Here is a 57,671-nt window from a genome sequence, read left to right as displayed (position 1 = left end):
TGTAGAGGGTCAGAACACGGGAAATTCCGCGGCGAGTGAGACCTGTTGGACACCGATAGCGACGAAGATGGTGAGGAGATTGTATCCTGCGTGAATCGCTATCGGGACTGCCAGGTTTTGGGTTCGAGCGTACGCCACACCGAGAACGGTGGAGAGCACCGCGAGTACGAGAACAACGACAACCGCTGCCATCAGACTGCTAGCCGTGAGGAGGATACCGAGACCGTGGACCGGGACGAAGAGTATCGTCGCGACGGCGATGCCGACCGCTGGGCTCGCAATATCCGCGACGTACTGTTGCACGACGCCACGGAAGAAGAGCTCCTCCACGGGTGGGGCGAGGAGTACGGTTGCCCCCAACAGAATGGCGACCGCCGTCGCACTCATCTCTCCGGGCGTCGAGAGCGTGCCAGCGACACCGACGTATCCCTGACGGACTGCGAGCTGTCGGAGCGCTTCAATGGTTAGGACTGTGGCGAGCGCAGGACTGACGAGTCGAAGTTCACTACGCGTCGGTTTGCGAATCTCGACGAACTGCCACCCCGTGACACCGCCGAGAAATCCCAGCGCGACGACGGCGAACCCCGACTGCGTAGTTACGAGGTCGAGCACGCTGACGAAGTCGGCTGGCAGGCCACCGGTGGCTGCCGCGACACCGAACCCGAGAGCGACGGCGAAGGCGAGCCCCAAAACGACACTCCCCGTGACGAGGGCTATCGAAACCCCGATACGCTTCGCTATTGCACTTGGTCTCCTATCCTCAGTTGCGCTTGGCACTGCTGACGTATTTGCCATCACGAGAACTGCACCGTGTCTCTCAAAAAGTGTTATCTGAACGACTGTTCTGTGAACGGGTTTTCAGAAGCCAGCTTCACCTCGTGAACGATGTTTCAGAGGGCTCTTGACGATGTCTCTGCTCAGCTATCCAGCCCAGTCGACGAGGTATATTCAGTGTCTCGACATCTCCGACGACTGCATCCGACTCGCGTAGTCCCACGTGTGCAGCTTACTGGGTCGAATCCGAATCGTCACCTCGTCGCGCTCGGGTGAGAGCAATCGCTTCGTCAGCGATGTTTCCTCGTCGCCGAGGTAGCGGCCGATAAGTCGCCGAAGCACCGTCTTCTCCGGGTCGGGTTCGACGGTGGCGGTCCCACGTCCTCGCACGCCGCGGTACGGTGGGTCGTTCGTCGATACCTCGAAGGCGACGTCATCGTGGGCACGGAGGAATCTGACCACGTCGGCGTCGGCCGAGGTTGCACACCGCAGTTCGGTGTTCTCGATGTCCCACTCGTACCACAGCGACAGCATCCAAGGGTCGCCTGCGGGGGTTCGACACGAAAGCCGAAGCGGAATCGTCGTCTGCGTGAGGAACTGGTCGGCGCGCTCGCGCGACCACGGGCCGGAGGGGTCGAGGGAGACCATAGTGAGTATTCGCGCCCCAGCGGCTAAGGTACGGTGGCTGTCAGTCTGTTAGGCCGGGCACGCACGTTCGAGTTATCGGAGGCCGACGAATCCATCTCTCGTCCGCAGGACAACTGTGCCGTTGGATAGTATCGGACCGGATTCGGGTACGGAAGGAAGGGCTATCCGTTTGTCGATGTCTCCGGTCTCAGCGTCGATGATGGCGAGTCTGTGTTGCTGGTCGTCTTCCGCCGCGTAGTCGCAGACGTAGAGCTTCCCATCACACAGTGTCGCCGCCGTCTGTCCACTCGCAGCAGGATGGAGGTCACGAAACCCGAGTGACCAGTCGATAGTTCCGTCGTCAGCGTGAAGGGCGGTGAGTCCTCTTCTGAACTGCGTCAGATACACGTGAGTTTCGTCGACGGCGGCGATTCGGACGCTCCTGCTGTCGCCCTGTTCGTTGACCCACCGTGGGTCACGCTTTTCTTCGAGGTCGTAAACGGCCACCCGACCGTGGGCAGATGTGTAAAGCATCTCGTCGTAGATGACCGGAGCGGCGGACATCGTCCGGGACAACCCGGACCAGTGGGTCGAATCGGTCCAGTCGGTCTCCCACCGATACTCACCGGTTCGCGTATCGAAGACGGTGAATCCGTCTGACTTCGGGTAGACCAGCGTGTGGGCCGTTGCAGCTGGGGGGACCAGATTGAGTGTTTTCCCCCCAAACCGTGTTTTCCATTCGACTCTCCCATCCGGCGTGAACCCGTACGCCATCGAGGTCGAATGACTCGTCGGTGTTGCTACGTGGACCAGACCTCCCGCAACGAGGGGTTGGAGCGGCGGCTCGATTGACATACCCTCGTTCCACGACCACAATCTCTCGCCGTCGCTGAGACTCCACGCATCCAACTGCATCCCGTCTGTTCCGTCGTAGTGGCTGAATAGTCGGCTGCTTGTGACGACTACGGCGTGCTGTAGACCGGCTTTGGAGATGCGTTGGGAGGACGCTCCATCCCGGGTGGTGAGGAAATCGAATTGGACGCCATCCGGGGTGACGGTAGATTCACTGGCGATTACGAGGCCGTTCGTAGTTACTGGCTCTGGTAAATCCGGGACGTATCCCTGTTTGAGCGGCATGGACGTAGTCCAGACGACATCGAGTACATCGTGGTCGTCGGGTGCGTTCGATTTCGGCGGGTGTCGATTGTTCGTCGCGTCGTAGTTCGGGTGGCTCCAGTCTGATGGCGTGATGACCAGCGGTGCGGCTTCGGCGTTCCTACCGAAGTTGTCGCGGACGACGTAGCCACCGACAGTACCGAGGGAAAGACCACCTCCGAGTAGCGAGAGGGCGCGGCGACGTGAGAGCGAGGAGGGCGTACGCATTACAAAAAACGTCGGATTATCGACGTGAATAGTCTGTGATTCGCGCCCGCGGAAGGCAAGTTAATTGCCTGTCGGGGGCCGAAAGCGGGTATGACCGACTACTTCGAGGTTCACGCGCGCGACGGCGCTGCCCGAGTCGGGGAGCTTCGGCTCTCTGACCCGGTGACGACGCCGGCGCTCGTGGACGACGTTCTCTCGGACGCCGGGAGCCTCTGGGCTGCCGAGCGCGACATGCCCGAGGGGTCCGACGACGTGCTGACCGTCTTGCCGCACCGGTCGCTTCCCGCGGGAAGCGCAGACGAGATTAAAGAGTCGTTCTCGGTCGAGTACCCCGACGTCGACTTCCCGTCGGCGGCGACCGTCACCGCCGATACGGCCGACGATTACGGTGCCGACGCCTACATCCTCTCGGATGCACAGGGTTTCATCGGCCACGCGCGGGCCTTCCGCGACACCATCGTCGAAGCGAAGTCGAACCTTCCGGCCGACACGGCGCTCATGCTCTCGGGCGTCGCCACGCCGCGGAACGTCGCGGTCCTCGCGTACGCCGGTGTGGACCTGTTCGACGAGACGCTCGCGCGGTCCCGCGGTCTCGAAGGCTTCTATCTCACGACCGACGGCGAGTACTTCCTCGAAGACCTCGACGAGTTGCCGTGTGCCTGTGCGGCGTGTCAGAAGGAAGCCTCGGAGTTTACCCGCGCGGACGCCGCCGACCACAACGTCAACGCGCTTCGAGCAGAGCTTTCGAGAGTTCGGCGTCGCATTCGCGATGGGCGACTCCGTGACTATGTCGAGGGACAGGCCCGCCACGAGCAGTGGCTGACCGCCGCGTTCCGGCGGTTCGACCAGCAGTACTCCTATATGGAAGAACGGACGCCCGTCGTTCGGGATTCGGAACTCGCCGCCGCGTCTGAGGAGTCCATCGACCGCGTGGAGATTCAGCGCTTCGCCGACCGCGTGACTACCCGGTACAAAAACCGCTTCGACAACCCGCTCGTGTTGCTTCCGTGCTCGGCGAAAAAGCCATACAGCGAGTCACAGAGCCACCGACAGTTCCACGAGGCGGTCCAGTACCGGGCCCACATGGTGTCGATGACGTCGCCCATCGGCGTCGTCCCGCAGGAATTGGAGTTGACGTATCCGGCCCAGCACTACGACTCGGTCGTCACCGGCGACTGGTCCGAAGACGAAAAGACGTTCGTGGCCGAGGTACTGCGGCGGTATCTGAAGCGCAACGACTACTCGCGCATCATCGCACACGTGCCTCCGGGTGCGTACACCGAAATCGTCGAGCGCGTCGAGTCCGACCTCGGCCTCGACGTGGAGTACACCGTCTCCGAACATCCGACGACGACTGAATCCATCGGCAACCTCATGCGGACGCTCGACGGCGAGCCGAAGTTCTCGCGCGCGGAGCGCGAGCACAACGTCGTGAAGGCGCTCGCCGACTACCAACTCGGTGCGGGTGCTGGCGACGAACTCTTCTCGGACGTCGAGTTAGCGATGACGAGTCGCTACCCGAAACTGCAGGTCTGGAACGACGCGGGCGAGCAGTTGGCGACGATGGTCCCGCAGTACGGCGTGCTCTCCTTTACGCTCGAAGGCGCGAAGGTGTGGCGCGACAGCGACGCACCGACCAAAACGGTCGAAATCGACGGATTCGTTCCTCACGGGTCGGTCCTCGCTCCCGGTGTCGTCGATGCGGATTCGGATATCCGCCCGGGCGACGAAGTGGTCGTCGAGGGGCCGCGCGCGTTCGCCGTCGGCCGCGCGGAGATGAGCGGCCCCGAGATGGTGTCGTCGACTCGGGGTATCGGCGTCGAAATTCGGCACGTCGAAGAGCGGTAAGAAGAAGCGTACACACTAGACCCCACTTCTGGACGTTAGTGTCGAACCGTCGTTTTTCCCACAGTCTCACCCGCGTTTTTTCACTCCCCGCGCTGTCTTTCACGGATAGTCGTTTGTCTCTTCGACTCGGTTACGTTATCAAATATGAAATCAAAATCAGCCGGTGATGTAATTTTCTAAATGCCCGTATAATCGGGTCTAAATGGTTCGTTTACCGGGTTTTGTGAACACGACATTGCGGCGTGATTATCAGAATATCCAATATTTAAATACTATAGCGGGGCAACACCTTGTGTGATGTCAGGCGGAACAGAGGGGCACGAGGGACTGATAGACGAACTACCGGACGACGGTGCAATCGACTGGACGATTATTCGGTCGTTGCTTTCGGCGAGCGACTCCACGTCGAGCGCGTTGGAGTCTCATCTGATGCAGACGCACTACTACGGCGACGATACCATCTCCACGGCGGCAACCCGGCAATATCTCGACGCGGCGATTTCGAAGCACGAGCGCATCCTCGAAGACCTTCGACTCGCCCGGGACGCGCTCGACGAGCGAAACTGACGCGTCGGACCGTCTCGGTGGGAACCGGACTCACTGCTCTTTCCGGCAAACCGCCGTTCTAACGGGACTCTTACTGACAGATTCGCTCTTGTAGGATTCCTATATGGGTTGCTTATTTAACGAAGGATGTTGACCTTCGCCCATGAAGTTGGCCGTTCCAACCGACTTCGATATACTGGAGGCACTCTCCGATGGGAGGCGGAACACCGCCGTCAATCTCTCGTATATCTTGGACAGGAACCGCTCGTACATCAACACCAGACTGCCGATACTCGCAGACTACGGTCTGTTAGACAGAGTCGGCCCCGCGCCGAACTCCGGGCTGTACGAAATAACCGACAAAGGACGGGTCGTGGCCGGGCACCGCGACCAGTACCGAACGGAGGGTGTCGATTTCGACGACCTCGTCGAATCCAAACTCCGGGCACGGTCGAACGGAACCACCGACGAATAGACAACCAACCACGCGCCTTACCGGAGGCTGGAACGGCCTTCGGAGGCACCCCGGCGCGTCTCAATTCTTCTCCGAATCCTTCTTTCGACCCCCGCCGACGGTCCTGTCTCTAGCCGTGACTGTTCGCCTTCGTTCACCTCAATTCCAGTTTCGTTTGGGTGTCTCGGCCGCGTGTGGAGGTGTGCGTTACACTGGACCGTCACTGCGCAGTCAGGCGGTCAGAGGGATACTGAAGGAGCCACACTTTTCTACTGGTGGTATGTACCTACAGGCGATTGTTCAGTAATCGCGCATCTCCCACTGCACTATGAAACTCGTCGAACCCACCGATTTCGCCATCCTCGAGTACCTCGCCTCGCACGGTCGAAACAACGCCGTCAACATTGGCGTCGCGCTCGGCCAGAAGCGTGCGTACATGAACACGCGACTCCGCGTACTCGACGACTTCGGCTGTGTGCGTCGCGTCGGCCCCGCAGAGAACTCCGGCCTATACGAAATCACGGCGAAAGGGCATGCAGCGCTCGCCTACCGCGACCGCCAACACGACCCCGACGTAGATTTCGAAGAGTTGGTTTCGTCGGCAGCGCAGTCTGACGACGAGTCCTCGTACGACAGAGTGTAAGCGAGTAGTGGTGTCGGCAGCACGACGGTGGCGTCGCCTTTTTGGCATCTGCTCACGCACCGCAACCCATGGACGTAGAAGAGCTGTCACTCGGTGTCCCGAAGCCGATTCTCGACTCGCTTCCAGACCCGGATGGCGATGCCGCACAGGATATGCAGCAGGCAGTCCGGGGTCTCGAAACGCGACTCAACCGAGCGATTACCGAGGCCGACACCGAATCCGAGGCTGCCGCGTACGTCGTCGACGCCATCGAGCGACTGGAAGACCACTACGAGAAGTACGACGAGTTCGTTCCCGAACTCCGAGCGTGGGGCCAGTCGCCGATTTACGCGATTGCCTGGCGAAATCTGCAGGGCGACCTGATTTTGCAACTGCAGGAGTACGACTGGTTGGCTCCCCACATCGACCGCGAGCGAAACCTTCGGCTGGTCGAGGACGGAATCCGATTCGGGAAGCGGTAGCGCTCTCTGCTGTGGGCCGTTTCTGGTTTGGGTTGATAGATTCTCTGCTGTTGTATTGTCTAGTACAAACAATAGTGCAGCTAGTGAATTTTGAGCCGATTTTGGCCATATAGTGGCAATGTTGGCCTTTGTAATCGAGATACCTGTTTTATTATAGCGATTTTGGGTTATTTACTGGAATAAGATGTCGGGTTATAATTTATATTTGGGGGTTCTGTTTGCTCGGAGTTAATTTGTATAATATGGGGTCAAAAAAGCCCAATTCGGCTTATTTATTCACTTAGGAGATTTTGAACTCCTCAACAATAGTTGTGGTTTAGAACAATACTGGTGTCGCTGACGACAGCCTAGCAACGACCAGATTACGACTCTGAACCACAGTGGTATAACAAACGTATGGGTGTTTTACTAAGTACTCAGTGCTGCTCGCTCGCTCCTCGGAGGCCATACCAACCGAAGTACGCGACGCAAACTGCGGCCACAGACGAGACGATGCGGACTTGGTCCGGCGACCAGAGGAGAATCCCGAGGACGACCCAGAATGCGACGAGCACAGCCGCCTGTGTCGCTTCATCGTTCCGCCACGTGGTGTAGGCCGTGACGATACCCGCAACGCCTGGGAGGCCCACTGCGGGGTTTTCGAGGGCGATGAAACTGTAGAGGACCAGCCCACCCGACAGGCTCGCGGCAAGCATCCGTTTGAGGTGTGATGAGATTAGCATCGATGTCCTGGACTCACCGTTCGTCGAAGCGTGGCGAGAGGCGTCGCTGGGTGGGAGGGCTGACGCCGAAGACGATTCGTAGCCACCACTGCTGTTAGGACGAGACAATTTCGAATCGACCCATCGAGAGGGCGAGGGCGATTTCAGACCGGGGATAGACGAACGTCGTTCCATCTGCTCGCTTTGTCCGGACGACCTCTTCGGTCAGTTCCGTCACGACGTGTTCCTCACGGAGCGTCGCGTGCCGAATTGTCGACCCCTCTGAAACCACGTGCGGGGGGACCTCAATCTCGCTTGCCATTACCCCAATCTTTCTCGGACGTCGTCAAATATGCTCTGATATGTCAATTATATATTATTCTATAGCCGTCAGGGTTCGGCTGTCGATTGGCGGTACTTCGTGACGACTGCGACGAGGAGTGCAACCGCGCCTAACAGGACCACCGGTTCGACGTCGGTACTGAGGTACAGCCCCGGTGTCGGGGGGTGAAGGCGCGTGAATGGCCACAGCATCGGTTCCGCTTGTCCGGTTGGCTTTTTTAACAGCGCGTCGGCCAAGAGGTGGGACCCTGCGCCGAGAGATAAGAGGAGGAAGACTCGTCGGCGAACCCTGGTGTGGACGATTAACACACCAATAAGGATCGAGCAGATCACTCCACCAATGGTGTGGAGGGCAAACCAGTCGAACGGTATGCCGAGTGTGAGTTCGACACGACTGTTGGGGAAAACCAGGTAGGCTTTCGTCAAATCTGGAATGAACGCCCCTGCCATCGAGACTGTTACGTAGGAACTGGTGAGCCACTCGTAGCGCCAGGAGGCAACTGTGGCGAGACTGTACGCGAGGAAGACATGCGCCAGTAAGTCAGGCATCGTTGCCCTCCGTCTGCTGTTCCTGGTGGTCGGATGACTTGTTGTACCTAAACAGGCTTCCCCACGGTAGTCTGTGTTTCCGTGGTTCAAGCGACCAGGACTGAGGGTCGATTCGCCATGTCCGAACGAGTCTAACGAGTACCCATACACCGGCAGCGAACGAGACAGTGTACATGTATGTGAAATTTGTTGCCGGGATGACGTACATATTGAGCACCCGGAGCGTGTGGTTCGGTTCGACGACTCCGAAGACTGCGACCGAATCTCCGAGGTGCACCTCCGTGTCCGTATCCGACAGTCTCAGGCGGATGACCTTACCATCGTCAAACGTGTTTTCGACGACGGTCGGATTCGTTTTGACGACCGTCCCCCAGAAGTTCGCTTTCTCACCAACCCAAGCACCATAGTTCGCTCCCAGATGCTCGTCCTCCGGATAGGCACCGACCTCTGGGTTGGGTGAGAGCGTACCGAATGCGACCATAAGTGCGAAGAGACAGCCCAGTAGGACGAGGAGTCCCGCGAGCCGCCGCATCGGTGTGTCTTTCATTGGAGAGGAGTACTCGGTGGGGGGAAGAAGAAACCTTCTGTCGGGAGCAAACGAGAGCGCCCAGCGCACTGTGGATTTGCGTGAGGTCGCCTGTGTTAGGAGGTCTCTTGCCTGCCGCAGCAGTGCGTGAGAAAGCCCTCTCGTGGCGACAGTGGTTAGTCGCTCGTCTGTTCGTTACCCTCAGCGGCCGCCCGCAACGCCTCGATTCGCTCGGCGGGTGAGACGCCAGCGAGGAGCACCAGCACGCCGATTTGGTTTGCAGACGGTCGTGGGTAGTCGCCACCGCGAATCTCCAAGCACTGCGTCTCGTCTTCGACCCAGCTTCGGCTCTGCTCGATTGCACTTCGATTGAGCCACGCTGGCGGCCCGCTCACGACGACGAGACCACGCGACGTCGAGTCCACCGCACACGGGAACGTCAGCTGGCCGAGGAGGGCTTCCCGCGTGTGTGTCGTGATTCGATTTTGGGCGTCGAGGTCGTCGACCGACTCGGGTTCGTCGGCTCCGATGAGTCGCTTGACCGTCTGTGTGAGCCCGCCGGTGTCCCTCTCTGGGAGTTCGCTCGTCGCGTAGCCGAGTGTTGCGACACCACCTCCGCGGAGGGTGTTGATAATCTCGGATGCGTCGACGACGCTTTCGGCGATGCCGTCGCCTCCCTCACCGGCGGTACAGAGCGTTCCAAAGCGTCGCGTGACCGCTGTGACTGCTGCCTCGGTCGACCCGGCGGTCTCCGCGTCGGCACCGATGACGTGGTCGGTGGCCGCGACGAACTTCCGAAGTGTGCGGAGCGCGGTTTCGACACGGTGTGTCTTCTCTAACTCGGGGAGGACGCCGATACCGTAGACGGGCTGGTCGTGGACGCGTTTGAGATGCTTTGCGAGCACTGGTGCAGCGCCACTCGTCACCTCGCCCAACCCCGCACAGATGATGAATGCATCCGCCCGGGAGACGGGCGCGTCGTCGGTCCCGCGGAGCAACTGGCGGTGGTCCTCTTCGGCGAGTTCGGCTGCCTGTGCTGCGTCGGTGGCGGTGTCGCCAGCGCCGAACACGAGTTGCTTCGACTGCGGGATGGTGTCCAGCGACTGGAAGTCGGCTCTGGTCGTGCTGCAGGCGACTCCATCGACGATGAAGTCTGCGGGGGCGTCTCGCTCGAATTCGGTGAGTGTCTCGACTAATTCACTCCCACACTCCCCGACGCCGAAACAGAATACCTTCATTTCTCTTGGCTATGATATCGTGGCGTCTGAATCTTCTGGTCGCCTGCGTGAAGTGGCGTCGGCGCGTACAGCGGGGGTAGGCCTTCGAGTGTAAACCCCGGTGTATGCGTTCGTTCGTGTCTGTGGCCCGGGGTTTGAATCTCAGTGTCGTGGGTTAGGTGTGTTTCGGGTTGTCATGGTGTGTCTTGTGGGAGAGTACATTTCGTGTGCTTTTCGGTAGGTGTCTGCGCCCGTTCTGTGAAGCATACGAAATGTACTCTTACATTGTACAGTCTAGTAGGATTGTGCCTACAACCGACCCGTCAGTTCGGCCGATGATTAGGCTGTGGCGGTGTCACCACCGACCATCGATGGCGCGCTGGTAGGCTGCTTCGGCCTGGTCGGCGACGCTGTCCCAATCATATTTTTCGGCGCGCTTTGTGGGGTCAGTCGGCAGTGTCTCACCCGCGAGCGCTCGGTCTAACGAATCCGCGACTGAATCGACGGTTGGGTCGGCGAGATGACCTGCGTCGCCGATGACCTCGCTCGCGGCCGACTCGGGGTGCTGGACGCCGATAACCGTGCAGTCGGCGGCCATCGCTTCCGCGTAGGTGATGCCGAATCCCTCTCTCGTACTCGGTGAGGCGAACACGTCCGCGGCGCGCATATGACCCAGTACGTCTTCGTACTCGTCGAGGAAGCCGAGGAGGGTTACTCGGTCGGCATGGGTCAGGGTGTTCGCCTGCCGTTCGAGGCGGTCGAACTCCGGGCCGTCGCCGACGATGCCGAGCGTTGCGTCGTACTTGTCGGCTACGTCGTCGAAGGCGTCGAGGAGCATGGCGACGTTCTTGTCGGCGATGAGTCGCCCGGCGAAGAGCACGTCGAACGAATCGTCGCCTCGCTCTTCGGGACGTGGGGCGTTTTGAATCTGTTCGACATCGATACCGTTCGGGACGACTTCGATACTGTCGCGCTCCGGGCCGATACCGGCGAGGCGGTCGGCGGTGATACCCGAGACGGCGATTGGGTGCTGGGGGACTCTGACGGTGAGGTGTTCGACGAGTTTCCCGAACGGGGCGAGTGTTCCGAGGTAGTCGTCCCAGTAGTCGCCCCACACCTCGTGCCAGGTGGTCACGATTGGAATGTCGGTACCGAGTGATGCGAGTTTGGATGAAAGGACTGGGAAGTACGGGAAGACAGAGGCGACGACGAGGTCGTGGTTTTCGTTGTGGAGTCGTTTGGCGAGTGGATAGGCGAGCCGGGCGGCGAAGTCGATGGCTTCCGTGATGGAGCGTCGGTCGTCCGTGTAGAGGTCGGTTTCGGGAGCGACTGCGCGGAGGGTCACGCCCTCGTGGGTGGTCTCTTTCGGACCGTCCCAGAAGTGGCGGCCGTAGATGGTTACGTCGTGGCCGTTCTGTGAGAGGCGGGTGGCGATTTCGTGGATGCGCTTTTCAGCGCCGCCGGTTATATAGGGGTAAACGACGTTCGAGACGAACGCGAGGTCCATTATGTTACGACTCTATCTAATTGGATAATTACTTTTCTTTTGTCAAGGACCCAAATTCATAAGCCTCTGAAACATTCTCTGAACTACTAATGACAGATTCACCTCAGAGCGTCATTCTGCTATCGATTGACGCACTCCGTGCTGACCATCTCGGATGCTATGGTTATGACCGAGACACCTCACCAAATTTAGACATGTTGGCGGAAAATAATATTCAATTCACCAATTCATACAGTGTGAGTTCGCATACCCGTGAGGCGGTTCCTGCTCTCCTATCAGGTCAATACCCCGATTCGGCAACTGACGAAAGTTATCGCCGCGATGCACCTACTATTGCGTCGCATCTTCAGGGAGAGGGATATTTGACTGCGGGATTCCACTCTAATCCGTATGTGTCCCGAGCCTTTGGCTTCGATGATGGGTTCGACAAGTTTGATGATGATCTCCACCTAGGAAAACACAAGCTTATCGCGCTTGCCCAGCGCGCACTAGATAAGTTACGGAACAGACACTATGCTCGCGCATCAGAGGTAAACGAACGATCGTTGTCTTGGATCGATTCGCTTGGTAAGGACCAGCAGTTCTTCTTGTGGAATCACTACATGGACCCCCATGGGCCATATGAACCCCTTGAGGAGTATAGGGAGATATTTCATGACGTGTCAATTTCTGACAAAGCCGCACAAAAATTGTACAAGAGAGCAATCAAAAACCCAGATTCAATCACTGCTGAAGAGCGCCAGACACTGATAAACCTATACGATGCTGAGATCAGATATACTGACCAACATATACGACGGTTCCTTGATGAACTTGATAAACGCGGATTGCTTGCTGACTCTCTGGTGATTATCACTGCAGACCACGGTGATCTGTTCGGTGAACATGGTTACTACGAGCATCCTCGCTATCCGTTCAGAGAGCTAGTTGAGGTTCCGATGATAATTATGTCTGGTTCTGGTTTGTCGGAGAGCATTGAGGATCCGGTTAGCACAATTGATATTGTTCCGACAATACTTGATGCTTTGAACATAAGGACCAACTCCTTGCCAGGTTCAACCCTAATACCAACGGCGGATGGATTTAGTGAAATTGAATCAAGAACTCACCAATACTGCCAAGCATCAACTACTAAGTCTAATTCACTTTACAGACGATTCGCAATTATAAACGAATCTGAGTGGGAGATGGTTGAGTTTGAAGTCTCCGATGGTGAAGTTGCTGAGTCCAGTGACCACTCCGAAGTGAGCGACGATCTTTACTCCCATGCAAGAGATCGTATCGATAAACGAATGGGTACTGAGTCTCAGAATAATGAAACCACTGATGAAGTTAACTCTCGGCTTGAAGCATTGGGGTACAAGTGAAAATGTCGCATATACTGGATGAGGTCAGTGGCAGGGTGTTACTAGTCGGTGGATACGGTGTTGGAAACATTGGCGACGAAGCAATCTTGTCGGGCCTGTTAGACCAAGTTTCACCAAACATATCTGAACTAACGGTGGTAACCCATGATGCTGAGGAGACTCGTTCACTACATGCATCTTCGGTTCCATCTTCGGTTTCATTCTCACCAATCGAACCATCTCCACGCCGACTGACTGCTGAGTTAATTAAAAATGATCACTTTGTCTTTGGTGGTGGTGGTTTGTTTTCGAGGTATATGGGGCCGTATGCAGCAAAAATCCCATATTATGCTATAGCTGCCAAATCGCTGTTTAAATCAGTTCACTGGGAGGCACTTGGTGTATATCCATCGACCCCAAGAAATACGCTAAAAGCGCTTTCTTTCGTTATGAATCGCTCCAGTACGGTCTCTGTGAGGGACCCAGTCAGTCAGCGGTTTTTGTCTAGTGAAGGTGTGAGAGATGTGGCGCTCGTTGATGATGCAGCCACAAAACTAAGCTTTGACTCAGACCGGGGGGAAAAACTACTTGAAGAACAAGGCGTTAACACAAACGAACCAGTTATTGGAGTCGCTGCGAGACGCGTATTAAACGACTCTATTAACGACCAGCTGCAAACGTCCTATTTGCAAGTGAGTAAAGAGCTGAATAAGCGGGGTTACAATATCGTATTCATCCCCTTCTGCAGACATTCCTATGCGCCCATAGGAAAAGACCACGAAGTCTGTGAAACGTTGGAATCAAAGGTTGACCAATCGACGACTGTCTCGTACAGCCATCCAACAGATGCGCTTAGTATCGTGTCTGCTTTTGATGGGCTACTTGCTACACGTCTCCACTCGATGATTTTTGCCCATATCTGTGAAACACCTTTCGTCGCAATCGAATATGCCGACAAGGTTTCATCACTGCTCAAATATTACGGAAAGGAAGATCACGGTATTGACCTCACTGAGGCACGTACAGGAAAGATATTGAGTAAAATGGATGAACTAGTTCTGTAACAAGCAATTGGTGCCTTTTTAAATAAATGTCCAAACTTATGATTCTGGTGCTCAGAGGAGAACACACACCGTGAGTACGAAGTCAACTTCCATGGAGAAGGCTGCCATTGGTACGATACTAATATTCATCGGGAATGCTATTGGAATGGGACTAGGTTTCGTTGCTAGAATCTCAATTGCCAAACTGACTAATCCATCAGATTACGGTCTAATTGTCCTCGGGATTACGATTTTAAATTCTCTAACTGTGTTCTCACTATTAGGACTTGAAAAAGGATTAGCACGGAACGTAGCAATTTCTGAGCAAGCATCTAGACTAGTCTCATCTGCCTTTCAATCTGTTGCAGTAACCTCTCTTTTGGTTGTTGGCTTGTCAACAGGGATTGTTCTAACGAATGGTACCTTAGTTGGTGAATCAGCAACTGTATTTGTAATTTTTCTTATTGGTGTTCCGTTCTTAACTAGTCACAATCTGATTAAAGGTATATTCCAAGGAAAGGAGGACACTGTTGCAAAGATCATCTCACAAGATATCTCTAGAAGGGGTTTAGTGATTATCTTCTCTGTGGCTGGTATCTTAGCTGGATATGAAGTTGTTGGTGCTGCAATCGGCTGGATCAGTGGAATTGTTTTAACGTCAGTCATCAGTTTCACGTTGCTCCGAGTCAGGTCCCCGAGTTTAATTAATACTCGAAAATTATTTGATTTTGACTACCCATCGTCGAAATCACTGCTGACTTTTTCTCTTCCAATCATGTTATCTGATTCAACATGGAGACTGATGCAAGAAGTAGATAACATCCTCATTGGCTATCTCATCTCAAACACCTCGTCTGTCGGACTTTACGATGTTTCATATACTCTCTCGAAGAGTTTACTCATCTTCTTATGGACTTTTCAATTCTTATTCTTACCAATGTTTACAAAGATGTACCAGAGCAGTAGTCGAGATGAACTCAATAAATTCTATTCCTCGGTCACAAAGTGGATGTGTTGTCTATCACTTCCGACTGTTGCCCTCTTTTTATTTTATCCGCAAACACTAATTGAGTATATATTTGGGCCTGACTACTCTGGTGGAGAAACATCTTTGATGATTTTGGGAGTTGGGTTTGGTATTTTCGTAGTAACGGGGTTAAGTCGTCACGCAATTACAGCAATTGGAAAAACACGAACCATCTTTGTTGTCTCTGCCGCATCATTATTGCTTGACATCATTTTAAATATGGTTTTCATCCCTCTGTATGGGATCAATGGTGCAGCCCTCGCTACTGCGATTGCTTTTGGATTAGCTAATCTAATTCTGACATTCGTCCTCTTTCACAAATATCGAATTCACCCATACTCACATAGGCTATTACTCTCATCGACTATTTCGATTATTTTGATTTTTGCACTAAACTGGAGCGCTGAGAGCTATATCACTACAAAATTTTCTTTCTTAGCGGTTGTTGTTGGGAGCTTCTTGATAAGTGCCCTATGTTTCTCGACACTTGGTCTAACAAAATATGACCGTACAGCAATCAAAACAATAATAGACAGATAATCACGGAATCATACAGAGACCCTTCACTTTGGATTGATTAGGACTCATAGACCAATCCACCTGCTTGAGTTCACTATCGACTCTTAGAGAAAATAACCTCTCAGAAGCTGTGTTCCTAGTCAACCTTTAGGTGTATCTGATCGGCTTCTCTCGATTAACATGACCAATGAGCTTGTAAAGCGGAAAGGAGAAAAGCAACCCAGAGTGTCACAGGCACCGTTTGTCATTCTCTCGACTGTAGCAATTTTCATGCTCTCTGATTTCGCGCGTTGTTTATATGCGAAACGGCAGTTCTGGAGGTGTATTTTGGGCCTGTTGGCCGAGTCCATTACCCCGCTGTTATTAGCTAGAAAAGCCAGTCGACGGAAAGAGTAAACATCCTACGAATTGCGGCTCACGAACCTAACGCAATACGGTGGTATATCCATTGGAGTAGACTTTTCTCCGACGAGTCTCTCGCACCTCTGCCAATGGAATTGACTCATCGTAGTAGACGAAGTTCGGACGCTTCGTCGTTACAATCTCTCCAAGTTCGTAGCTTGCTTGGCTGACAAACAGATATCCGTCGCGGTTGTTCAAGGTCTCCGGAGTTACAACCTTATAATCTCCCTGCGGACGGTAAGCCTCATCTTTCACATCCAATAGTGGCCGTGGGAACGCACGGATTGCGCCCGGGCCGTACACACGAGGGTCTTTGGAATGTTGGTAGATCCATTTTGTCGCTTTAACGTCACTGTCTGGAACATAGTGCTGGTAGAGGTTAAATTTCTCATGGTCTGACCCACTTGAGAGTATGTCTTCTTTGTCAAACGTCGGTTGTGTCGATAGTTCGCCAAGAGTAGTCGCGGCAACGCCACTGTTCAGCAAGCAGATGACAACGAGACCAATAGTAAACCCACGCTTTGCGAGATCGGCTGGAAGGTATTCTGAGACTGCTGTGACCGTCAGTGCTGTGAATGGTAAAAGGAACACGAGTCCAATCATTAACACTCGTGCGATACCGATCACGCTTGTCGGAGTCAACGCCAACACAAACAGAAACAGTGCACCGCCTGCTAGACCCAAAAAATGCGTTGGAATACTATTGTCAGCGGATTCGAAGGGGGTACCTTCAGTCATCTGTGCAAACCGTGTCCCAGGATGTAATTGTGATACATCTGTTATAAGAACGAGCAAGTAGCCACACCCCCCCAATCCGAGCAACACAAAGTATTCCAGTTTGATAACTCGGTATGTTATTGAGCTAATAGAGATGGCCGCGCTTGAGGCGATTCCATGCGATAACGATGATAAATCGCTCAAACGAACAGCAATCTGGTAAACCGTGAGCACAATGAATTCTAAGCTCGCTGTGCCAGCCGTATTTGCGAACCAAATGAAAGCGAACACTCCCATGAACAGCGAGACGAAAACAAGTGTGCTGTCCTCCAAGGCGGTATCTCTGCTTTCGCCGTTCAATCTGTCGGTGATTATTTTGAAAATCCCCACCCATACAAACCCACTGATGATGAGCACCAAGAGTAGGTAAACCAGTCCGTAGTGGCTAACCACTACGCTTGCTCCGAAGAGAACTCCGAGAGCGTATTGCTTCTTCTCAGAGAGGTTGCTATCAAAGACGGCGAGCATTATCCCCACAAAAAATAGAATCGTGATTCCACTCCGTGTGTTCCGGCTCATTGTTGTGAAGAACGGATGCAGTACAAGATATGAACAAGCACCAAGTGCTGCTGTTTTGTCGGAGACGAACCGTCTGAAAAGCACGAACAACGAGACAGGCAGAATAGAGAGTGTGAGCGGATGAATTAGCTTGAACTCCCAGAAAAGTGGTAGATCGAGGAGTGCGCTGTAAAATGGGTGCCCGACAGTCAATCTTAACACCGAGTTTCGGGAAACTACAAAACTTGGGTCCCAATAGCCACGCAAAAACATTTGATTGGCCATGTAGAACTCTTCGAGACCATCGCCGTATCGCAAGTTCGTATTGACAACCGTGTTTTGAAAGAGCAATGTTGCCCCACTCGCCCAAATGAGAATTCCTCGATTAACACCGCTTAACTGGCCGGAACACGCTATCGAGACACAAATAGCGACTAACGCGACCGAAGCGAACCAGATGACTTGGGTACCACCCTCATTGACAATATGTGCACTTATCGCTCCAAGTAGGACAACTATAGTGGCTACGATGGCTACTCGTGTGTCTATCTCCCACTCAAACCCAAATTGACTCCATCTGCCGTCGGTTCGTGGGGAGAAATACCAGCTGATCGCTGTCACGGTGATTAGTGCTGCTCCCCACCATGAGGAACCACTGCTTGTGAACGGTGCAATGGCTCCGGTTTTGATGTGTGCAACACTTGCAATTGCTCCCCAAATCATAATCATCGACTGTGAGACAAGAACAGAGTAAATAACGCCCCGACCGCTTGATAAGTTAATTCCTAGAGACCCTATCAGAAACGCTCCAGGGACAAATAAGAACAATACGCTGCCAAGAATAGGTACGATCTGGATGGATGCTGGCAAAAATTCTCTCCCAACAGTTGTAGAAAATAACAATGTTGCTGTGAGGAAAATAACGAGTCTGTTTGTCGGCAGATTGCCAATCTCGAATCGTAGCCAGTTTATAAGCGAATGTGTCATAGAAGTGTCAAAATAGACTTATCTGGGGGCTTATATATCTGATAAAACCACATAATCGAATGCTTTGCTAGCCCTTTCTCCCCAAAGTGAGAACTCCACTGATCCACCTAAGGATGTTCTCATGCCAGTGGACCAATTATTATCTCGATATCTTTAGCAATCTCCACGGCTTGCATTCTTGTTCACTGTGGTATTGATACGTGCAAAAGTGTTGTGGGTTCTCATCTATTTAAATCAGTTTGAGAAGCGAGTAGGCCACTGAATAATTTGGTCATGAACCTCTTAGGATTTCAGTGAGTACTTTACAACGGATCTAGAAGAAGCTTGGGATCGTGAACGGTCAACTTGACTATCGAGATGGCTCTGGTGTCCTCGATCGCATACCTGTATTGCTAAAATCATAGGACTGCAGTTGTGCGTTTCTACCTTCTAGAAGTGTGTCTATTCAACCGACCCCAACAGGAACGACCCAAACATCATCTGTAGTCCCAACACCACAGCCACGGTCGCAACCACGTCAGCAACCGCGATAGGCAACGCACTGAAGCCACTCGTCACCCAGGTGTAGGCCAGGAAGCCACCGTACGCAAGCCCACCGAGCAACACCACCGAGCCAATTGTCGCCCCACGTTCTAACGACAAGCGGTCGGTGAATAGCGTCGTAAAGGGGTCGCTCGCTCCACGAACAGGGTCCGAAGACACCGTCGCGAACGCCCCGAACAGCATCAACTGGAAGCCAGCGAGAACCGACAACCCACCGGCGATGCCAGTGTGGATCCCGAACGTCGCCCCACCAAGCTCCATACCAGTCCAGGCCAACACCAGCGCCACCAGACCAACGAGGGACAACCCGAAGCCGGGCGCAGAGAACAGATACCCGGGTGCGTTCACCAGCATGAACCGCACGTGTCGCCAGCCATCGGGGAAGCTCTCCAGATTCGCCTCTCCCTCGCGGGGGTGGTACGTAATCGGCTTTTCGGCAATCTCCAAGTCCTTCGCACCGGCCTCCATAATCATCTCGGAGGCGAACTCCATCCCCGTGGAATCGCAGTCCATCGTCTCCCACGCTTTGCGTGAGAACACGCGCATTCCCGAGTGGGCGTCACTGACGCCAGCACCGTAGAACACGTTGAGGAACTTCGTCAGAAGTGGGTTGCCGACGTGCTCGTGCAGCGGGGGCATCGACCCGGGGAGAATCTCACCCTCTAAACGAGACCCCATGGCCATATCGGCTTCACCTGCTCGAACCAGGTTCAACAACTTCGGAAGCTCCTCGAAGTCGTAGGTGCAGTCGGCGTCACCCATGGCGATGTAGTCGCCTCGGGTGCGCTCGAACGCGTAGAGGTAGGCGTAGCCGTACCCCTTCTTGTCGGGCTCGACGACGATTGCCCCCATCTCGTCGGCAATCTCTGGCGTCCGGTCAGTCGAACTATCGGAGACGATGATTTCACCGTACACCTGCAGTTCCTCCAGCGCGTTTTTGATCCACTCGATACACTGCGCGATGCCATCCTCTTCGTTGAGAGTGGGCATCACGACCGACAGCGTTGGTACGACCTCACTGTCTGCCGGGAGGAGCAGTTCGTCCCCGCTCGCTTTGATATCCGAATACGACTGCCCGTTTTTCTTCTGCCCATTCGAAAGCTGTTCCTTTCTCACCGAGTCTGTCGTTGATTCTGTCACACCCATCTGTGTCCTCCGTCGATACTCGTGTCTCCCTGTGAGGCCGCCGTAGACTGCCCCCCGAGGACACTGCAGTCGCTAGACCGGAGGGTAGGCTGACCCACCTGCGCAAACATCACCTAAACGGTGTTACTTCCAGCGATAAAGAATTTCGCTTCTGAAACATCTGACTCTCCGAAATATACCAGTCTGGTATATGTCCCTTACATACCTAATAGACGAACGTCCATCGCCTTCTCGGGACCGCAAAGCACCCTCTAGGAGGTACGCTAATCGGCCGCCAACCCACCACCCCACGAAGCAACAGGAACGACCGTGACAATTCAAAACAGTTTTCAATTGTATTTGGTATAGGTTTGAGATGAATGCGGGTGGTGGGCACCTGTACCACGAGACAGTGGGGCATATCACACAGTCTGGTCCCCAGTGGTCCCTCCCCGACATTTAGTGTAACTCATCTCACAATATGACAGACGGTAACGACAGCCATCGATTACGTGCACTCGCCCTCTCTGCGCTGCTGGTGCTTTCGGTTCTCGGAAGCTCCATCGCGTTCACGGGGGCGACCGCCGCTGCACAGGCAACGGGTCCCGAGACGTTCTCCGACAAACACACGGACGCCGGGCAACTCGAAGCTGGTGACACGGCAGTCGTACAGACCATCGAGATAACCGACGCGGACGAAAACGAGTCGAGCGCGCTGAACGTGACTGCGGTGACAGTCGCAGGCAGCAGCAACAACACCGCGTCCGCGAGTGACCTCTCGGAAGTCCGTCTCCTCGACGCCGACGGCAACGAAGTCGCCAGTGCGTCCCCCACGGACAGTCTCTTCGGGGCGGGCCAGACGTTCGACATCTCCACGATTACGGTCCCTGACGACGGAAGTACGACACTCCAAGTGTCGGTCACCGTCGCGTCCAACGTCTCCGAGTCTGCGGAACTGGGACTCGAAACGAGCGCCGACTGGACCGAAAACGGGAGTTCCGGCCAGACGGACGCTGTCGCCGACGGCGTGACCGAGACGCTCGCCGCGACCGACCAGACCGAAAACGAGACGACCGAGTCGGCAAACGAGACCGAGACGCCGACCGAGACGACGGACGAACCGACGAACGAAACCACGGACGAACCAAACGAGACAACCGATACACCAACCAACGAAACCACGGACGAACCGACCAACGAGACGACCGATACACCAACCAACGAAACCACAGACGAACCGACCACCGAGTCGGTACAGACCACGGCGACGAACGAGACCACGGACAACACGACAGACACCGAGTCGTCGCCGACGCTCGACAACTCGTCTGACGCGCCGGACTTGCAGGTCGTCTCGCCGACCAACCAGACCATCGTCGAGTCGGACGACCTGCTCGACGTGACGTACGGCTACGTCGAGGACGTACCGAGTAACGTCACGACGACCGAACTCACGCTCACAGACGGGCAGAACACGTACACCTACGCGGTCGACAAGACCGACTACGTCGCGGGTGCGACTGTCACCATTCCCCTCGACCTCGACAAACCGGCGGGCAATCTGACCGATGGTGCGTACGACATCGAGGTGGCCGTGGCGAACGAGTCGGGGCACACGGAGACGGCCCGGACCGCCTCGCCGGTCGTCGTGGTGAACGACGAGAACCCGACGGTCGGAAACGTCTCACTCGCGAGTCCCACGACCGATATCGCACCGAACGCGACGCTGAACCTCACCTACGACTACGGGTCGGCACCGAACGCCACCACCGCCACGGTGTGGGTCGTCGACGACGAGAGCACCGCGAATTTCACCGCCGGTGACCTCGAAAACGCGTCGTACACGACCTACGAGCAGTCCGTCGACCACGGCGTCGTCGAAAACCGCACCCTGAGCGTCGACCTCGCCGACCGAATCTCGGACAACGCGAATTACAGCGTGTTCCTCACGGCGACCGACGCGACCGGCATGCAGAGCAACGCCAGCATGGCTGGCACGCTCGACGTGAACGCCGACGCCCCGCGTCTCGAATCGGTCGAAGCGACCGTCGGCAGCGACACGGTGACGCTGCAGTTCTCCGAAGTCGTCGTCGCCGGGGACGGCGACTCCACCCTCACCCGTGCCGACTTCGCCTACCAAGACGGCAACGGCGCTGGTCCGGGGTCGATTACCTCCGTCGTCGCACACAGCGGTGACACGGTGGTGCTTCGCCTCGATACCAACGTCACCTTCGACGACCTCGGGACCGACCGAGTGAACGCCCGCAGCGGGCAACTCGTCGATTCGCACGACACTGACGCCCGTGCCGTCGGCACCGATGCCAGCGCACTGGCCGATACCACGCCGCCGACAATCTCGCTCGAAACCGTCCCCGACGTCAACACGCACAACATCGAAAACTACAGTCTGACGGTGCAGACGGGGACCGAACCCACCGACGTCGAGATGAACCTCACCGGGCCGAACGGCGCGTCCGTCTCCACGACGAAGGACGCGACGAAAGGCACCGTGACGCTCACGGTGAACGCCTCCGCGTTCGCCGACGGCGCGACCACGCTCCACGTGACGGTGACGGACCGCGCCGGGAACGAGCAGACGGTGACACGAGACATCGTGACGGACACCGTCCCGCCGACGTTCGAGTTCGCGGAGACGAACGCGGGAACGAAAGAGGTCGCCCTCAAACTCTCCGAGTCGGTCGCAGACACCGACGCAGAGGACTTCGTCGTCAACAACCTCTCGCGTACGGTCAACACCTCACGCGTCATCGGGCCGTTCGTGACGCTCACGCTCAACGAGTCTGTGCCGCCGAGTGCGATTCGCAACGAGAGCGTGACCATCTCGGCCCCGAACGTGACCGACCGCGCCGGAAACAGGCTCACACAGGGACAGACGCTCGTCGACGGGAGCACGCCGCGACTCTCCCGGGTCGAAGCCGAACCGGGCGACGAAGCACTCGTCCTCACGTTCACCGAGGCCGTCACGCCCGGTGACGACGAGACGTTCACTATCGACGACTTCGCGTACAGAGACCGAGACACGGGCGGCGTGACCGCCATCGAGTCGGTCACCCAGACCGGGCCGCAGACGGTCGTCCTCGAAACGAACGGCGTGCTCACGACCCAAGACCTCGACCAAGACATGGTCGGTGTCGAAGCCGACAGCGTCTACGACTCGGTCGGAAAGGCCGTCCGACAGACGAACGAGTCCATCGGTGTCAGACCGGACCTCAGCATGACCGCCGACGACGGCACGCTGGTCGTCACGGTCGTCTCGCTGAGCGACATCACCAACGCGACGAGCACGGGATACACCATCAGCAGGGTCAACCGAGAACTCGACTCGCTCGAAGGATTCGAACTCGGCGCGCGCTACACGACCACGCTGAACGCCTCCGACTTCACGAAGACGGAATCGCACGTCTACCGCGCGACCGTCTCGGTGCCAACCCATCCTGACGGCGCAGACGGGCGCTACGAAATCACCGGGTCGGTCGACAGCCAGACGATGTCGGACCAGACCGTCGTCGATACGACTGCCCCGCACCCGACTGACGCGGTCCTGCTCGACGTGACTGCCGAAGCCCAACAGGACGGCACCCGGAACACCACCAAGCTTCGCGTGCTGTTCAACGAACCAATCGACGCCAGCGACATCACGCCGCGTGACGTGTCTATCGAAGGCTTCGATGGCGAAGTCGTCGCGGTGCAAGACGCGGGCATCTTCGGGTCGGTCACTATCGTCACCGAAGGCAAGATACAGACAGGCAACAGCCCGACAGTGACCATCGACGGCGACAGCTACGCCGACTTCGCTGGCACGAACGGGAAGGCAAACGGCAAGACGGTCATCCACACCGATACGCTCGAACTGCAACAGGGGTGGAACTTCGTCTCCGTGCCTGCAGAGAGCGGAGAGGTTCCGCTTCACGAACTCGACCTCTCGGGCGTCGACGCCGTCTACTCGTACGACGCCGAGTCCGGGTCGTGGGACGCCTTCGACCCGGATGCGTGGATAAACGACTTCTCGACGCTCGAAGGCGGTGACGGCTACATCTTCGTGATGGACCGCGCCGCGACCATCGAGGTCAACGTCTACAACATGCCCGGCAGCGGCGAGAACGAAGACGACGTGTCGCCCGCACCGACACAACAGCGACTCGCCGCGGGGTGGAACCTGGTCGGCCACTACCAGGAGTACGACCAGAACGTCACGATGGCGCTCTCGTCGGTCGATAGCGACTCCGTCTACAACCTCCTCGCACACGACGAGTCGAGCGAGGGAATCGCCTATCACGCCTACATCGATGGCGACTTCGAGACGATGGAGCGCGGCGAAGCCTACTGGGTGTTCGTCCGCGACGACGAGGTCTACACTGGCGCGTCGCAGAACACCTCGGAGAACTAACCCCACACCCACGTCTTTGTGCCAACTCACATGAACTCACGAGACACGAACACTCGACGCATGCCGACCACGGCAGCGGTGGCGCTCGTCGCGCTTCTCGTCGTCACCGGTGCCGCGGGCACGGCACTCGCATCCCCGCCGTCACCACCGCATCGGTTCTTCGGAACCGTCGAAGATGACGGCGAACCACTGGCGGGAGCCACTGTCGAAGTGACCTACGAGGGCGCTGTCGTCGCGTCCAACACGACCAGCGACGACGGGAACTTCGACCTGAAGGTGCCCGAAGAGGAAATCGACCAGAACGAAGAGCGAACCGTGACGGTCACCGTCCGCAGCGAATCCAAACAGTTCGAATGGGAGTCGACGGGGTCGACCGAAGTGAACTTCGCCCTCGGCGACAGCGACGGCGGCGGTTCCGGTGGAGACAGTGACCCCGGCGGAGGCTCTGGCGGTGGCGGTTCCGGTGGCGGCGGTAGCTCCGGTGGCGACGGCGACAACAGTGGCAGCACTGGCGGCGGGAGCACCGGCGGTACAACCGCGGAGCCCACGACCACGACTGCCACCACTAACACGTCGACAGCGGTGGGAACGACGGCCACCAGCACAGACGCCTCGTCGTCGACGGTCGACCCCACGACGAGCGAGCCAGCACAGACGACCGAACCCACCCCAGAGAAGACGACGACAGCGACAGAGACGACAGCAGACGAGTCAGTGACGGCCGGTGAATCGACGACGGGAACCGGTGCGCCCGGGTTCGGCGTGGGAACCGCACTCGCTGCCGTTCTCGCGGCGGCACTGTTCGCACTCCGAATCGAGTAGTCACGAGACACCTCGCAGTATTTTTTCGGGCGACTGCGTCGATATCGTCAGTCGTTGGCATGAACTTCGGTAACAATAAATATGTTTAGCATTTGCTACGTCACATGAACCACACACGTCGAGATTTTATCAAGACTACCGCGGCTGCAGTCGGTGGGCTGTCGGTCGCGACGTCGCCAGTCGTTGCGACTGGCGTCCGGGAGAATCAGTTCCTCGTCGACACGCGCTCGGCATCGTCGGACGCGTGGCGCGAGGCGGTCGAGGTCGTCGACGAAGCCGACACCGTGGGCTTTGCGTCGGTCAAGGGTGACGAACGCGACCTCGAAGGCTACGGCCTCGACTTCGCCCCCGAAATCGAACTCTCTATCGAACCGCCGGAAATCGAAGGCGTCTCTCCTGATTCGGTCCCGAACACGGTCCCCGAAGACGGGCAGTTCGACACGGCTTCCGAGGTCACCGACGAAGTCCCCGAACCACACCCGTATCAGTGGTCGAAGCACAGTCAGAACGTCGAATCCCTCCACGACGAGGGCGTCACGGGCGAGGGCGCGACGATTGCCATCGTCGATTCCGGTATCGACGCGAGCCATCCGGACCTCGTCGTCGACACGGAGCGCTCCGGCAACTTCTCGCTCGACGACGATATCGGCACCAGCGACAACAGCAGCCACGGGACCCACTGCGCCGGTATCGCCGCCGCGAATGGAAGCCGCGTCTCCGAGGACGGTCCGTACGTCGTCGGCGTCGCACCCGACGCTGTCCTCTTGGACATGAAGGTGTTCCCGTTCAAGTCCAGCGCCTCGATTCTGAGCGCCGTGACGACCGCCGTCGACAACGGTGCGGACGCGATTAACCTCAGTCTCGGCCCGGGTAGCCCAGGGTGGCCGAGCATCAGCCAGCACCTCAGCGTCAAATCCTACCGACGCGTCGGGGAGTACGCCCGCGACAACGGCGCGATACTCGTCGAGTCCTCCGGGAACGACGACACGAACATCGACGACTTCGAGCCGCAGATTACGAACACCGGCAAGGGAAGCCACCCCGGGTGGCTGACGGTGTCGGCGACCGGCCCGCGCTCCGACGTGGAGAGACTCGTCGACCTCCCGGATGATTCGAACGGCGACGGAAAGCCGGACTTCGGGTCGATTGCACCCGAGCACACGCCGTCGGTCTACACGAACTACGGTCCCAACTCGGTCGACGTGAGTGCCCCCGGTGGAAACGTGCGCTCCGGCGGGTCGCTGTTCGATGGCGTGCTGAGCACGCTCTCGCCGAAGGTCAGCGGATACGGCTTCATCCGTATCGGCCCCGGCGGCGGCGAAGGTCTCTACGGTGGCTCCGGGATGTACGGCACGCTCCACGGGACGAGCATGGCCGCCCCACACGTCACGGGACTCGCCGCGGTCATCATGGCCGCGAACCCGGACGCCGACCCCGAGCAAGTGAAAGCACACATCAAGAACACGGCGAGACACATCGACACCACGTACCCGGACGTCGATTACTTCACGGACCAACAGACCGACGAAGACGATTACGACGACTACGAGCTAGAAGACCTGTACGACTCGGCGACGTTCCGCGGCGCGGGGCACATCGACATCGAACGAGCGGGGACCAAGCCGGTCCCGTTCCCCGGCGGCATCGAAGTCGACGGCGAGGTCCACTTCCCGGCCGACCCCGACGACGACGGTCGTTACGAGGACGTAAACGGCGACGGCGTCGTCGACATGAAAGACGCCGAGTTGCTCTACCAAATCGCACTCGAAGGCACGGTCAGTGCCGGCGCGACGGCGTTCGACTTCAACGAGGACGGCGTGTTCGACATGCGGGACGTCCAAGAACTGGTTCGACAAATCGAGTGACGACCTCCCGATAGGACGTCGGTCGAACCGGCCGCTTTCGCACAGCGCAACACCTATCAAATCGCTATCCATCATCTCTTGCAAATGGTCTCCACGGAGAGCGACACGGCCGACCCGATTCTCACTTGTGACGGCGTCACCCGGACCTTCACACGAGGGCGGTCCGGGTGGCTTTCGTCGCCGCAGGACGCTCAAACAGTCGTCGCCGTCGACGACGTCACCGCGACCATCAACACGGGTGACGTCGTCGGCCTCGCCGGACCGAGCGGCAGCGGCAAATCGACCCTCCTCCACCTCCTCGCCGCGCTCGACACGCCCACCGACGGCCGCGTCGTCCTCGACGGAACCGACACCACGACGCTCTCGGAGAGCCAGCGCGCGAAACTCCGACTCGACGAGGTCGGCATCGTCTTCCAGCACTTCCACCTCCTGCCCTCCCTTTCGGCCCGTGCGAACGTCGCCCTCCCGCTCGTCCAGCGCGGCGTTCCCACGTCCACCCGCAGAGCCAAAGCAAACGACCTCCTCGACGCCGTGGGCCTCGCCGACCGCGCATCCCACAAGCCCGCCGAACTGAGCGGCGGCGAGCAACAGCGCGTCGCTATCGCCCGCGCGCTCGTCACCGACCCGTCGCTTCTCGTCGCGGACGAACCGACGGGCGAACTCGACAGCGAAACCGGTCGCCAGATTCTCGACCTCCTCACGAACGTCGCCGACGACCGCGCAGTCATCATCGCCTCGCACGACGAGGCAGTCCTCGACCGGGCGGACAGCGTGCTCCGATTGCACGACGGGCGACTCCAATCCGAGTCGACCCCCAGTATGCACCGAGAGATTCCGCATGAGTCGTAACCTGCGGCGACTGGCGGGCGTCGTCCGCCTCGGACTCGCACGCTTTACCGGGAGACTCTTCGGCGGCGACTCGCGCCAACTCTGGTCGAGTATCGCCGGCGTCGCCTTCGCGGTCATGCTCATGACGACCGTCGGCGGCATCTCGCTCGGCCTCGCCTCCCAGTCGGCAATCGAGAGCGAGGACGTTGACTACTGGGTCGTCCCGGACGCCGCGAGCGCCTCCGCAATCGCGGTCTCCGTCGACGCCCCTCGCTTGGGTGGCGTCCACTCGGTCACCGACCGACTCGCGGAAGACGACCGCGTCGACTACGCCACACCCGTGTTGATTCGGGTACTCGAACTCTCGAACCCACAGACCGGACACAGCGAGTACGTCCTCGTCGCCGGCGTCATCCCCGACTCGACCAATCGGTCGATTATCGGCCTTCCCACTGCGCCCCTCGAACCTGGCGACCCACATTACGCCGATGGCAACTACGACGGCCGGTGGACAGGACAGGCCGTGCTCAGCAGTGGCGCTGCGACACTCCTCGACGCCGAACAGGGGACGACCCTCTCCCCGAAGACGGGGTCAGCCACGAACCGCTCGTTGACCGTCTCCGGCGTCGCCAAAAGCGAGTACACGACCGGCGTCGGCGAGGTCCCCGTCGCTCTCGTCCACCTCTCGGAGGCCCAGACCCTCTCGGGTGCGACGAGCGGCGACCAGGCCGACCAGATTCTCGTGAGCACCGACGACGCCGCCGTCGCGGGCGACATCGAACAGCTCTACCCGCAGACGAACGTCGTCAAGCGAACCGGCTTCGCCCAACAGCAACTCTCCTCGTCGAGCCTGCCGCTCGCAATCGCCGTCGGCGCGGTCCTCACCGCCTTCGTCGTCGGCACGCTCTTCGTCGCGACGATGATGGGTCTCGAAGTCCTCTCCGAGCGCGCGTCACTCGCGACGCTCGCGGCAATCGGCTACAGTTCGTCCTCCCGCAGTCTGCTGCTCGTCGTCGAGACGCTCGGCGTGACGCTCAGTGGTGCAGTCGTCGGTCTCGGCCTCGGCATCGGCGGCATCGAACTCACGAACGTCCTCACGGAGCGGTATCTCGGCATCGCATCGGTCGCCCGGTTCGACCCACTCCTCGTCGCCGCGGCGCTCGTCGTCTCCGTGCTCATCGGCCTGTTCGCGTCGGTCTACCCCGTGTGGCTGAGCCATCGCGCGAACCCCGTGGAGGTGCTGCAATGAAGTTCCTCTCGCGGCTCCGTGCCGTCGTCGGCATCGCGGGCGCACAAATCCGAACCCAGCGACTCCGAAGCCTCCTCGCGGTCGTCGGCATCTGTCTCGCCGTCCTGTCGATGACGCTTCTCACGTCGCTTGGGATGGGCGTCGTCCAGACCGGCCAAGAGAAGTTCGACGCCTCCGGCCGCGACCTCTGGGTGACCGGCGGCCCCGTCAAACTCGCACCCGAGACCGGTGGCTTCCAGAACTCGCTGGACAACTCCCACCGCATCGCCGATGAAATCATGGCCCGAGATGACGTCTCGACTGCCTACGCGCTCGGCTTCCAGACAGTGTACGTCTCGCCCAATACGTCGGAGTTCGAGACTATCATTGGCGTCGGCGCACCCAGCGGCGGGCAGTCGGTGACGGTCACTGAAGGGTCGCAGTACACGCCCGGCGACCCGCATTACAACGGCGGCAGCTACGACGGCCCGATGACTCACGAGGTCATCATCAGCCCGGAAGCCGCCGAGCGCTTCGACGTCGGCGTCAACGACACGCTCTACATCGGGAGCACTCTCGCCTCAGCCCGACAACACGAGTTCCGCATTACGGGAATCTCGCCGACCTACTCGAATTTCCTTGGGTCGAGCAACGTCGTGTTGCACCTGAGCGAACTGCAGGAAGTCTCGGGGACGACGGGAACCGATACGGCGAGTCTGGTCACTGTCAAACTTAGAGACGGCACGAACCCCGACACGGTCGCATCGGAACTCGAATCGACCTATCCGACCCTCGACGTTCGCACCAATCAGGAGCAACTCGAAGCGACGCTGCGCCAGCAGGCCGTCCTCATCGCCGCGGGTGTGGCGCTCGTCGCGCTCTCGATTATCACGGGCATCGCACTGACGCTCAACCTCGTGCTCTCGCTCATCTACCAGCAACGCCGCGAGTTCGCCGCCTTGCGCGCACAGGGACTCTCCGTGTGGACGCTCGTCGGCGTCGTCGGCACGCAGGCGTTCACCTACGGACTGCTCGGCGGCCTGCTGGCGTCGGGGCTGACCTACCCTCTCGCGGACGTGCTCAACGTCGCTATCCAGCACCTCGTCGGCTTCGAGAACGTCGTCGTCGTCGACCAGCGAGTCGTCCTCGGTGGCTTCGCTATCGCGCTCGTCATCGGCCTCGCGAGCGCACTCGCCGGGTCGTGGAGTCTCGCACGACAGCCGGTGACGGACTTGCTCGACGGCTAAGCGGCGGCCGCTCTACTATCATTTATGCCCCCTCGCCCCGCCATCGTCGCCGAATCACACTCGCTATCCACAGCACACCCGCGAGCGCGAACAGCGCGTTCTGCACCCGAAATCGCGGGTCGCCAAGCGAGTTCACGACCCGAACCCACGGCGGAATAGCGTCGGCGTCGGGGTACAGAACCGTCGGGAACACCGGCCACAGCAGGAATCGCATCGTCCACCAGTCGCCCGCCAGCGCGAGTGCGTACACGTCGCCGACGTAGTGGGAGACGAGACCAACACCCCACGCGATGGCGTGTTCGTCGTATCCCGCGTTGTGTGCCCACCACCCCACGCCGACGAGTACTGGCACGGCGAAGAACAGCGAGTGGCCCAGTGTCCGCCCACTGGGGAGGACGCCCACGTAGGTCAGCGGCTTGTCGACGAGGTCCGGAAGTTGCGTCCCGAGGACGACACAGCCCACCAGCCAACCCTGTGGAAGCGGTTGTCGTCGCGCGAGTCGCGTAAACACATACGAGAGATACCCGAACGCGAGGTGGCCGAATGGAAACACGTAGGCGACTGATTCGTGGCCCGGCTCTTGAATGTCCGGCTCTGTGGAGGCGCTTGACAGCGACTTCTACGCACTCCCCGCCACCGTCACTCCATCGAGTCTCGCCTGCGACGACGACTGCGACGACTGACTCACGTTCACCCACAGATGCACCTCCCGGTAGGCCGACTCGACCGTCGGCTCTTCCGCAGGCGCGCCTTTGTACAGCAGATACACCAGTCGCAGGCGCTCGCCCGTCATCGTGGGCGTCACCTCGTGCGTCGTCTGCCACGTCTCGTTGTGGGCGACACGCGGTGAGAACCGCGTCAACTCGCGTTCTTCCAACACGGTCGTGCTGTTGTTCTCGACCCGAACGCGCTGTAACTCGGCGACCACCGTGTAGTTCATCGGCTGGTGTTCCTGATTCCCGACGCCGACCACGAGTGGCTTCGACTCGCCGACGACGAACTCCTCGGGGTAGCCGTCGGCGACGAGGTCGCCGTCTTCGCCTTCGGTGAGGAGGTACAACTCGGTGAACGCCTCGCCGTCTTTCGGGACGGCGACGGCGTAGCCTACGCTACCGACTGCGAGGAGGATACTGACGACCAACAGCACGTTCAACACCGCGTCGGTCTGCGTCTCGGGGTCGAACAGTTCGTCACGCGCGGCAGAGAGCCACGTTTCGTACGGCACCGAGAAGCGCTCGGTGGGCGACAACTGATTTCGACGCCGTGCTCCGAGCGCCACCAACCCGAGTGTCAGGCCGCTCATTGCGACCATAATCGGGACGAGGCGAATCCCCCACGGGGTGAAGTTGAGGAGGAGTCCCACGAGCGGCGAGAGTGAGATACTCCCGCCGAACGAGAGGGCGACGCGCTCGATGCCGTCGATACCCGAGACGTCGCCCCCGGCTTCGGGAAACAGCGCCGCCATCAGTGCGTAGCCGGGGACGAACAACAAGAACGGGAGCCCGAGGACGGCCCGAAGCGGCGTCTCGCTCACGACCGGCAGGAAGGCCACGAGGTTGACGACCCCGACGAAGGCGACGACTGCCGCCAAATCGGCGGGAAGCTCGCGCACCTGTCTGGGGAGGAGCAAGCGCCAATCCGGGTCGCGTGTCATCGTGATGAATCTGATTCGAGGGCGTACTAAAGTGAGTCGGTCGGGGAGAACGACTTGGGCGACCCGGGTAGGACGTTTCGGAGGCCCGAGTAGGACGATACGAACGACCCGGTCAGGTCGATACGAACGACCCGCTCAGGTCGATACAAACGACCCGGTCAGGTCGATACGAACGACCCACTCAGGCCGACTCGACGAGCTCTCTCGCGAGGTCCAGCGCCCGAGAGGCCTCGGCGTTGCTCACGCCAGACGGCGCGAACGCGACCTGCTCGTAGATTCCCACGAGGTCGTCGACCGCGTCGGCCTGCGATGTCTCGCCGTCCGAACGCACCCGGCGGGCGAGTTCCGTGTGGTTGAGTGCCGACCCGTACCCGAAGTCGGCCAGCAGCGACTGCCGAACCGCCTCGTACGCAACGACGACCGCCGACTCCGGGTTTTCGTCGATGCGACTCGCCGCGTCGTCGAGGGTCGCCTCGATGGCCTCACTCATCGACTCCTCGGCTTCCGGTCCGGAGTTCGAGTCGTCGCTGCTCACCGCAGCCGACTCGCCAGATTGCTGTGTGGCTGACTGCGCTGTGACACGCTCACCGACTCCTCCGACGCCGCTGCCGCTTTCTCCCCCGGTGTCCCGACGCCACCACCACCCCACGCCGACGCCACCCGCGACGACACCGAGGCCGACGACCAGAAGCACCGCCTGCACCGGGAAGCCGGACGACTCGCTCCCGAAGTCGATGTCGGTCGTCGCACTCGCCGCTTCGAGCAGCCCGCGGTCGGACTCGAACTGCGCTCCGAGCGCGACTTCACCCGTGTCGGGGAACGCCGAACTCGGGAGCTCAGACTCGAACGTGCCGTTTTCGCTTGTCGTCGCCGTGCCGACGGTTTCGTTGCCGACGACGAACGCCACGGTTCGGTTCGGGATTGGCGTCCCCCGACTCGTCGCAAGCGTCCCGGCCACGACCACCGTGCTCTCGTTTCTGTCTTCGACGGCCACGTCGAGGTCGGTCGCAGTCGGCTCGACAGTCACCGTCGTCGTCGCCGCTGGAATCGCGACCGCGGTGTCGTTGCTCCCGCCGACTGCGAGCGTCTGGGCACCAATCGAAGCGTTCGAATCGAGCACCAGCGAAACCGACGCGACTCCCTCATCGCCCGTGACCAGCTCGTAACTATCTCCCACCGTCGAACGATTGCGGTCGAACCCCGTCGCCCGAAGGTCGAGAGGAGCGTCAGAAACCGGGACACCGTCGACTGCGACGGTCGTCGTCACAGACACCGACTCGCCGTAGCTGACGGTCTGCGTGTCGGCCTCGACCGTCGTCGTCGCAGTCACCTGTTCGACAGTCACGGCGTGGCTATCGGCCGACCCGAGGTACACCGAGCTATCCTGCGGAACGTACGCGACCGAGAGGTTCGTCGCGTCGGCGGAGAGCAGCACCGGCCGATACGCGAGCGAAAACTGGCCTGTCCCGTCGGTTTCGGCCGAGAACAGTTGCCCGCCGACGCGAACCCGAATCGACTGGTTTGCGACCGCAGACCCGGTTTCGTCTCGGAGCACACCACGAACCCGAACCGGGCGGGCGAACCCGATTCGCGTCCGATTGAGTGAGACCGAAAGTCGCGTATCGGTGAGTTCTCGCTCTCGAATCTCTTCAGCCGCCGCGACTTGTGCCGTTGTCTGTTGGTCGAGCTCTTCGACCACTGGTGTAACATCAGTACTGGTGTTATTCCCGACTGCTCGAACGGTCGTCTGCAGCGTCGCCGAGGTGCCGTTCAACTCCCCCGCGAGGTCGGCAAGTCGGCGCGCGAGTTCGCGGGCCCGCGTCTCGTTTCCGTTCTCTCGCGCCGTCTCGTAGGCGACGCGCAGGTCTTCGAACTGACGCGTCTGGTTCGAGTAGCGTTGTTGTGTCTGTCGAACCTCGTCGTACGCCTGTGCCGTCTGGTCGTCGCGCTCGGTGTCGGTCTGCTCGCTCAGCGTGACGTACTGTGAGACCCACTGCGGGTAGCTCTCGTTGCGTTGTGCACAGAGCGCTTCTTGGGTCGCGTTCAACTCACCCGTACACTCCAGGACGTACTCGTTCATCCGGCCTTGGAGCCACGATTGCAGCGCCTGAAGGTCGCGGTCGCCCTCGACGCGGTCCGGTTTCTCGTGTTGCGGTGGTGTCGCTGACGCGTTCGCCGTCGAATTGTTCGTCGACTCGGCGGGTTCGACCTGTGCCAACTCGCTTCCGGCGACGAGCGAGCGGGGTTCTGTCGCGACAGTCGGCGCACCATCCGCGGGCGTCGCCGGACCGACTGCGCCGACAGCACCCACCACTGGTGCGGCGACCAGTCCACCGACGAGGACCGCGAACAGGCACGCACGAACCGCCGAGTTCAATCGCACATGCCGGCGTTTCGAGGCCACGGACAAAACCGCTTCTGTCCGAGAAAACGCCCGACTCCACACCACTTAAGTCGCCATACCACCCGTCGTCTGATATGCAGGCGACACGCCGATACTGGGAGATGGCCGCCCTCGCAGGGTTCCTCGCCACCTTCGGCGTCGCCATCGACTCGTCCGTCTTCCTCCTCGGCGGAGTGGCGGCCGCCACGTGGCTGCTCGCCGCCCAGTATCGGTTCTACGTCGGCGTCCGCGACGTTCGCTCGTCGCTCGACGTGACGCTGTCGCCGCTCCGAACACAGGTCGGTGCGGAAGAACCGTTCTCCGTCAGACTCACCGCGTCGGCGTCGCTTTCGACCCCGTGTTCGGTGACGATAACGCCCGACTCTCCGGTCGGTATCGACGACGCCGACGAGTGGCCCGCAGTGTCTCTCACCCCCGACTCCGATTCGACCACGCACGTCGGGACCTTCCGCGCTCCCATCGCGGGGGAGTTCTCGTTCGACGCGCCGGACGTTCGCGTCGAAGACGACTTCGGCCTGTTCGCGGAGTCGTTCACGCAGGGCGGCGGCTTCGACATCCGAGTCGAACCGCGGGCGTCGGACAAGCTCTTCGTCGGCAAGGGCGGCATGGAAATCTCCGCCGGATTCGGCGAACACGAGTCCGGCCAACGCGGCCCGGGCGTCGGCGCGGCCGACCTCCGCGAGTACATGCCGGGCGACGATATCAGCCGTATCGACTGGAAGGCGACCGCCCGGCTCAACAAACCTCACATCCGCGAACACGACGTGGAGACGACTCGCGAGGTCGGACTCATCGTCGACGAGCGCTCGTCGATGTGGGACGGGCCCGCCGGACGCAGGAAAATCGACTTCGTCCGCGAAGTCGCGCTCGCGTTCGCCAACAGCGCGGCATCCATGAGCGACCCACTCGGTCTCTACACCGTCTCGGAAGACGACGTGCAGTCGGTTCGCGCGAGTCAGGCCGCAGACGTGCAGTACGCGACGATTCGCTCGCTGTTCTCTGCTGTCGGTGGCACCGCGATGACGACCCGCAGTGGCGGCGACGACTCCCGACTGTCCGTGCCGGAACGGGCCAACGACCTGCGGGCGTCACTCGACGGCGACTCGTCTGCCTACGCTCGGACGCTCCGGCCGTACTTCCAGACGATGCGTCCGTACGTCGAGAAGGTCGAATCCAGCCCGTTTTTCACCGCGACGCGACGCGTTATCACCGACCGCTCTGAGAACCTCTGGCTCGTCTTCTTCACCGACGACACCCACCGAGAGGAACTCCTCGAATCCGCGAAGTTCGCCAGTAACCGCGGGGTGCAACTGCTCGTGTTCGTCGCCCCGACCACGCTCTTCGACCCCGAATCGACGCCCGAACAGAGCTACGACGCCTACCTCGACTTCGAGTCGTTCCGAAAGCGCCTCGACCGCCTCACCAACGTCTCGGCGATGGAACTCAGCCCGAAAGACAAACGCGAGACGCTCCTCCGCGGCTCACAGCCCGTTCGAAATCGGGCAGGAGGGAGCCGATGAGCGACGAATCGACCGCGGCTGGTCATGACGAGTCGGACGTGTCCAGTCATGACGAATCGGACGCGGCCAGTCGGCCAGCATCGCGCCCACCGTCGCGTTCGTGGGTCGCCGTCGCACTCGCTGGCACTCTTCTCGTTGGCGTCACCACGTGGTCCTCTGTGGGCCTCCTCGCTATCCCGCTCGTCGGGAGCATCCTCGCTGCCATGTGGTATCTTCCACTCCCGTACGCGCTGGGCACTGCCTTCGTCGCCGCCGCGGCTGCCGTGGGCAACGACGCAAGCAGCGTTCAGGCAGTGGGCGTCGCGCTCGGCCTCGCAGCGCTCGTCGGCGCGGCGTCGCTTCGTGAGGAGACCTTCGACGGACGCACCGTCGCAGGCTATCTCGCGCTCACGGCCGGTGTGAGCGCGGTTGTCGTCGTCGCGCTCGCGTCGGCGTCTTTCGAAGCCGTCGCCTTCGGAACGACACTCGGGCTCGGGCTCGCAGCGTACGGACTCCACCGATACGAACTCGTCGCGCTCGACCTCCTCCCAGACTCCTAACCATGCAGGAAGAGACACACGCTCCGGACACTGAGGACGCGCAGTTAGACACCGACGCGGAGATTGCGGCGCTCCGCGCCGACAACCGACGACTCCGCCGTGAGTATCTCCGGGCTCGACAGAGCCAGTACCGAACGAGCGCGCTCGCACTCGGTGCCATCGGTGCCGTGGCGCTCGTCGCCGCCGCCCTGCTCCCGGCGCTCAGGACCGTCTTCGTCGTCCTCGGGAGTATCGGTATCTTCGGCGGCGTCCTCCTGTATTTCCTCACGCCGGACCGACTCGTCCCCGTGAGTGTCGGCGAATCGGCGTATCACGCCCACAGAGAGACGGGAACACACCTGCGCGAGGAACTCGGCCTCGCCGACGAGTCGGTGTACGTGCCCACTGGCGACGACACCGGCCCCGAAGCCAAACTGTTCGTCCCCCAACTCCACGACTACGAGGTTCCGTCACGTGAGTCGCTGTCGGAGTTCTTCGTCGACGCCGGAACCCCGCAGTCGCGTGGTGTCGCCCTCACGCCGACCGGACAGCGTCTCGTCGACGAACTCTCGGTGGCCGCGACAGGCGACGACACCGACCCCGAAGCCCGCTTCGAGACGCTCGGCGATGCCCTCGTCGAACAGTTCGAACTCGTCGACGACGTGGACCTCGACATCGACGCCGACGGCGGCCGTGCAACGGCGCGACTCTCCGACCCCGCATACGGCGAAGCTGACCAGTTCGACCACCCTTCGATATCCGTTCTCGCGGTCGGCCTCGCTACGACACTCGGAACGCCGGTTCGCGTGGGCGAACTGCTCACGAACGACAGCGGGACGCTCGTGACGTTCCGGTTCTGAGGAAAACGAGTCCGGCTTAGGAAAACGAGTCTGGCTTAGGCTTCGACTTCGGGCGCGTCGAGCGTGTCGAGCACGTCGTCGGCGTCGGGGGCAGCAACCGAGTCGAGGACTTCCTCGATGACCTCGCGCGGCGTCACGTTACTCAACTCCGCGTTCGTACTGAGGACGAGTCGGTGCGAGAGTGCGTCTGCGGCGAGTTGCTTGATGTCGTCGGGGACGACGTACTCGCGGCCGTCGATGGAGGCGTGTGCCTGTGCGGCGCGGAGTGTCGCGATGCCTGCACGGGGCGAGGCACCGTGTTCGACGTACTCGTTTTCGCGCGTCGCCTCGATGATGTCGAGCAGATACGACCGGACTGGCTGCGCGATGTGGACCTCGGTCACGGTGGCTTTGGCCTCCTCGACGTCGCCGCTTTCGACCACCGAGTCGATGCTGGCACTCGTCAGCGACGGGTCGTTCGTAAAGCGGTCGAGAATGGCCGCCTCCTCGTCGCGGTTCGGGAGGTCGACGGTCAACTTGAACTGGAAGCGGTCGCGCTGCGCCTCGGGAAGCCCGAACGTCCCGTCCATCTCGATGGGGTTCTGCGTCGCAATCACGAGAAACGGCTCGGGAAGCGAGAGGGTCTTGCCCTCGATAGTGACCTGCCGTTCTTGCATCGCTTCGAGCAGCGCCGACTGCGTCTTCGGCGTCGCCCGGTTGACCTCGTCTGCGACGATGACGTTTCCGAATATCGGGCCGCGCTGAAGCTGGAACTCGCCGATGTTCTCCCGATAGACGTTCGTGCCCGTCACGTCGGCCGGGAGGAGGTCCGGTGTCATCTGAATGCGCTGGAAGTCGAGACCGAGCGCTCGCGCGAAGAGGTTCGCGATAGTGGTCTTCGCGACGCCGGGAATGCCTTCGAGAAGAACGTGTCCGTCGGTCAAAAGTGAGATGGTGAGACGCTCGACGATGTCTTCGTTCCCGATGAGAACCGAGCTCGCCTCGTCTCGAATCGCAGCGTAGAGCTCTTGGGGCGCAGCCATCTTCTGCGGGTTATCTGTCCGTGTTGATAACTTCTTTTATCACTTCACGAACGTCATCCGCGTCCCATTCGGGGTTCGACGCCGCGACCGACTGCGCGAGTGCATCGACCGGAATTCGGTCGTCCGGGTCGTCCTCACGAACGCGCTTTCGAACCCACTCGATGCCACCGTGTCGAAGGAGGAGACCGAGTCCCCCGACTCCAAGGAGGCCCACGAACCCGGTGAGAAGCGGACGCTCCTCGATAGCGAGGAGCGCTGCGGCCAGCGGTGGCACCGTCTGCTGCTGTGAGGCGTCGACGAGAACTTGCTCTTCGTCGGCGACGAGATTCTGGACGAACTGGCGATTGTCCGGGCGGTCGACCATCGCGTTGATGAAGAGACTCGGGTCGCTCACGACGACGACGGTGCCGTTTCCGACCGACTCACGGGTGACGACCGCTCGACTCCCCAGTGACTCTGACGCATCTATCTCGCCGTTGGCGTTGGTGTCCAGATACGAGAAGTTCGACGACGACGCGAGCACCGTGGCGTTTCCGGATTCGATGGCGGTCCCGTAGTTGAGCGTGAGTTGCGACACGTTCGTCGTCACCGACTGGTTGCGGACGTTGGTGGCGACGGTGAGATTCGGCGAGCGGTAGTAGTGCTGCTCGTCGCGCAACAGTCGCCCGTCGAGCCGAGACTCGGTTCCGAGCCCGCGAAGCAACTCGTTCGCCGGGCGCGAGAAGTCGCCGGCGACGACCAGTGTCCCACCCTCGGCCACGTACGACCGAATCGTCCGAATCTCCGATTGCGAGTAGCTCGTTTCGGGGGCGACGACGAACGCCGTCGACGCGTCGGTCGTGTTGTACCGGGCGGGAGTCGTCGCCACGACGATGTCCGAACCCGCGTCGGTCGCCACGTCGTGTAAGCCAGCGCTCCCGTCCCACCCGCTGTTGTAGGTGCTGAAGCTCGCTGCCGACGTTGACAGCCCGACGCCTGCGACGACCACGACGACGAGTGCGAACGCGGCGATAGCGAGCCGGAACCGACGGTCGAGTCGAGCCATTCTCAGAAGACCCCCGGCGGCAGAATCGAGAGAATCCGTCGAATCACGATGTAGCCAAAGCCGACCAGCCCGGCCGCGATGACCCACAACAGTCGCCGCCGCCACGCTGGCGTCACGCGGAACGGTGCGGTCAGTTCGGTCACGACGAGAAAGCCGATGAGCGAGACGACGAAGAACAGTTCGAGTGTGAGCGACTCCACGAGGACTAACAGCAGCGTCGCGCCCAGCATCCACCCCATCTGGGCGAACACGAATCGCTGTCGCTTGGTCGCTCCCATATCTCCCTTGTTGCAAAACAGCGCATTAGAATGTACCGGGTTTTCGACTCGGTGTGGTCGAACTGCGCACCTACGACTCGTCGTCGGTTACGGCTCGAAAACGAGACGAGAGAAGAGAGATTCGGCCGAGTTAGTCGCGTCGGAGTGCGACGAGGGCAACTGCGATGAGTGCCAGCACGGAGACCGTGGCACCGAAGCCGGGGATGCCCGTCCCGGACGTGGTCGTCGGTTCGTCAGTTGTCGGCTCGTCGGTCGTCGGCTCGTCGGTCATCGTCGTCGGTTCGGCAGTCGTGGTCGTGGCTGGTTCGGTCGTCGTAGTCGTCACCTGCTGTTTCTTCGTGCCGATTGCGAAGACGGAGAAGCCGGGCGTCTCGGCTTCGAACTCGCCGTCACCGAGGTACGTCGTTTCGAGTTCCTGCCACTCGCCGTCGTGGTGACGGTAGAGGACGATGTCCTCGGGCGCTGCCTCGATTTCGTCGAGGCGCTCTTGGCTGACCGAGAACGTAAAGCGCGCACTGTTGACGTCGTCGTCATCGTCGACACCCTCGACGTCGACTTGCACGTAGCCGACTGTCTTGTCACTCGGGCCTTCCGGGATGTTGTCTGGGCGCTTGTCCAGGTTCTTGACGCTCACGTTGACATTCTCCGCGCTCTTCGAGAGGTTGAGACCGAGCTTGGTGACTTTCGCACCAGTGTCGTTGGCTTCGGCCTCGTCCCCTTCTTCGTCGTCGGTTCTGAGGTCAATCTCGAACTCCTTGTTGACGCCGGGGTTCTTGATGGAGACCTTGATGGAACCGTTCTTCGGGTCGACGTCCTTCGTCACGTCAGGTCTGTCGACCGGCGGAGTCGTGTCGCTATCGTCGTCATCGTCGTCATCGTCGTCGTCACCGCCACCACCGCCGCCACCACCGCCGCCACCGCTTGGCGGACCGGTCGGCGAATCAGATTCGAGTTCGAACGTTCCAGACACCGTGGCGAGTTCGGTCGAGTCCGACCCACCGGCGATGTAGATGTAGCGGTAGTCACCGGTCTCCCAGTCGTCCTGGGTGTCGACCGTGACGCTGTTTAGGCTCTGGCCCGCGTAGGTGTAGACCGCGCCGTCGAGTTCGGTCGGGTTCGGGAGCAGGCTGTTCTGCGGTCGCTCGGTTCCAGCCGAGTCGACGAGGTAGTCGATTGCCGTGCTCACCGAGACGGGACCGCTATCGGAGCCTGCCCCGATGGTCGCACCGCCAACCGTGACCTCTTGGGCGTTCTCGACCGGGCCGTTGAGCTTCGAAATCTCGTGTTCGATTTCGATGTCGTCGGCTTCGAGGTCGCGGGAGATGTTCGGCGAGTTGATTTCGGTTCGGGCGTTCTCGAACGTCTCTTCGTGGTACACCACGAGCGTGTGGTTCGGCGTGCTGTCCGAGAGGCCGGACGCATCGACGTCGATAGTGACCGTCTCGCCCTGTTCGGCATCGTTCGCGGACGCCGTCGCAGACGTCGACTGCACGGCGACTGCGTCCATCCCGATAACCTGCGTCTGACCAGTTACCGAGAGCTGGCCGTTGGAATCGACTTCGAAGCCGTCGTTCGCGTCGTTGCTGGCACTAGTGTTGTTCTGAACGAGGAAGAACATGTACTGGCCGGAGCCGCGCTGCATTGCGTTGTTCGTCCCCGACGCAGAGAGGTCGTAGTCGATCGACGTCTCACCGGAGCCATCGAGCGACCCGGCGTCGATCATCTCGAACGTGGCGTTGTTGTTCGCGTTCGGGACCGTCACGAGGTCGATAGCCTCGGACACGGTCAGTCCCGTGTAGTCCTCGTCGAGAATCGAGTGGTCGGCGTCGAGCTTGGCGACGAGCAGTTGGACGTCCTCAGTTGCGAAGTTCGAGACACCAGCACCAGTGGTCTCCTCAAATTCGAGTGTGACCGTGTCGTCGCTGTCGTACACCGCCAACTCGTCTTTGTTCGCAGAGACGTCGCCAGTGCTTTGGTCCGCGACGTTCACGAACACGTTCGTGTTGTCGACGGTCGTTGCAGCGTTCGACGTGTCTGCTCGGAACGGCAGCCCTGCGCGTTCCCAGACCTTGACGTCGTCACTTGCTTCGAGTAACTGATTATCGGAGACCCCGGCAGCCACGTCCCCGGTGACTCCCACGTATCCTGCGACACTCCCAGTATATACCGATACTACAAGTAGTAACAGGAGGCCTATCCGGCCGATATCTCTAATTGTGTCGGGCATTAAGTTCGCATTTCATGTCTCAGATAATAGTATTTTCGTCTAGCGAAACTAAACCCGAGAAATGTACGAAGATAAAACAGAAATGGTAATTCTGCTGTCAGTTTTTCGGTCACCTGTTTCTCGATAGTCCCTGACCGAACGACAAAGCATTTGTCGGCTTATCGAGCATATGCTTGTATGTCTCTTCGGTCTCTCGTTTCCGGTATCCTCGTCGTTGCCCTCCTCTGCGGCGGCGTTGCGCCGTCTGCACTTGGCGCGGCTGACTACTCGATATCGACGGCGAACGATATCGACACGCCCAATCGAACCGTGACGATAGAGGGCGACGAATACGAGGTCTCGTCGGTCGGTCAAGTCGAGAAAAACGACACGCTCACCGTCAACACCGAAGCACCGTCTGGCACCGAATACGATATCTACATCTACAACGGCGACCGCGACATCGTCGATACGGCCGCCGTAGAGGGGGACGACTCCGAAACCTTCGATACGACCTACTTCGGGAATCCCGGTTCCTACGTCGCTGCTCTCTACGTCGATGGGAACATCGAGCGAATCCAACCAGTCGTCGTCTCCGCGTACCGTGTCTCTGCCGACCTGCCCGAGCAAACTACGGTCGGCGAGGACGTGACCGTCGACGTGTCGCTGTCGAAAGTCACGGAGATACCCGACCCGCACTCGGTCGAAGTCGTCGTCTCGCAGAACGACTCTCTCGTGTCTCGCGTGGACGCAAGCGAAACTGACTCACTCTCGTACGAAGCGACGCTCTCGTCTGACCTTGAGGCAGGGACCTACGATGTCTACGCAGTCGTCCGCAACGAGACGACTGTCGAAGGGAAACACGAACTCGTCGGCATAAGCAACACGCAGTCACTCACTGTCGAGGAGTCGGACTCGGAGACATCTGCCCCCGGTGGTGGTGGGTCGGACTCGGAGACGTCGACACCCGACACGACCACCACGACGCAGACTCCCGCAGAGACGACTCAGTCGCCGACGAACACGACTACGTCGCCCACGACATCGTCTCCATCGACGACTGAAACCACCACGACGACTGCACCCACGTCGACACAAACACCGCAGACGACGACTGACGATGGCGTCCTCACTCCGAACACGGAGTCAGCGACGCCCGAACAGACTTCCACGTCACTCCCCGGCCCGTGGCTTCCAGCCCTCGGTGTGCTTCTGCTGGGGACGGCTCTCGCCGTCTGGACTCGACGCGACGGGCAGTAATTCAAATATAGAACACAACCAAATTTGACAGCAAGTATTTTCCGAGCTCTGAATTGAGATTCAAATATTGAATAGTCCATTTTCACCCTGATCGTGTGAAGACAAGGAGATAAAAATATAATAGGAATCCCTATTCAATATGGTTGTTCGCAAATCCATCAAAATATCTAGTTTCTGAGCCTCGTAATCACCGTACCGCGTTAGGGGTTGTCGTTGCATCTTCCTGTCGATGTAATGAGGTAATATTTACAACTGGGGCACTGAGAGTGGACTGTACAGACAGCAATGCCAAATTCAGGCGACACCGTCTCCCGTCGGGGAGGCACCGGACCAAAAATCGAGCGCGTCGCCGAGCGCTACGGGCTGTCCGGACTCGGCGACGAACTCGTCGCTGCCTGGCTGGGCGAGGGACGCGAGCAGCGGAGCCTCCGCGAACTCGAAACCGACGTCAACAAGCGACTCATCCGGGCAGCACTCGACGAGGCTGGCGCGCACGTCCTCGACGGTGAAGTCGACAACTTCTATCGACTCTTGACCGACGACGACGTGAGCGCCGGCAGTCGGACCGCGGCGCGGAACTCCCTCCGGGAGAACGGTGTCGACGTCGAGCAGTTGGAAGCGGACATCATATCCTACCAATCCGTCTACAACTATCTCAAGCGACACAGAAACGTCGAACGCGAATCGACCGAGGAAGACGACGAAACCGCGACGAAATCCGGGCTGGATACGATTCGAAAGTTGCGGGCGCGTCTTCGGGTCGTCACGACCGACGTGGTCGACCGACTTGTCGATTCGGGGGCGGTGTTCATCGGCCCGTTCGAGGTCGACGTCGATATCCGAATCACGTGTACAGACTGCGAAACGCGCCTGACGCCGACAGAGCTACTCACCACCGGGCACTGTCGCTGTGAGCACACAGCAGATGAGTAGCGGCGGCGAGGCACAGCACACTCTCTCAGACACACTATGACGAACTCAGAGGCACCCACGGACGCAACTGTCAGACTACAGCATATCGGTGGCATCGACACGCGAGACGTGACACTCTCTCCGGGTGTGACGGTGCTTACCGGTCGGAATGCAACGAACCGAACCTCGTTCCTGCGGGGACTCATGGGCGTCTGCGGCAGCGACGCGGTGAGTCTCAAGAGCGACGCAGACGAGGGACTGGTCGAACTCGAACTGGACGGTCGGACGTACACGCGTCATCTCTCTCGGAAAAACGGCCGCGTCGTATTCGACGGCACCCCCTACTTGCAGGACGCATCGACCGCGGAGTTGTTCGCGTTCCTTCTCGGGTCGAACGAGGCGCGGCAGTCGGTCGTCACGAGCCGTGACCTCCACGACGTCATCATGGCCCCGGTCGATACGGAGGCCATCAATGCCGAAATTCGAACGCTACAGCGCGAGCGAAAGCAGACAGAACAGGAGCTTTCCAAGTTAGAATCGCTCGAATCGGAGCAGCGACGACTCGAATCGCGGCGCTCCGAACTGGAAGCCGAAATTTCCGAACTCGAATCTGAACGAGACCGCCTCGCAGAACGAATCGACGCCGAAGACCAGACTGTCGAGACTCAGCACGCACAGCGCGACGAACTGGACGAGACGCTGCGCGAACTGCAGGATGCGCGGTCGGAGTTGGAGACGGTTCGGTTCAGACTACAGAGCCAACGCGAGAGCGTCGAGTCGCTCAGAACCGAACGCGCCGAACTCGAATCCGAACTGGAGTCCGCCGAGGCCGCCGACATCGACCGCGACGAAGTGACGGCCCGCGTCGAGCAGATTCGAGGAGAAATCGAATCGCTCAACACCACGATTGCGGACCTCCAGACGGTTATCCAGTACACCGAAGACGTCTTGGACGGGAAGACGGACCTCATCGAGGACACGCTCGTCGAATCGACCAGCAGCGGGTCGGTGACGGACCAACTCGTCTCCTCGGAGACGATTACCTGCTGGACCTGTGGCACGGAGGTCGAAGAGAGTCAAATCGAGGAGACGACGACCCGACTCCGTGGCGTTCGCGACGAGCGACGCGAGCGACGCACGGAACTCCGACGGGAACTCGACGAACTCGAACGCGACCTCCGGTCGGCCGACGAGACGCAGTCCAAACGGCAGTCACTCCGGCGAAAACTCGACCGATTGGAAGGCGAACTCGACAACCGCACGGAGCAAATCGACTCGCTGACCGAGGAGCGCGACGAACTCGCCGCCCGCGTCGAGCAGTTGGAACGCGAGGCCGAAGACAAGCGGGGGCAAGCGAACGAGACGCTCATCGAACTCCACAAGGACCGCAACGAGGTCGAATTCTCGCTCGACCGCACCCGCGACGAACTGGCCGACGTCAACGACGAACTCGACGCTCTCGACGAACAGTTCGACCGCCGTGAGGAACTCGAAGCCCAACGCGAGCAACTGACGGCCGACCTCGAAGCGGCCCGCACGCGAATCCAATCGCTCACCTCGTCGGCCGTCGAGGCGTTCAACGAGGAGATGGAGACGGTTCTCGACCTCCTCGAATACGAGAACATCGAGCGCGTGTGGTTAGAGCGCGTCGAGCGCCGCGTTCGCGAGGGACGGCAGAAGGTGATGCAAACGCAGTTCGAACTGCACATCGTCAGAACGGCCGACAGCGGCGCGGTGTACGAAGACACCATCGACCACCTCAGCGAGAGCGAACGGGAGGTCATCGGCCTCGTGTTCGCCCTCGCGGGCTACCTCGTCCACGACGTCCACGAGGACGTTCCGTTCATGCTTCTCGATTCGGTGGAGGCCATCGACTCGGACCGAATCGCCGCCCTGGTCGACCACTTCGAGGCATTTCCGCAGTTCCTCGTGGTCGCGTTGCTCCCCGAGGACGCACAGGCGCTCGACGACTCGTACGACCGCGTCGAGTGGGGCGACGAGTAACCCGGCGACCTGCGTCGACTATTGACTTACTTCGGCTAGCCCCTCGACTATTGACCTGACTTGACTATTGGCGCACCACACGAGGGGGGTCAGGGTACTGTTTTTGCCGTGGTGCAGTCCCGTTCCGTTTGCACTGTCGAGATTATGTAGTCTCATTGATATCTCACATCGAACATTCTGTCGGCGTATACTGCTGGTACGCAAGAAATATAACAGGTAGTGGCAGTACTGTACTCTATACAGTCTGGGGGGATACACTATCAGCACACTCACCACTCACCGACGAGACGAGACAGAGCAGACTCGGGTTTGGTACGACTGCGACCGGTCTGAGACGATTTCCGAGGCGATACTGTTCGCTGCGGCGGAGCACAGAGATTGTGACCCGACGGAACTCCCCCCACTCAGCGAGTACGTCGATATCGACGCGCTGAACGTGCTGTTCGGCGAGGACTCGCCGATGTCGCCAGCACTCTCCCGTGGCACGCTCGAATTCGACTACGGAGACCTCGTCGTCGACGTCGACACGGTCGGCACGGTCGAGATTCGCGACGCCGAGTGAGTGCGGGTTCGGACGGCTGTTTGGTGCTAGGTGGGACCCTCGCCGGACGAGTATCGGTGGCTTCACTTACCGATTCGATGAACGTGCAGACTATCATGGTCCTCGGTGGATTACTCCCGAGTACACCCGCCACGAACGTGCTCCTCGTCCTCGTCGCGACGGGGGTCATCTGGCTCGGTAGTGGGTGGCTCGAACACGCGGCAGACCGTCTCGCAGCCTACTACGGACTCCCGGCGGTCGTCCAGGGGTCTGTCATCGTCGCGCTCGGGTCGAGTTTCCCGGAGTTCACGAGTGTCCTGTTCGCCTCCCTCGCCGGCGTGTTCGACATGGGCGTCGGCGCAATCGTAGGTTCGGCCATCTTCAACATCCTCGTCATCCCCGCTCTCTCGGGGTTGTCTACCGAAGGCGACCTCGAAACGAGTCGCGTCATCGTCTACAAGGAAGCGCAGTTCTACATGGTCGCGGTCGCGACTCTCGTGGTCACGTTCGCACTCGCGGTCATCTACATCCCCGTGGCTGACGCCCCGCCGTTGACCGGTCTCATCACCCGCCCCCTCGCCGCGATTCCACTCCTCTTGTACGGCTTGTACCTCTTCATTCAATGGCAGGACGTAGACGATTACGACGGCGACACGTCTTCCGACGACGACATCGCGGTCGCTCGGGAGTGGGGCCGTCTGGCGCTCGGCTTGGTTCTCATCCTCGTCGCCGTCGAGCAGTTGGTCGGAAGCGTCGAATCGCTCGGTGCGACGTTCGGCATCCCGACGTTCCTCGCGGGTGTGACGATTATCGCCGCGGCGACGAGCCTCCCCGACCTGCTCGTCAGTGTTCGGTCGGCACAGAACGGAAACAGTGCGACGAGTCTCGGCAACGTCCTCGGGTCGAACACGTTCGACCTACTGGTCGCGATTCCCGTCGGCGTCCTCATCGTCGGTAGCGTCCCTATCGACTTCGCGGTCGCCGTTCCGATGATGGGCGTGCTCACGCTCGCGACCGTCCTTCTGTTTACGCTCCTTCGGACGGAACTCTCGCTCACCCGCCCGGAAGCGTACGTGCTCCTCGTCGCCTATTTCGTGTTCGTCGTCTGGGCTATCGCCGAAAGCGCCGGAGTGACGCAGTTGGTCAGGGGATAGACGGAAAATCAGGCCGAATCGGGTGGGGGACTACACGCCGTCCGGTTGCACCGGGAGTTCACGTTTGTAGTACCGGTAGATGGTAGCCACAATCAGCAGCCACAGGAGTACCAACAGGTACGCAACCGGGTTGTTGGCTTGCGTGCTGACGGTCTCTTGGAGGTTGCTCCCCGATGGTGCGAGTATATCTCCGATATCGGGGTTGGTCGAGGCAGGTGGCTCCGCTGCGGTGGTCACTGATTGGTCGGCCGACCCGCTGGCGTCGTCACTCCCAGTGTCGGTGCTGATGATTCCGCCCCCCGAAAGTGACTCGCGCGAATCGGGAGCAGTGGGAGCCGACGGGGGTGACTGGGCGGACGCGGAAGCCGAACTCGAACCGCCACCTCCGCTTCCTTTGTTCGACTCGCCTGCGCTGGCTCCTGAAGTCCCATCATTCGACGATGTGCTGTCGTCGGACGACGAAGTCTCATCGCCGGTGTCTGCTGTCGTGTCGTCTTGCGAGGGCCCAGTTGCAGTGCTGTCGTCGGACCCGTTGTCGCCACCGTCAGCAGAGTCGTCGTTGCTCGCGTCGGTGCCGTCAGTACTGCTGTCGGTGGTGCCGTCAGTACTGCTGTCGGTGGTGTCGCCAGCACTTCCGTCAGTATTTTCGGCGTCGTCAGTACCGCTCGTGTCACCAGTGTTGTCGGAGCCAGTGGTGGTATCGCTGCTGTCGGAACCAGTGGTGCTATCGCTGTCGTCTGAGCTGCCGGTGTCGGTTCCATCGTTGCCGTCAGTCCCGTCTACGCCGTCAGTGTCGCCAGCATCACCATCGGTGCCATCGGTGCTATCGGAACCACCGGAGTCGGTTCCATCAGTGCCATCGGAACCATCACCGTCGCCGGTGCCATCACTGCCGTCGCTTCCGTCGCTCCCATCGTCACCGGCCCCGCCGTCGTCGGAGCAGTCGTTCGAGTCAGTGGCTCCCGAGTTGTGGGATTCGTCGAGGAGCTTTGCGACGTAGGCGGAGACCTGCTCGCCGATAGTCCCAGCCGAATCTCCGTCTTCCGGCGGAAGCGTGCACTCGGAGACCTCCTCACAGTCTGCGGGCGTAGTTTTGGCACGGTCGTTACCGAGGAGACTGCCGACGAACGCCGAGACCTGCTGTCCGACCGTCGCCTTCGGTGGCTTGCAGATGTCGGCTGGACGCTTGTCGGTTCGAGCGTGGTCACTGCCGTTTCGAGCGTGGTCGGTTGCAGGAGTATCGTCGTTTTGAGCGACGTCACTCGCTGGAGTGTCGTCGGTCGCTGACCCACCAGCGTTCGCCGGGGGCGCGTCGTTCTTGGCACTGTTTTCGGCCGGGGTGTTGTCGTTCTTCGGTGTGTCTTCGCTCGTAGATGTCTGGTTAGGTGGTTGCTTCGCTGGTGTCTCGCCGGTGTTTGCAGATTTCTTGTCGGTGTTTGGAGGTGCTTTGTCGGTGCTTTCGGATGTCTCGTTGGGGGTGTGCTCACTTGCAGTGGCGCTTTCGTTCTGTTGGCTCTCGGTCGCTGGCGTCGTCTCGCCGGACTCGTTACCGGAAGTACCTTCGTTCCCTTCCGTTCCTGTTTGGCTCTCGTTTACGGGAGACGCATCGTCGTTCGCCGGTTCAGGGGTGGGGGTGGTGCCGTTCGCGGTCTCAGTTCCGTTACTGGTATCTTTCTCGTTTTTCGCCTTCTCGTTCGCAGGTGCGTTTCCGTTCTTCGCGTTCTCGTCCTTCGCGCTCCCGTTCTTCGAAGCCGGTTCGTTCTGTGGAGGCGTCGGGGTCGATGCCGAGCCGTTGGAAGGTGCCGATTCAGGGGTGTTTCTCTGGGAGGGTTGGTTTGCCGTGGCCCCGTCTGTGGAGGCTGTCGCGTCCGTGTTGGAGGACGTGTCCCTGAACACGTCGTCGACGGACTGCGTGGAGACAGCGGAGACCATCGGCGCCGCCAGTACGACCACCGTGATGGCGAGTACTGCGGCTATTCTGAGCGAGACCATATCCTATCGGCTATATCTATGTTTCATACAGACATTGTAACGAGTTTATTAACTTCAATTAGACAAGGAATATCGCATAGAATGGTCTTCTACGGCGCAATTTCAGCATCTACAGAATGTCGGGAGTCGGCCGCAACACACCTCTCCTCACAGCGACGAATCGCCACGGCGCTCCCGTGGGTGTGCGTCACCGCGACGTACCTTTTTGTTTCACCGCCGCCGAAGTGGTATATGGAATTGGAACTGCGCTTCTTTGCGACCTTCCGTGAGGCAGTTGGACAGAAGACGCTTCACTGGCAGGTCGAAGACGGCGCGACGGTGGGTGACGTACTCCACGCGCTCGAATCCGAGTACGAGGGACTCACCGGCAGCCTCCTCGAAGGAGGCGAGATACGACCGCACGTGAACATCCTGAAAAACGGGCGCGAGGTGGTCCACCTCGACGGTCTCGAAACCGCACTCGACGAGGGAGACACGGTCAGTGTCTTCCCACCGGTGGCGGGTGGATGAGATGGCTCGCCGGGAGCGTGCGTTTCGCGGAATCTCGCCGCGACTCGTGAGACACTACTTGACGAACCTCGGCGGGGACGTAGAGAGCGACACGCGCGTGGTCGGCCCCGATTGGACAGTCGACATCGAAACCGAGGCGGTCTCCATCACGAGCAGTATCGAACTCACCGAGGTCCAACTCACCTTCGAGGGCTCCGAAGAGACGCTCGACGACCTCGTCGAGCAGTTCGCACAGAAGGCCATGCGCGCCGGTGGATGACGATGGGTGCAGACCACAACGACAACTCGAACGACGACCCGAACGACGGCCCGAGCGACGAGCAGAACGACGACCACGAACGACTCCGCGACCACCTCGTCCCGGACGCGACGAGTGACGACCCGCAGGGTGGCGCAGTCGACGGAACGGCAATCATGCTCGCCGCGGCGAAGGCGAGCGTCCCGGCAGACCAGGTCCCCCTGCTTCTCGACCGCGCGCAGTTGTACCTCGACACCCACGCCGACGAGTACGACCGCGAGTTCGAGTGCGTCTACGAAGACGACGAGACGGCCGTCTACTTCGTCCCGCTCGGCCACTGGGACACGAAAGGCCTCGAAATCGGCTTCTCACACCGCGAACTCGACGCCGTCCGGCGGGCGCACACCGAGCATCTCCGCCGCGTCGGGACGAAGTCCGACCGCCGCGACGAGTTCGAGACGGCGCTCGAAATCCGGGAGGTTGCGGTCGTCAATCGCAGCGAGAGCCGGCAACCAGCGCACGGATAGACGCCTATTTCGGGCGCGACGCCCTGCATCTGACAGATGCCTACGCTCCCATCCGACTTCGTCGACGGTGTCCGCGATGCGGCCCCGCTGCACCTCGGCATCGTGCCGTTCGGTCTCGTCGCGGGCGTCGCCGCCGTCGAGCAGGGACTGTCGATTTTCCACGCAATCGGCTTTTCGACCGTGGTCTTCGCCGGTGCCTCGCAACTGGCGATGATAGAACTGCTCGGCTCGGACGCGCCACTCGCCATCGTCGTCGGCACGGCCGTCGTCGTCAACCTCCGGATGCTGATGTACTCGGCCTCGATTGCGCCGTACTTCCGTGACTTCGCGGCCCGCTCGAAGACCATCGCCTCGTACCTCTTGACCGACCAGGCATTCGCGCTCTCGCTCGCTCGATACAACCGCGAGACGGGGACCGACCGCTTCGCGTACTACATCGGCGTCGCCGTCTCGCTGTGGGCCGTCTGGCAGGTTGCCACCGTCGCCGGCGCGGTACTCGGGACGGGTCTCCCGCCGGAGTGGGGTCTCGGATTCGCCGCGCCGCTAGTCTTTCTCGCGCTTCTCGTCCCGGCGCTGAAAGACCGAGCGTCGGCGGCGTCGGGAGTCATTGGCGGTATCGTCGCCGTCGCCGTCGTCGCGGCGGGAATCCCGTTCCACCTCGACATCATCGTCGCCGCCGTCGCGGGGGTCGCCGCCGGTCTCGCGGTGGAGTCTTTCGGAGGTGACGCGTAGGTGGCGACGAGTTACGACCCGCTCACTGTCTGGGGCGTTATCGTCGTCGCCGGCGTCCTCACCTTTGGCATCCGGGCGTCGTTCATCTACCTCTTCGGGCACATCGACACGGTCCCGCCGCGAGTCAAATCGGCACTCGAATACGTCCCGGCGGCCGTCTTCGCCGCGCTCGTCTTTCCCGCCGTCGTCGCTCCCGCCGGGGACGTCGCGCTCTCGCTCGGGAACGAACGTCTCGTTGCAGGCGTTCTCGCGGCGCTCGCGGCGTGGTACACAGAGCGCGTCTTCGTCACTATCGCCGTGGGTATGGGTGCGCTCTGGTTCCTGCGGTTCGTCGTCTGAGCGACCCCCCAAAATACTCGTTTCGTCGGTGACCACACGCCAACACATGCCTTCCTCGCCCCCGTACCTCTACTCGCGTCCCCGTGACGACGCGGGTCGTGCCCTCCTCACGACCGGGTTCGTTGCGGGCGTCGCCGCGTTCGTCGCTGGCACCGTCGCCGTCGCCGGATGGCTCGCGCTCGCGACCGACGGCCCGTTTTCGACGCTCGACGCCGTAACCACGATGACCGCTGGCGAACCCGTTCCGACGGTTTTCACCCCCATCTGGACGTTCTGCGGCGCGATGGGTCTCCCAGTCCAACTCGTCGAAACGACCGGTCACGGACGCGCGATTGTCTCACGAAACCTCGTCGACGTGTTCGACGGCGCTGGCGACGCGTGGGTCTGGATGGGTGCGATTCCGCCTGCGTGCCTCGTTCTCGCGGGGGCCGCCACGGCCCGTCTCACGGCGTGGAACCGGCGCCCTGCGGAGGGCTTCGCCACGGGAGCGTCGGTTGCGCTCGGGTTCGCCGCTGCGGTGGCCGCCGTCGCGCTCGTCGCTCGTTTCGGACTCGGTGACATCCCGCCGACCTCCGAGGGAGTCGTCCGCATCGGGGCGACGGGATTCCCGCCATCCGACCTCGACGGCGATTCGGTCGGAATCCCACTGTAGGGGGTCGTTTCTGGGCTGGTGTTCGGCCTCGTCTTCGGTGGACTCGGTGGGGCCGCAGCGTCGCTCCGTAGCTGAATCATCAGAGACTACCTCGACGCGTCGCTCACGGAGCGAGCGTCGAAAAAGAAGGTCGGTTGCGTGTCGCGCAGGGCGACTCCACCCTAACTGCTCAGTCGTCTGCCGGTGCCGCGGAGTCGCCGCGGGAGACGCCCGTACCGGGGCCGAGGTCGATACCGAGTTCGTCGAGACGCTCGTCGGGGACGACGCCGTCGACCCACTTGCGCCGCGCGTAGTACTCTTCTTTCATCTCGTCGAGTTCGCAGAGTTGGCCTTCGGACGCGCCCTGTCCGGGCACTGCCTCGTCGCCTTCGACGAAGCGCCCCGGTAGCGAGTCGTCGCTCCCGTCGAATCCTGCGAGGTTGTTGTAGTACCGCTCCAGCGTGTAGATGCGGTCGCCGGTCTCCAGCAGTTCGTCTTCGGTGACGTCGAGGCCGGTCATGCCGTTGTACTGCAGGACGTACTCCTCGATGCCCTCCGCGAAGGCGTTGAACTTGCAGATGTCGAAGGAGTCCGAGATAGCGTGCATGTCCTGAAAGAGGGCCGCGAGTTCGCCCTTTCCTTCCCACTGGTAGGGGTCGTGTTTCTCCGGGATGCCCAGAATCTCGGCCGACGGCGTGTAGGCCCGCAGGTGGCACGCACCGCGGTTCGAGGTGGCGTAGCCGATGCCCATACCCTTCATGCAGCGCGGGTCGTACGCCGGGATGGTCTGTCCCTTGACGGCCAGCGAGTTCTCGTGGGCGTCGAAGCGTTCGGCGAGGCCGTTGGCACCCTCGGCGAGGGCGTCGGCGAGTTCTCCCTCGCGGTTGGCAACCTCGTCGATGAGGTCTATCATGCGCTCGGTGTCGCCCCAGTCCAGTTGTTCGTCGAGGCTGTCGAGTTTGCCCTCCTCGGACATCTCCATCGCCATCGCCATCATGTTCCCCATCTCGATGGTGTCGACACCCATGTCGTTACAGCGGTCGATCATGACGGCGATTTCGTCGCGTTCGGTGTGTCCCGAGTTCGGACCCAGCGCGTAGGCGGACTCGTACTCGTAGGACTCGCCGCGGACGTTCATCTCCTCACCCTTGTGCATTATCGACACCTCGACTTCCTTCTTACAGGCGACCGGACAGGAGTGACAGGTCGGTTCGTCGACGAGGATGTTCTCGCGAACGTTCTCACCGGAGACTTCTTCGGCGTCGATGCTTCCACCCTCGGCGTCGCGCATCGCACCCGTCGAGGTGTACTTCCCGTTCTTCGTCGGGAGACCGTCGAGTTCCTCGCCCGCGTTCATCAGGACGTTCGTCCCGTACAGTGAGAGGCCGCCCTCGTTTGGGGCAGTGACTTCCGATTCGCGGATGAGTTCCATCGCCTGCTGGTAGCCCTGCTTGAACGTCTCGGGTTCGGCGGGCTTGGGCATCCGAGTGCCGGATTTGACGACGACCGCCTTGAGGTTCTTCGACCCCATGACCGCGCCTGTGCCGCCGCGACCGGACGCGCGGTCGTCTTCGTTGACGATGCAGCCGAAGCGGACTTCGTTCTCCCCACCCGGGCCGATAGCCATCACCGAGAGGTTCTTGCCGAGTTGGCCGTCGACCTCGTTTTCGAGTTCGTCGATGGTGTCGTGGATGCCCCAGCCCCAGATGTGGCTGGCGTCGCGGAGTTCGACTTCGCCGTCTTCGACGACGGCGTAGACCGGATGTTCGGATTTGCCAGTAAACAGCAGGCCGTCCATGCCGGACCACTTGAGTCGAGCGCCACTCCACCCCCCGTGGTGGGAGTCCGTGACGGTGCCCGTGAGGGGAGACTTCGTCACGACCGCGATACGGCCGCTCATCACTGTCTGTGTGCCCGTTAGCGGTCCGGTCATGAACGCGAGCAAGTTGTCTGGTCCGAGCGGGTCCACGTCCGGACCCTGCTCGAACACGTACTTGACGCCGAGTCCGCGTGCGCCGATGTACTTCTTTGCGTCCTCGTCGTCGATGCCCTCGTACTGCACCTCCTCCGCCGAAAGGTCAACCCGTGCAACTCTGTCGTGATACCCGCCGAGTTCAGTCATTGTAATCGTCGTTGATTATATACGGTCGGAATAGGGTTAGTGATTCTCACACGATGGTAACTAGATTCGGTTACGTCCTCGTCACGGGGCTCTTTCGCGTCCCGGAATCCGACAACGCGGGGCGAATCATCCTGGTTGCGGTCCTGCGGCCGTTAACGAGAGGCTACCGGTGGCATCCACGGCGAGTGTCGCAGGTCCTCGCGGCGGACACGACCACCACGTTCCAGACACTGACGTCCCGGTTTCGAGACTCGCATCGACGCGGTGCGGGCCGGACTCGACGACGGGGACGAGCGTACGGACCGCTCCTGCCGCAAGGTCGATGTCGCGGTCGAACACACCGGATACGGTCTCGATGCGCAGTGAGAGTCTGTGTGCGACGTCGTCTCGGTTGGCTACCGTCAGTGTGGTGTTCGCCGGACCGCACCCCGTCGTTCCGCTCGTCACGTCCACGTACTTCGCCGGCTCGTTGGGCACCTGCCACGTCACGTCGATGTCCCGGTCCGCCGTCTCGACGCTCACCTGGTAGTCCCCGGTTCGATACGTGACGGGAACCGACAGTCTCGTTCCCGCCGGAAGCCGGAACCGTCGGTCGATGAGCGTCGCATCTCGGAGGTCGACGCGGATACTGGCCTCGGTCTCTCCCCCGGGGTTTTCGACGACGAGTGCCGCCGGAGCGTACCACCGCGACAGGCCGTCCCCGACCAGCGGGAGGTCGGCCTCGTCGCCTCCGGTCGCGAGACCGCACTCACCGTCTCCGGAACACGTGCTGGCGCGCCAGAACACCGCGTTCGACCTGTTCAACACGACTTCGAGCCCATCGAGCGGTTCTGTGACGCGCCACGTCGTCTCCTCTCGGATGCCGGTGTCGGTTTCGACGACGACAGCGAGGTCGGCACGCGGAACCTCGATGCGACTGCTCGTTCGCTCGCCGGGCAGCAGGTCCACGTTGCGGAAGAACACGTCGCGCCCGCCACGCATCCCGACGACCGTCGCGAACACCGGGTCTGGCGTCGGGTTCCAGACCGTGAGGCGCTGGCCGAGCCGCGCCGCTGCAGCTGTGGTCGTCGCTTGGGGGGACCTCTCCTCGGGAGTCGCGGTCGCGGTTGCGGTACCGACCTCGTTGTCCGGAGTGCTACACCCGGCGAGACCGGCGATGCCGCCCGCGACGACCGAGAGGAGGGTTCGGCGGTCCATGGCACGACCTACGGACGCGGAGCATATAGGATGCGTGCGAACCAGCGGCACGCGCACGCTAGACGAAGCGGCTTTACGCCACCATCCGATAGGAGAGTTCAATGAGTAAGCCGAGCCCCGAGGTCTACGAACGGGGACGCGGGATGGACGCGCACAACAAGGTGATGCGCGACATCCGTTCGCAAAAGCAGAAGACCTACGACCCCCACGAGCCGACGCGGGTGTGGATAGACGAGGACAACACCCCCGACGGCGTCTACGACTCGCTCACGATTATCCTCAACACCGGTGGCTGCCGCTGGGCGCGCGCCGGTGGGTGTACGATGTGTGGCTACGTCGCCGAGTCCGTCGAAGGCGGCAGCGTCTCTCACGAGGCGCTGATGGACCAGATTCAGGTCTGTCTCGACCACGAGACCGAGCACATGGACGACGGCGAGAAAGCCGGACTCATCAAAATCTACACCTCCGGGTCGTTCCTCGACGAGCGCGAAGTGCCCGCCGAGACGCGCGACGCCATCGCCGAGACGTTCGCCGACCGCGACCGCATGGTCGTCGAGTCGCTGCCGGACTTCGTCACGCGCGAGAAACTCGAAGACTTCACCGACCGCGGCATCGAGACGGACGTCGCTATCGGCCTCGAAACCGCGACCGACCGCGTCCGACACGACTGCGTGAACAAGTACTTCGACTTCGCCGACTTCGAAGACGCCTGCGACGAGGCCGCCGAGGCGGGCGGTGGCGTGAAGGCCTATCTCCTCATGAAGCCGCCGTTCCTCTCGGAGCCCGAGGCGCTCGAAGACATGAAGTCGTCCATTCGCCGGTGTGCCGCGGTCGACAACTGCCACACCGTCTCGATGAACCCGACGAACGTCCAGCGGTACACGATGGTCGACGAACTCCACTTCGCGGGCGGCTACCGCCCGCCGTGGCTCTGGTCGGTCGCCGAAGCACTTCGTGACACCGCCGACGTCGACGCCATCGTCGTCTCCGACCCCGTCGGCGGCGGCCAAGAACGCGGCGCGCACAACTGCGGCGAGTGCGACGAACTCGTGTTCAAGGCCATCAAGGACTTCGACCTGCGGCAGGACCCGAGCGTCTTCGACCAGGTGTCCTGTGAGTGCGAGGCCACGTGGGAGTACGTCCTCGACGCGGAGACGAGCTACAACATGCCGCTGGTCAAGTAGCGCACGCGACTCATCGCCCACGCTGAACGGGGTGAAACCTGCAATTAGAAGTGGACATTTGTCTGCTAGTTCATCACAATCGGTCCTGTTTCTTCACGCACACACAGGGTTAATGTGTCATATAGGGTGGTAATTGGAACCTAACCGAATTGATAGGATACTCGTATCAAATAGGATGGCACACGTTGACACATTTGGTAGTTCGGACGGGTTCGCTCGAACTGCCTGCCATCATGACGACACACACGTACAAGACCGTCTACTACGCGGATGGGTGGTTCGAGATTCGTGAAGAGGAGAACACCGAGGCGTGGATTGCCACGGACTCCCCACACGCTCTCGTCTCATAGAACGCGGTATGCGGGTCGGAAAACCTCCAACCATCGCTCATGCCACGTCGCCACTCGCATCGACCCTGTACCGCCCGCCATCGCAGCGGACGGTCTTGTTATTTAGTACCCCTCGAAGCCGGCCAGCACACCGCGACCGTCGGTGTTGCCGAGCGTCGGAAGCGCCGCCCGCTCAGGGTGGGGCATCAACACGGCCACTGACGCCGACTCGCCGAGGATACCTGCCAC

Annotated in this window: 50 protein-coding genes and 1 pseudogene (1 of these 51 running past the window's edge); 29 read left to right on the top strand and 22 right to left on the bottom strand. The window is 60.4% G+C overall.

The window, feature by feature from the left end; translation table 11 throughout:
* Positions 1-9: 9 nt before the first annotated feature.
* From KU306_RS02380 to KU306_RS02370, 3 genes are all read right to left on the bottom strand, one after another.
* Positions 10-795 (bottom strand): CPBP family intramembrane glutamic endopeptidase, encoded by a 786-nt coding sequence (locus tag KU306_RS02380; protein WP_258302760.1) that lies wholly within the window; start codon positions 793-795, stop codon positions 10-12.
* Between the two features lie 153 nt (positions 796-948).
* Entirely contained in the window at positions 949-1,422 is a 474-nt protein-coding gene (locus KU306_RS02375) for a pyridoxamine 5'-phosphate oxidase family protein (protein ID WP_258302759.1), read from the bottom strand.
* Between the two features lie 72 nt (positions 1,423-1,494).
* A complete protein-coding gene (locus KU306_RS02370; RefSeq protein WP_007541917.1) occupies positions 1,495-2,784 on the bottom strand; it encodes an outer membrane protein assembly factor BamB family protein in 1,290 nt (429 codons plus the stop codon).
* 90 nt (positions 2,785-2,874) lie between these two features.
* Here KU306_RS02370 and arcS point away from each other — a divergent pair, with 90 nt between their 5' ends.
* The 5 genes from arcS to KU306_RS02345 all read left to right on the top strand — a co-directional run bounded on the left by arcS (position 2,875) and on the right by KU306_RS02345 (position 6,736).
* Entirely contained in the window at positions 2,875-4,632 is a 1,758-nt protein-coding gene (gene arcS, locus KU306_RS02365; RefSeq protein WP_007541919.1) for an archaeosine synthase subunit alpha, read from the top strand.
* 297 nt (positions 4,633-4,929) lie between these two features.
* Positions 4,930-5,199 (top strand): DUF8103 family protein, encoded by a 270-nt coding sequence (locus tag KU306_RS02360; protein WP_007541921.1) that lies wholly within the window; start codon positions 4,930-4,932, stop codon positions 5,197-5,199.
* A gap of 142 nt (positions 5,200-5,341) precedes the next feature.
* A complete protein-coding gene (locus KU306_RS02355; RefSeq protein ID WP_007541923.1) occupies positions 5,342-5,653 on the top strand; it encodes a helix-turn-helix domain-containing protein in 312 nt (103 codons plus the stop codon).
* A 307-nt stretch (positions 5,654-5,960) separates the two neighbouring features.
* Positions 5,961-6,275: an ArsR family transcriptional regulator gene (locus KU306_RS02350; protein ID WP_258302758.1), complete on the top strand. Its 315-nt coding sequence runs from the start codon at positions 5,961-5,963 to the stop codon at positions 6,273-6,275.
* Positions 6,276-6,343: 68 nt separating this feature from the next.
* On the top strand, positions 6,344-6,736 hold the full coding sequence (locus tag KU306_RS02345) for a DUF7971 family protein (RefSeq protein ID WP_007541926.1): 393 nt from the start codon (positions 6,344-6,346) through the stop codon (positions 6,734-6,736).
* Positions 6,737-7,152: 416 nt separating this feature from the next.
* Here the strand turns inward: KU306_RS02345 and KU306_RS02340 are convergent, their stop codons facing one another.
* The 6 genes from KU306_RS02340 to KU306_RS02315 form a co-directional block, all read right to left on the bottom strand.
* Positions 7,153-7,458, bottom strand: a complete 306-nt coding sequence (locus KU306_RS02340) for a hypothetical protein (protein WP_152417727.1) — start codon at positions 7,456-7,458, stop codon at positions 7,153-7,155.
* 94 nt (positions 7,459-7,552) lie between these two features.
* The gene (locus tag KU306_RS02335; protein WP_007541930.1) at positions 7,553-7,759 is read right to left on the bottom strand and encodes a hypothetical protein; all 207 of its coding nucleotides are present in this window, start codon (positions 7,757-7,759) and stop codon (positions 7,553-7,555) included.
* 68 nt (positions 7,760-7,827) lie between these two features.
* Positions 7,828-8,328, bottom strand: a complete 501-nt coding sequence (locus tag KU306_RS02330) for a metal-dependent hydrolase (protein ID WP_258302757.1) — start codon at positions 8,326-8,328, stop codon at positions 7,828-7,830.
* Positions 8,321-8,875, bottom strand: coding sequence for an OB-like fold-containing membrane protein (locus KU306_RS02325; RefSeq protein WP_258302756.1), 555 nt, complete (start codon positions 8,873-8,875; stop codon positions 8,321-8,323). The genes KU306_RS02330 and KU306_RS02325 overlap by 8 nt, the downstream gene beginning before the upstream one ends.
* Before the next feature lie 155 nt (positions 8,876-9,030).
* Positions 9,031-10,092 (bottom strand): tubulin/FtsZ family protein, encoded by a 1,062-nt coding sequence (locus tag KU306_RS02320; RefSeq protein ID WP_258302755.1) that lies wholly within the window; start codon positions 10,090-10,092, stop codon positions 9,031-9,033.
* Positions 10,093-10,426: 334 nt separating this feature from the next.
* Positions 10,427-11,578 carry a glycosyltransferase family 4 protein gene (locus KU306_RS02315; protein ID WP_258302754.1) on the bottom strand — a complete coding sequence of 384 codons (1,152 nt, stop codon included), beginning with the start codon at positions 11,576-11,578 and terminating at the stop codon, positions 10,427-10,429.
* Positions 11,579-11,667: 89 nt separating this feature from the next.
* On the opposite strand from KU306_RS02315, the gene KU306_RS02310 reads away from it, so the two are divergent.
* The 3 genes from KU306_RS02310 (at position 11,668) to KU306_RS02300 (ending at position 15,534) form a co-directional block, all read left to right on the top strand.
* Positions 11,668-12,945 carry a sulfatase gene (locus KU306_RS02310; protein WP_258302753.1) on the top strand — a complete coding sequence of 426 codons (1,278 nt, stop codon included), beginning with the start codon at positions 11,668-11,670 and terminating at the stop codon, positions 12,943-12,945.
* A 2-nt stretch (positions 12,946-12,947) separates the two neighbouring features.
* Entirely contained in the window at positions 12,948-13,988 is a 1,041-nt protein-coding gene (locus KU306_RS02305) for a polysaccharide pyruvyl transferase family protein (protein WP_258302752.1), read from the top strand.
* 70 nt (positions 13,989-14,058) lie between these two features.
* Positions 14,059-15,534 carry a flippase gene (locus KU306_RS02300; protein ID WP_258302751.1) on the top strand — a complete coding sequence of 492 codons (1,476 nt, stop codon included), beginning with the start codon at positions 14,059-14,061 and terminating at the stop codon, positions 15,532-15,534.
* A gap of 402 nt (positions 15,535-15,936) precedes the next feature.
* On the opposite strand, the gene KU306_RS02295 is transcribed toward KU306_RS02300, so the two are convergent.
* The gene (locus KU306_RS02295; RefSeq protein WP_258302750.1) at positions 15,937-18,177 is read right to left on the bottom strand and encodes a DUF2206 domain-containing protein; all 2,241 of its coding nucleotides are present in this window, start codon (positions 18,175-18,177) and stop codon (positions 15,937-15,939) included.
* 441 nt (positions 18,178-18,618) lie between these two features.
* The gene (locus tag KU306_RS02290; RefSeq protein WP_258302749.1) at positions 18,619-19,866 is read right to left on the bottom strand and encodes a glycosyltransferase family 2 protein; all 1,248 of its coding nucleotides are present in this window, start codon (positions 19,864-19,866) and stop codon (positions 18,619-18,621) included.
* Positions 19,867-20,326: 460 nt separating this feature from the next.
* Here KU306_RS02290 and KU306_RS02285 point away from each other — a divergent pair, with 460 nt between their 5' ends.
* The 6 genes from KU306_RS02285 (at position 20,327) to KU306_RS02260 (ending at position 30,243) form a co-directional block, all read left to right on the top strand.
* Entirely contained in the window at positions 20,327-24,253 is a 3,927-nt protein-coding gene (locus tag KU306_RS02285; protein WP_258302748.1) for a surface glycoprotein, read from the top strand.
* Between the two features lie 30 nt (positions 24,254-24,283).
* The gene (locus KU306_RS02280) at positions 24,284-25,075 is read left to right on the top strand and encodes a DUF4198 domain-containing protein (RefSeq protein ID WP_258302747.1); all 792 of its coding nucleotides are present in this window, start codon (positions 24,284-24,286) and stop codon (positions 25,073-25,075) included.
* Positions 25,076-25,179: 104 nt separating this feature from the next.
* Entirely contained in the window at positions 25,180-26,940 is a 1,761-nt protein-coding gene (locus KU306_RS02275; RefSeq protein WP_258302746.1) for a S8 family serine peptidase, read from the top strand.
* Between the two features lie 84 nt (positions 26,941-27,024).
* Entirely contained in the window at positions 27,025-27,789 is a 765-nt protein-coding gene (locus KU306_RS02270; protein ID WP_258302745.1) for an ABC transporter ATP-binding protein, read from the top strand.
* Positions 27,779-29,017, top strand: coding sequence for an ABC transporter permease (locus tag KU306_RS02265; protein WP_258302744.1), 1,239 nt, complete (start codon positions 27,779-27,781; stop codon positions 29,015-29,017). The genes KU306_RS02270 and KU306_RS02265 overlap by 11 nt, the downstream gene beginning before the upstream one ends.
* Positions 29,014-30,243, top strand: coding sequence for an ABC transporter permease (locus KU306_RS02260; protein ID WP_258302743.1), 1,230 nt, complete (start codon positions 29,014-29,016; stop codon positions 30,241-30,243). Before KU306_RS02265 ends, KU306_RS02260 begins: the two co-directional genes overlap by 4 nt.
* Positions 30,244-30,265: 22 nt before the next feature.
* Here KU306_RS02260 and KU306_RS02255 read toward each other — a convergent pair whose 3' ends face one another.
* From KU306_RS02255 to KU306_RS02245, 3 genes are all read right to left on the bottom strand, one after another.
* Positions 30,266-30,796, bottom strand: coding sequence for a metal-dependent hydrolase (locus tag KU306_RS02255; protein WP_258302742.1), 531 nt, complete (start codon positions 30,794-30,796; stop codon positions 30,266-30,268).
* A gap of 66 nt (positions 30,797-30,862) precedes the next feature.
* The gene (locus KU306_RS02250) at positions 30,863-31,897 is read right to left on the bottom strand and encodes a DUF1616 domain-containing protein (protein WP_258302741.1); all 1,035 of its coding nucleotides are present in this window, start codon (positions 31,895-31,897) and stop codon (positions 30,863-30,865) included.
* 181 nt (positions 31,898-32,078) lie between these two features.
* Positions 32,079-34,280: a hypothetical protein gene (locus KU306_RS02245; protein WP_258302740.1), complete on the bottom strand. Its 2,202-nt coding sequence runs from the start codon at positions 34,278-34,280 to the stop codon at positions 32,079-32,081.
* A 95-nt stretch (positions 34,281-34,375) separates the two neighbouring features.
* On the opposite strand from KU306_RS02245, the gene KU306_RS02240 reads away from it, so the two are divergent.
* Genes KU306_RS02240 through KU306_RS02230 form a run of 3 tightly spaced genes read left to right on the top strand, consistent with a single transcriptional unit; the run spans position 34,376 to position 37,199 of the window.
* The gene (locus KU306_RS02240) at positions 34,376-35,821 is read left to right on the top strand and encodes a DUF58 domain-containing protein (protein WP_258302739.1); all 1,446 of its coding nucleotides are present in this window, start codon (positions 34,376-34,378) and stop codon (positions 35,819-35,821) included.
* Positions 35,818-36,360, top strand: a complete 543-nt coding sequence (locus tag KU306_RS02235; RefSeq protein WP_258302738.1) for a DUF8163 family membrane protein — start codon at positions 35,818-35,820, stop codon at positions 36,358-36,360. Before KU306_RS02240 ends, KU306_RS02235 begins: the two co-directional genes overlap by 4 nt.
* Before the next feature lie 2 nt (positions 36,361-36,362).
* Positions 36,363-37,199 (top strand): DUF7982 domain-containing protein, encoded by an 837-nt coding sequence (locus KU306_RS02230; RefSeq protein ID WP_007542444.1) that lies wholly within the window; start codon positions 36,363-36,365, stop codon positions 37,197-37,199.
* A gap of 35 nt (positions 37,200-37,234) precedes the next feature.
* On the opposite strand, the gene KU306_RS02225 is transcribed toward KU306_RS02230, so the two are convergent.
* From KU306_RS02225 to KU306_RS02210, 4 genes are all read right to left on the bottom strand, one after another.
* Positions 37,235-38,221: an AAA family ATPase gene (locus KU306_RS02225; protein ID WP_258302737.1), complete on the bottom strand. Its 987-nt coding sequence runs from the start codon at positions 38,219-38,221 to the stop codon at positions 37,235-37,237.
* A 10-nt stretch (positions 38,222-38,231) separates the two neighbouring features.
* A complete protein-coding gene (locus KU306_RS02220) occupies positions 38,232-39,266 on the bottom strand; it encodes a DUF4350 domain-containing protein (RefSeq protein ID WP_258302736.1) in 1,035 nt (344 codons plus the stop codon).
* A gap of 2 nt (positions 39,267-39,268) precedes the next feature.
* Positions 39,269-39,544 (bottom strand): DUF8044 family membrane protein, encoded by a 276-nt coding sequence (locus tag KU306_RS02215; protein ID WP_007542448.1) that lies wholly within the window; start codon positions 39,542-39,544, stop codon positions 39,269-39,271.
* A 130-nt stretch (positions 39,545-39,674) separates the two neighbouring features.
* The gene (locus KU306_RS02210; protein ID WP_258302735.1) at positions 39,675-41,666 is read right to left on the bottom strand and encodes a PGF-pre-PGF domain-containing protein; all 1,992 of its coding nucleotides are present in this window, start codon (positions 41,664-41,666) and stop codon (positions 39,675-39,677) included.
* A 282-nt stretch (positions 41,667-41,948) separates the two neighbouring features.
* Between KU306_RS02210 and KU306_RS02205 the strand changes: the two genes are divergently transcribed.
* The 5 genes from KU306_RS02205 (at position 41,949) to KU306_RS02185 (ending at position 47,621) form a co-directional block, all read left to right on the top strand.
* Positions 41,949-43,010 carry a DUF4832 domain-containing protein gene (locus KU306_RS02205; protein ID WP_258302734.1) on the top strand — a complete coding sequence of 354 codons (1,062 nt, stop codon included), beginning with the start codon at positions 41,949-41,951 and terminating at the stop codon, positions 43,008-43,010.
* Between the two features lie 285 nt (positions 43,011-43,295).
* Positions 43,296-43,943 (top strand): rod-determining factor RdfA, encoded by a 648-nt coding sequence (gene rdfA, locus KU306_RS02200; RefSeq protein ID WP_007542451.1) that lies wholly within the window; start codon positions 43,296-43,298, stop codon positions 43,941-43,943.
* 36 nt (positions 43,944-43,979) lie between these two features.
* Positions 43,980-45,926, top strand: coding sequence for an archaea-specific SMC-related protein (locus KU306_RS02195; RefSeq protein WP_258302733.1), 1,947 nt, complete (start codon positions 43,980-43,982; stop codon positions 45,924-45,926).
* 244 nt (positions 45,927-46,170) lie between these two features.
* Complete coding sequence (gene ddfA / locus KU306_RS02190) at positions 46,171-46,488, top strand: DdfA family disk-determining factor (RefSeq protein WP_309138753.1); 318 nt, start codon at positions 46,171-46,173, stop codon at positions 46,486-46,488.
* A 95-nt stretch (positions 46,489-46,583) separates the two neighbouring features.
* Positions 46,584-47,621, top strand: a complete 1,038-nt coding sequence (locus KU306_RS02185; protein WP_007542454.1) for a sodium:calcium antiporter — start codon at positions 46,584-46,586, stop codon at positions 47,619-47,621.
* A 30-nt stretch (positions 47,622-47,651) separates the two neighbouring features.
* On the opposite strand, the gene KU306_RS02180 is transcribed toward KU306_RS02185, so the two are convergent.
* Entirely contained in the window at positions 47,652-49,613 is a 1,962-nt protein-coding gene (locus KU306_RS02180; protein ID WP_258302732.1) for a hypothetical protein, read from the bottom strand.
* A 231-nt stretch (positions 49,614-49,844) separates the two neighbouring features.
* Here KU306_RS02180 and KU306_RS02175 point away from each other — a divergent pair, with 231 nt between their 5' ends.
* The 6 genes and pseudogenes from KU306_RS02175 (at position 49,845) to KU306_RS02150 (ending at position 52,686) form a co-directional block, all read left to right on the top strand.
* Positions 49,845-50,123, top strand: a complete 279-nt coding sequence (locus tag KU306_RS02175; RefSeq protein WP_007542456.1) for a ubiquitin-like small modifier protein 1 — start codon at positions 49,845-49,847, stop codon at positions 50,121-50,123.
* A 1-nt stretch (position 50,124) separates the two neighbouring features.
* Entirely contained in the window at positions 50,125-50,382 is a 258-nt protein-coding gene (locus KU306_RS02170) for a MoaD-like domain-containing protein (RefSeq protein WP_007542457.1), read from the top strand.
* The gene (locus tag KU306_RS02165; RefSeq protein WP_258302731.1) at positions 50,379-50,888 is read left to right on the top strand and encodes a DUF8048 family protein; all 510 of its coding nucleotides are present in this window, start codon (positions 50,379-50,381) and stop codon (positions 50,886-50,888) included. Before KU306_RS02170 ends, KU306_RS02165 begins: the two co-directional genes overlap by 4 nt.
* A 36-nt stretch (positions 50,889-50,924) precedes the next feature.
* On the top strand, positions 50,925-51,620 hold the full coding sequence (locus KU306_RS02160; protein ID WP_258302730.1) for an AzlC family ABC transporter permease: 696 nt from the start codon (positions 50,925-50,927) through the stop codon (positions 51,618-51,620).
* Entirely contained in the window at positions 51,621-51,959 is a 339-nt protein-coding gene (locus tag KU306_RS02155) for an AzlD domain-containing protein (protein WP_008326277.1), read from the top strand.
* A gap of 46 nt (positions 51,960-52,005) precedes the next feature.
* Positions 52,006-52,686: pseudogene (locus KU306_RS02150) on the top strand (DUF7978 family protein).
* 94 nt (positions 52,687-52,780) lie between these two features.
* Here the strand turns inward: KU306_RS02150 and KU306_RS02145 are convergent.
* On the bottom strand, positions 52,781-54,712 hold the full coding sequence (locus tag KU306_RS02145; RefSeq protein ID WP_007542462.1) for an aldehyde ferredoxin oxidoreductase family protein: 1,932 nt from the start codon (positions 54,710-54,712) through the stop codon (positions 52,781-52,783).
* A 126-nt stretch (positions 54,713-54,838) separates the two neighbouring features.
* A complete protein-coding gene (locus KU306_RS02140) occupies positions 54,839-55,909 on the bottom strand; it encodes an Ig-like domain-containing protein (RefSeq protein WP_007542463.1) in 1,071 nt (356 codons plus the stop codon).
* Positions 55,910-56,010: 101 nt separating this feature from the next.
* Between KU306_RS02140 and KU306_RS02135 the strand changes: the two genes are divergently transcribed.
* Positions 56,011-57,093: an archaeosine biosynthesis radical SAM protein RaSEA gene (locus tag KU306_RS02135; protein WP_007542464.1), complete on the top strand. Its 1,083-nt coding sequence runs from the start codon at positions 56,011-56,013 to the stop codon at positions 57,091-57,093.
* Positions 57,094-57,545: 452 nt separating this feature from the next.
* Here KU306_RS02135 and purQ read toward each other — a convergent pair whose 3' ends face one another.
* Positions 57,546-57,671 carry the final stretch of a phosphoribosylformylglycinamidine synthase I gene (purQ, locus tag KU306_RS02130; protein ID WP_258302729.1) on the bottom strand. Its footprint extends 552 nt past the window's final position, so only the last 126 of its 678 coding nucleotides appear in the window; its start codon lies beyond the right edge, outside the window; it ends in the stop codon at positions 57,546-57,548.

It is taken from the genome of Haloferax larsenii (assembly GCF_024730625.1).
GTDB classification, from domain to species: domain Archaea; phylum Halobacteriota; class Halobacteria; order Halobacteriales; family Haloferacaceae; genus Haloferax; species Haloferax larsenii.
This window is presented reverse-complemented; position numbering and strand designations above follow the sequence as displayed.

What these genes read in the sequence shown, in the direction of transcription:
- KU306_RS02380 (WP_258302760.1), bottom strand. Translation starts at nt 795, where the DNA reads ATGGCAAATACGTCAGCAGTGCCAAGCGCAACTGAGGATAGGAGACCA.
- KU306_RS02375 (WP_258302759.1), bottom strand. Translation starts at nt 1,422, where the DNA reads ATGGTCTCCCTCGACCCCTCCGGCCCGTGGTCGCGCGAGCGCGCCGAC.
- KU306_RS02370 (WP_007541917.1), bottom strand. Translation starts at nt 2,784, where the DNA reads ATGCGTACGCCCTCCTCGCTCTCACGTCGCCGCGCCCTCTCGCTACTC.
- arcS (WP_007541919.1), top strand. Translation starts at nt 2,875, where the DNA reads ATGACCGACTACTTCGAGGTTCACGCGCGCGACGGCGCTGCCCGAGTC.
- KU306_RS02360 (WP_007541921.1), top strand. Translation starts at nt 4,930, where the DNA reads ATGTCAGGCGGAACAGAGGGGCACGAGGGACTGATAGACGAACTACCG.
- KU306_RS02355 (WP_007541923.1), top strand. Translation starts at nt 5,342, where the DNA reads ATGAAGTTGGCCGTTCCAACCGACTTCGATATACTGGAGGCACTCTCC.
- KU306_RS02350 (WP_258302758.1), top strand. Translation starts at nt 5,961, where the DNA reads ATGAAACTCGTCGAACCCACCGATTTCGCCATCCTCGAGTACCTCGCC.
- KU306_RS02345 (WP_007541926.1), top strand. Translation starts at nt 6,344, where the DNA reads ATGGACGTAGAAGAGCTGTCACTCGGTGTCCCGAAGCCGATTCTCGAC.
- KU306_RS02340 (WP_152417727.1), bottom strand. Translation starts at nt 7,458, where the DNA reads ATGCTAATCTCATCACACCTCAAACGGATGCTTGCCGCGAGCCTGTCG.
- KU306_RS02335 (WP_007541930.1), bottom strand. Translation starts at nt 7,759, where the DNA reads ATGGCAAGCGAGATTGAGGTCCCCCCGCACGTGGTTTCAGAGGGGTCG.
- KU306_RS02330 (WP_258302757.1), bottom strand. Translation starts at nt 8,328, where the DNA reads ATGCCTGACTTACTGGCGCATGTCTTCCTCGCGTACAGTCTCGCCACA.
- KU306_RS02325 (WP_258302756.1), bottom strand. Translation starts at nt 8,875, where the DNA reads ATGAAAGACACACCGATGCGGCGGCTCGCGGGACTCCTCGTCCTACTG.
- KU306_RS02320 (WP_258302755.1), bottom strand. Translation starts at nt 10,092, where the DNA reads ATGAAGGTATTCTGTTTCGGCGTCGGGGAGTGTGGGAGTGAATTAGTC.
- KU306_RS02315 (WP_258302754.1), bottom strand. Translation starts at nt 11,578, where the DNA reads ATGGACCTCGCGTTCGTCTCGAACGTCGTTTACCCCTATATAACCGGC.
- KU306_RS02310 (WP_258302753.1), top strand. Translation starts at nt 11,668, where the DNA reads ATGACAGATTCACCTCAGAGCGTCATTCTGCTATCGATTGACGCACTC.
- KU306_RS02305 (WP_258302752.1), top strand. Translation starts at nt 12,948, where the DNA reads ATGTCGCATATACTGGATGAGGTCAGTGGCAGGGTGTTACTAGTCGGT.
- KU306_RS02295 (WP_258302750.1), bottom strand. Translation starts at nt 18,177, where the DNA reads ATGACACATTCGCTTATAAACTGGCTACGATTCGAGATTGGCAATCTG.
- KU306_RS02290 (WP_258302749.1), bottom strand. Translation starts at nt 19,866, where the DNA reads ATGGGTGTGACAGAATCAACGACAGACTCGGTGAGAAAGGAACAGCTT.
- KU306_RS02285 (WP_258302748.1), top strand. Translation starts at nt 20,327, where the DNA reads ATGACAGACGGTAACGACAGCCATCGATTACGTGCACTCGCCCTCTCT.
- KU306_RS02280 (WP_258302747.1), top strand. Translation starts at nt 24,284, where the DNA reads ATGAACTCACGAGACACGAACACTCGACGCATGCCGACCACGGCAGCG.
- KU306_RS02275 (WP_258302746.1), top strand. Translation starts at nt 25,180, where the DNA reads ATGAACCACACACGTCGAGATTTTATCAAGACTACCGCGGCTGCAGTC.
- KU306_RS02270 (WP_258302745.1), top strand. Translation starts at nt 27,025, where the DNA reads ATGGTCTCCACGGAGAGCGACACGGCCGACCCGATTCTCACTTGTGAC.
- KU306_RS02265 (WP_258302744.1), top strand. Translation starts at nt 27,779, where the DNA reads ATGAGTCGTAACCTGCGGCGACTGGCGGGCGTCGTCCGCCTCGGACTC.
- KU306_RS02260 (WP_258302743.1), top strand. Translation starts at nt 29,014, where the DNA reads ATGAAGTTCCTCTCGCGGCTCCGTGCCGTCGTCGGCATCGCGGGCGCA.
- KU306_RS02250 (WP_258302741.1), bottom strand. Translation starts at nt 31,897, where the DNA reads ATGACACGCGACCCGGATTGGCGCTTGCTCCTCCCCAGACAGGTGCGC.
- KU306_RS02240 (WP_258302739.1), top strand. Translation starts at nt 34,376, where the DNA reads ATGCAGGCGACACGCCGATACTGGGAGATGGCCGCCCTCGCAGGGTTC.
- KU306_RS02235 (WP_258302738.1), top strand. Translation starts at nt 35,818, where the DNA reads ATGAGCGACGAATCGACCGCGGCTGGTCATGACGAGTCGGACGTGTCC.
- KU306_RS02230 (WP_007542444.1), top strand. Translation starts at nt 36,363, where the DNA reads ATGCAGGAAGAGACACACGCTCCGGACACTGAGGACGCGCAGTTAGAC.
- KU306_RS02225 (WP_258302737.1), bottom strand. Translation starts at nt 38,221, where the DNA reads ATGGCTGCGCCCCAAGAGCTCTACGCTGCGATTCGAGACGAGGCGAGC.
- KU306_RS02220 (WP_258302736.1), bottom strand. Translation starts at nt 39,266, where the DNA reads ATGGCTCGACTCGACCGTCGGTTCCGGCTCGCTATCGCCGCGTTCGCA.
- KU306_RS02215 (WP_007542448.1), bottom strand. Translation starts at nt 39,544, where the DNA reads ATGGGAGCGACCAAGCGACAGCGATTCGTGTTCGCCCAGATGGGGTGG.
- KU306_RS02205 (WP_258302734.1), top strand. Translation starts at nt 41,949, where the DNA reads ATGTCTCTTCGGTCTCTCGTTTCCGGTATCCTCGTCGTTGCCCTCCTC.
- rdfA (WP_007542451.1), top strand. Translation starts at nt 43,296, where the DNA reads ATGCCAAATTCAGGCGACACCGTCTCCCGTCGGGGAGGCACCGGACCA.
- KU306_RS02195 (WP_258302733.1), top strand. Translation starts at nt 43,980, where the DNA reads ATGACGAACTCAGAGGCACCCACGGACGCAACTGTCAGACTACAGCAT.
- KU306_RS02185 (WP_007542454.1), top strand. Translation starts at nt 46,584, where the DNA reads ATGGTCCTCGGTGGATTACTCCCGAGTACACCCGCCACGAACGTGCTC.
- KU306_RS02180 (WP_258302732.1), bottom strand. Translation starts at nt 49,613, where the DNA reads ATGGTCTCGCTCAGAATAGCCGCAGTACTCGCCATCACGGTGGTCGTA.
- KU306_RS02175 (WP_007542456.1), top strand. Translation starts at nt 49,845, where the DNA reads ATGGAATTGGAACTGCGCTTCTTTGCGACCTTCCGTGAGGCAGTTGGA.
- KU306_RS02170 (WP_007542457.1), top strand. Translation starts at nt 50,125, where the DNA reads ATGGCTCGCCGGGAGCGTGCGTTTCGCGGAATCTCGCCGCGACTCGTG.
- KU306_RS02165 (WP_258302731.1), top strand. Translation starts at nt 50,379, where the DNA reads ATGACGATGGGTGCAGACCACAACGACAACTCGAACGACGACCCGAAC.
- KU306_RS02160 (WP_258302730.1), top strand. Translation starts at nt 50,925, where the DNA reads ATGCCTACGCTCCCATCCGACTTCGTCGACGGTGTCCGCGATGCGGCC.
- KU306_RS02145 (WP_007542462.1), bottom strand. Translation starts at nt 54,712, where the DNA reads ATGACTGAACTCGGCGGGTATCACGACAGAGTTGCACGGGTTGACCTT.
- KU306_RS02140 (WP_007542463.1), bottom strand. Translation starts at nt 55,909, where the DNA reads ATGGACCGCCGAACCCTCCTCTCGGTCGTCGCGGGCGGCATCGCCGGT.
- KU306_RS02135 (WP_007542464.1), top strand. Translation starts at nt 56,011, where the DNA reads ATGAGTAAGCCGAGCCCCGAGGTCTACGAACGGGGACGCGGGATGGAC.